Annotated in this window: 45 protein-coding genes and 1 pseudogene (2 of these 46 cut by a window edge); 27 read left to right on the forward strand and 19 right to left on the reverse strand. The window is 71.5% G+C overall.

The genetic code is table 11. From position 1 onward, the window contains the following. From mtrA to secA, 6 genes are all read left to right on the forward strand, one after another. A protein-coding gene (gene mtrA / locus FB470_RS16490; RefSeq protein ID WP_306992553.1) for an MtrAB system response regulator MtrA crosses the window boundary here: on the forward strand, positions 1–433 show its 3' portion. Its footprint begins 245 nt before the window's first position; 433 of the gene's 678 nt are visible here — the last part of the coding sequence; its start codon lies beyond the left edge, outside the window; its stop codon occupies positions 431–433. A gap of 7 nt (positions 434–440) precedes the next feature. After that, positions 441–2135 (forward strand): MtrAB system histidine kinase MtrB, encoded by a 1695-nt coding sequence (gene mtrB / locus FB470_RS16495; protein ID WP_306992554.1) that lies wholly within the window; start codon positions 441–443, stop codon positions 2133–2135. Next, the gene (locus tag FB470_RS16500; RefSeq protein WP_306992557.1) at positions 2132–3877 is read left to right on the forward strand and encodes an LpqB family beta-propeller domain-containing protein; all 1746 of its coding nucleotides are present in this window, start codon (positions 2132–2134) and stop codon (positions 3875–3877) included. Before mtrB ends, FB470_RS16500 begins: the two co-directional genes overlap by 4 nt. A gap of 691 nt (positions 3878–4568) precedes the next feature. Continuing rightward, the gene (locus FB470_RS16505; protein WP_306992558.1) at positions 4569–5231 is read left to right on the forward strand and encodes a ComF family protein; all 663 of its coding nucleotides are present in this window, start codon (positions 4569–4571) and stop codon (positions 5229–5231) included. 1437 nt (positions 5232–6668) lie between these two features. Continuing rightward, on the forward strand, positions 6669–7355 hold the full coding sequence (hpf, locus tag FB470_RS16510) for a ribosome hibernation-promoting factor, HPF/YfiA family (RefSeq protein ID WP_306992560.1): 687 nt from the start codon (positions 6669–6671) through the stop codon (positions 7353–7355). Positions 7356–7553: 198 nt separating this feature from the next. Continuing rightward, positions 7554–10364, forward strand: coding sequence for a preprotein translocase subunit SecA (gene secA / locus FB470_RS16515; protein ID WP_306992562.1), 2811 nt, complete (start codon positions 7554–7556; stop codon positions 10362–10364). Positions 10365–11057: 693 nt separating this feature from the next. Here secA and FB470_RS16520 read toward each other — a convergent pair. Then, positions 11058–11498, reverse strand: a complete 441-nt coding sequence (locus FB470_RS16520) for an Rv3235 family protein (protein WP_306992564.1) — start codon at positions 11496–11498, stop codon at positions 11058–11060. Between the two features lie 103 nt (positions 11499–11601). On the opposite strand from FB470_RS16520, the gene FB470_RS16525 reads away from it, so the two are divergent. Next, a complete protein-coding gene (locus FB470_RS16525; RefSeq protein WP_306992566.1) occupies positions 11602–11976 on the forward strand; it encodes an HAD-IA family hydrolase in 375 nt (124 codons plus the stop codon). On the opposite strand, the gene FB470_RS16530 is transcribed toward FB470_RS16525, so the two are convergent. Further along, positions 11954–12712 carry a TrmH family RNA methyltransferase gene (locus tag FB470_RS16530; RefSeq protein WP_306992567.1) on the reverse strand — a complete coding sequence of 253 codons (759 nt, stop codon included), beginning with the start codon at positions 12710–12712 and terminating at the stop codon, positions 11954–11956. The two genes, FB470_RS16525 and FB470_RS16530, sit on opposite strands and share 23 nt — an antisense overlap. A gap of 92 nt (positions 12713–12804) precedes the next feature. Between FB470_RS16530 and FB470_RS16535 the strand changes: the two genes are divergently transcribed. Genes FB470_RS16535 through pruA form a run of 3 tightly spaced genes read left to right on the forward strand, consistent with a single transcriptional unit; the run spans position 12805 to position 16377 of the window. Continuing rightward, positions 12805–14211: a WS/DGAT/MGAT family O-acyltransferase gene (locus FB470_RS16535; RefSeq protein WP_306992569.1), complete on the forward strand. Its 1407-nt coding sequence runs from the start codon at positions 12805–12807 to the stop codon at positions 14209–14211. Next, positions 14208–14708, forward strand: coding sequence for a DUF6912 family protein (locus FB470_RS16540; RefSeq protein ID WP_306992571.1), 501 nt, complete (start codon positions 14208–14210; stop codon positions 14706–14708). Before FB470_RS16535 ends, FB470_RS16540 begins: the two co-directional genes overlap by 4 nt. 40 nt (positions 14709–14748) lie before the next feature. Continuing rightward, entirely contained in the window at positions 14749–16377 is a 1629-nt protein-coding gene (gene pruA / locus FB470_RS16545) for an L-glutamate gamma-semialdehyde dehydrogenase (RefSeq protein ID WP_306992573.1), read from the forward strand. Positions 16378–16415: 38 nt separating this feature from the next. Here pruA and FB470_RS16550 read toward each other — a convergent pair whose 3' ends face one another. After that, entirely contained in the window at positions 16416–17237 is an 822-nt protein-coding gene (locus tag FB470_RS16550) for a LolA-like protein (protein ID WP_306992574.1), read from the reverse strand. A 115-nt stretch (positions 17238–17352) separates the two neighbouring features. Continuing rightward, complete coding sequence (gene rsgA / locus FB470_RS16555) at positions 17353–18342, reverse strand: ribosome small subunit-dependent GTPase A (protein ID WP_306992576.1); 990 nt, start codon at positions 18340–18342, stop codon at positions 17353–17355. 109 nt (positions 18343–18451) lie between these two features. On the opposite strand from rsgA, the gene FB470_RS16560 reads away from it, so the two are divergent. Continuing rightward, the gene (locus FB470_RS16560; protein WP_306992578.1) at positions 18452–19228 is read left to right on the forward strand and encodes an SOS response-associated peptidase; all 777 of its coding nucleotides are present in this window, start codon (positions 18452–18454) and stop codon (positions 19226–19228) included. Then, on the forward strand, positions 19225–19833 hold the full coding sequence (locus tag FB470_RS16565; RefSeq protein ID WP_306992580.1) for an alpha/beta hydrolase family protein: 609 nt from the start codon (positions 19225–19227) through the stop codon (positions 19831–19833). The genes FB470_RS16560 and FB470_RS16565 overlap by 4 nt, the downstream gene beginning before the upstream one ends. A gap of 200 nt (positions 19834–20033) precedes the next feature. Here FB470_RS16565 and ybaK read toward each other — a convergent pair whose 3' ends face one another. Next, positions 20034–20510 carry a Cys-tRNA(Pro) deacylase gene (ybaK, locus tag FB470_RS16570; protein ID WP_306992582.1) on the reverse strand — a complete coding sequence of 159 codons (477 nt, stop codon included), beginning with the start codon at positions 20508–20510 and terminating at the stop codon, positions 20034–20036. A 251-nt stretch (positions 20511–20761) separates the two neighbouring features. On the opposite strand from ybaK, the gene FB470_RS16575 reads away from it, so the two are divergent. Continuing rightward, positions 20762–21397 (forward strand): sigma-70 family RNA polymerase sigma factor, encoded by a 636-nt coding sequence (locus tag FB470_RS16575; protein WP_306992583.1) that lies wholly within the window; start codon positions 20762–20764, stop codon positions 21395–21397. Next, positions 21394–21714, forward strand: coding sequence for a mycothiol system anti-sigma-R factor (gene rsrA, locus FB470_RS16580; protein ID WP_306992585.1), 321 nt, complete (start codon positions 21394–21396; stop codon positions 21712–21714). The genes FB470_RS16575 and rsrA overlap by 4 nt, the downstream gene beginning before the upstream one ends. A gap of 57 nt (positions 21715–21771) precedes the next feature. Here the strand turns inward: rsrA and FB470_RS35755 are convergent, their stop codons facing one another. After that, entirely contained in the window at positions 21772–21846 is a 75-nt protein-coding gene (locus FB470_RS35755) for a 50S ribosomal protein bL37 (RefSeq protein ID WP_370876672.1), read from the reverse strand. 112 nt (positions 21847–21958) lie between these two features. On the opposite strand from FB470_RS35755, the gene FB470_RS16585 reads away from it, so the two are divergent. Beyond that, the gene (locus tag FB470_RS16585) at positions 21959–23464 is read left to right on the forward strand and encodes a sensor histidine kinase (RefSeq protein ID WP_306992586.1); all 1506 of its coding nucleotides are present in this window, start codon (positions 21959–21961) and stop codon (positions 23462–23464) included. Between the two features lie 785 nt (positions 23465–24249). On the opposite strand, the gene FB470_RS16590 is transcribed toward FB470_RS16585, so the two are convergent. Both FB470_RS16590 and FB470_RS16595 read right to left on the reverse strand, forming a co-directional pair. Next, complete coding sequence (locus FB470_RS16590; protein ID WP_094008969.1) at positions 24250–24501, reverse strand: WhiB family transcriptional regulator; 252 nt, start codon at positions 24499–24501, stop codon at positions 24250–24252. A 259-nt stretch (positions 24502–24760) separates the two neighbouring features. Further along, positions 24761–25672 (reverse strand): diacylglycerol/lipid kinase family protein, encoded by a 912-nt coding sequence (locus tag FB470_RS16595; RefSeq protein WP_306992588.1) that lies wholly within the window; start codon positions 25670–25672, stop codon positions 24761–24763. 265 nt (positions 25673–25937) lie between these two features. Here FB470_RS16595 and FB470_RS16600 point away from each other — a divergent pair, with 265 nt between their 5' ends. Then, positions 25938–26408, forward strand: a complete 471-nt coding sequence (locus tag FB470_RS16600) for a hypothetical protein (protein WP_306992590.1) — start codon at positions 25938–25940, stop codon at positions 26406–26408. 345 nt (positions 26409–26753) lie between these two features. On the opposite strand, the gene FB470_RS16605 is transcribed toward FB470_RS16600, so the two are convergent. The 3 genes from FB470_RS16605 to FB470_RS16615 all read right to left on the reverse strand — a co-directional run bounded on the left by FB470_RS16605 (position 26754) and on the right by FB470_RS16615 (position 29105). Next, positions 26754–27236 carry a GNAT family N-acetyltransferase gene (locus FB470_RS16605; protein WP_370876476.1) on the reverse strand — a complete coding sequence of 161 codons (483 nt, stop codon included), beginning with the start codon at positions 27234–27236 and terminating at the stop codon, positions 26754–26756. 51 nt (positions 27237–27287) lie between these two features. Beyond that, positions 27288–28394, reverse strand: coding sequence for a cobalamin-independent methionine synthase II family protein (locus tag FB470_RS16610; RefSeq protein ID WP_306992592.1), 1107 nt, complete (start codon positions 28392–28394; stop codon positions 27288–27290). A gap of 129 nt (positions 28395–28523) precedes the next feature. Further along, positions 28524–29105, reverse strand: coding sequence for an acid phosphatase (locus tag FB470_RS16615; RefSeq protein WP_306992594.1), 582 nt, complete (start codon positions 29103–29105; stop codon positions 28524–28526). A 58-nt stretch (positions 29106–29163) separates the two neighbouring features. Here FB470_RS16615 and FB470_RS16620 point away from each other — a divergent pair, with 58 nt between their 5' ends. After that, complete coding sequence (locus tag FB470_RS16620) at positions 29164–29631, forward strand: hotdog fold domain-containing protein (protein WP_306992595.1); 468 nt, start codon at positions 29164–29166, stop codon at positions 29629–29631. Here FB470_RS16620 and FB470_RS16625 read toward each other — a convergent pair. Continuing rightward, the gene (locus FB470_RS16625; RefSeq protein WP_306992597.1) at positions 29625–30260 is read right to left on the reverse strand and encodes a hypothetical protein; all 636 of its coding nucleotides are present in this window, start codon (positions 30258–30260) and stop codon (positions 29625–29627) included. The genes FB470_RS16620 and FB470_RS16625 overlap by 7 nt on opposite strands. A gap of 122 nt (positions 30261–30382) precedes the next feature. On the opposite strand from FB470_RS16625, the gene FB470_RS16630 reads away from it, so the two are divergent. Continuing rightward, complete coding sequence (locus FB470_RS16630) at positions 30383–31984, forward strand: GMC oxidoreductase (protein ID WP_306992599.1); 1602 nt, start codon at positions 30383–30385, stop codon at positions 31982–31984. On the opposite strand, the gene FB470_RS16635 is transcribed toward FB470_RS16630, so the two are convergent. Then, the gene (locus tag FB470_RS16635; protein ID WP_306992601.1) at positions 31981–32583 is read right to left on the reverse strand and encodes a dTDP-4-dehydrorhamnose 3,5-epimerase family protein; all 603 of its coding nucleotides are present in this window, start codon (positions 32581–32583) and stop codon (positions 31981–31983) included. The genes FB470_RS16630 and FB470_RS16635 overlap by 4 nt on opposite strands. 390 nt (positions 32584–32973) lie before the next feature. Here FB470_RS16635 and FB470_RS16640 point away from each other — a divergent pair, with 390 nt between their 5' ends. The 3 genes and pseudogenes from FB470_RS16640 to FB470_RS16650 form a co-directional block, all read left to right on the forward strand. After that, positions 32974–34194, forward strand: a complete 1221-nt coding sequence (locus tag FB470_RS16640; protein ID WP_306992603.1) for an NAD(P)-dependent malic enzyme — start codon at positions 32974–32976, stop codon at positions 34192–34194. Between the two features lie 61 nt (positions 34195–34255). Next, positions 34256–35347 carry an ABC transporter ATP-binding protein gene (locus tag FB470_RS16645; protein WP_306992605.1) on the forward strand — a complete coding sequence of 364 codons (1092 nt, stop codon included), beginning with the start codon at positions 34256–34258 and terminating at the stop codon, positions 35345–35347. A 207-nt stretch (positions 35348–35554) separates the two neighbouring features. Beyond that, positions 35555–36742, forward strand: a pseudogene (locus FB470_RS16650) (S8 family peptidase); the annotation flags it as partial. Positions 36743–37419: 677 nt separating this feature from the next. On the opposite strand, the gene FB470_RS16655 reads toward FB470_RS16650, so the two are convergent. Beyond that, the gene (locus FB470_RS16655; protein ID WP_306992607.1) at positions 37420–41094 is read right to left on the reverse strand and encodes a multifunctional oxoglutarate decarboxylase/oxoglutarate dehydrogenase thiamine pyrophosphate-binding subunit/dihydrolipoyllysine-residue succinyltransferase subunit; all 3675 of its coding nucleotides are present in this window, start codon (positions 41092–41094) and stop codon (positions 37420–37422) included. A 249-nt stretch (positions 41095–41343) separates the two neighbouring features. Between FB470_RS16655 and FB470_RS16660 the strand changes: the two genes are divergently transcribed. The 5 genes from FB470_RS16660 to FB470_RS16680 all read left to right on the forward strand — a co-directional run bounded on the left by FB470_RS16660 (position 41344) and on the right by FB470_RS16680 (position 48641). Continuing rightward, complete coding sequence (locus FB470_RS16660) at positions 41344–41868, forward strand: YbaB/EbfC family nucleoid-associated protein (RefSeq protein ID WP_306992610.1); 525 nt, start codon at positions 41344–41346, stop codon at positions 41866–41868. A 9-nt stretch (positions 41869–41877) separates the two neighbouring features. Next, entirely contained in the window at positions 41878–42255 is a 378-nt protein-coding gene (locus tag FB470_RS16665; RefSeq protein WP_306992612.1) for a type VII secretion target, read from the forward strand. Next, complete coding sequence (locus FB470_RS16670) at positions 42252–46706, forward strand: DUF6531 domain-containing protein (protein ID WP_306992613.1); 4455 nt, start codon at positions 42252–42254, stop codon at positions 46704–46706. The genes FB470_RS16665 and FB470_RS16670 overlap by 4 nt, the downstream gene beginning before the upstream one ends. 3 nt (positions 46707–46709) lie before the next feature. Continuing rightward, entirely contained in the window at positions 46710–47186 is a 477-nt protein-coding gene (locus FB470_RS16675) for a hypothetical protein (RefSeq protein WP_306992615.1), read from the forward strand. A gap of 75 nt (positions 47187–47261) precedes the next feature. Then, complete coding sequence (locus tag FB470_RS16680; protein ID WP_306992617.1) at positions 47262–48641, forward strand: FAD-binding oxidoreductase; 1380 nt, start codon at positions 47262–47264, stop codon at positions 48639–48641. A 151-nt stretch (positions 48642–48792) separates the two neighbouring features. On the opposite strand, the gene FB470_RS16685 is transcribed toward FB470_RS16680, so the two are convergent. From FB470_RS16685 to ald, 4 genes are all read right to left on the reverse strand, one after another. Next, positions 48793–52533 carry an ABC transporter ATP-binding protein gene (locus tag FB470_RS16685; protein WP_306992619.1) on the reverse strand — a complete coding sequence of 1247 codons (3741 nt, stop codon included), beginning with the start codon at positions 52531–52533 and terminating at the stop codon, positions 48793–48795. A gap of 23 nt (positions 52534–52556) precedes the next feature. Then, a complete protein-coding gene (locus FB470_RS16690) occupies positions 52557–53438 on the reverse strand; it encodes an ABC-2 transporter permease (RefSeq protein ID WP_306992621.1) in 882 nt (293 codons plus the stop codon). Continuing rightward, complete coding sequence (locus FB470_RS16695) at positions 53438–54490, reverse strand: ABC transporter ATP-binding protein (protein ID WP_306992622.1); 1053 nt, start codon at positions 54488–54490, stop codon at positions 53438–53440. The genes FB470_RS16690 and FB470_RS16695 overlap by 1 nt, the downstream gene beginning before the upstream one ends. A 265-nt stretch (positions 54491–54755) precedes the next feature. Continuing rightward, positions 54756–55871: an alanine dehydrogenase gene (gene ald, locus FB470_RS16700; protein ID WP_306992624.1), complete on the reverse strand. Its 1116-nt coding sequence runs from the start codon at positions 55869–55871 to the stop codon at positions 54756–54758. 156 nt (positions 55872–56027) lie between these two features. Here ald and FB470_RS16705 point away from each other — a divergent pair, with 156 nt between their 5' ends. After that, positions 56028–56960, forward strand: coding sequence for a zinc-binding dehydrogenase (locus tag FB470_RS16705; protein ID WP_306992625.1), 933 nt, complete (start codon positions 56028–56030; stop codon positions 56958–56960). Between the two features lie 3 nt (positions 56961–56963). On the opposite strand, the gene FB470_RS16710 is transcribed toward FB470_RS16705, so the two are convergent. Beyond that, on the reverse strand, positions 56964–57671 hold the 3' portion of the coding sequence (locus tag FB470_RS16710; RefSeq protein WP_306992627.1) for an MOSC domain-containing protein. It continues 15 nt past the right edge of the window; 708 of the gene's 723 nt are visible here — the last part of the coding sequence; its start codon lies beyond the right edge, outside the window — the gene reads right to left on this strand; it ends in the stop codon at positions 56964–56966.

The raw sequence follows: 57671 nt of genomic DNA on the forward strand, positions 1-57671 counted from the left end.
GAGCGACACGGTCGACATCGTGCTGGGCCTGGAGTCCGGCGCCGACGACTACGTGGTCAAGCCGTTCAAACCGAAGGAGCTCGTCGCGCGCGTGCGCGCCCGGCTGCGGCGCACCGAGGCCGAGCCGGCCGAGACGCTGATGATCGGCGACCTGACCATCGACGTGCCCGGCCACGAGGTGACCAGGGAGGGCAAGGCCATCCCGCTCACCCCGCTGGAGTTCGACCTGCTGGTCGCCCTCGCGCGCAAGCCGCGCCAGGTGTTCACCCGCGAGGTCCTGCTGGAGCAGGTGTGGGGCTACCGGCACGCCGCCGACACCCGGCTGGTCAACGTGCACGTGCAGCGGTTGCGCTCGAAGGTCGAGAAGGACCCCGAGCACCCCGAGGTCGTCCTGACCGTCCGCGGCGTCGGGTACAAGGCGGGCCCGCCGTAACAGACACATGAAGCGAAGAGTCCTGGCCTTCGTCCGCGCGGTGCTGCGGCTGGCCCCCCGCGCGGGCGCGTACGCGCGCGGCCGCGCGGTCGCGTTCGGCGTGCTGTGGCGGCGGTCGCTGCAGTTCAAGGTGACCGTCTCCACGCTCGCGTTGTCCTCGGCGGTGGGTCTCGTGCTGGGCATGGTCCTGCAGAACCAGATCACCCAGCGCCTCACCGACACCAAGCGGCAGGCCGCCGTCGCGCAGACCCTGCAGGTCGTGCGCACGGCGGAGAACGAGCTGGTCGGCATCAGCGACCAGGACGCACTGGCCGACCGGCTGCAGAACGCGCTGAAGAAGATCACCAGCAGCTCGTCGGAGGACCAGGGCACCGCCGCGTCCGCGGCCGGCGCGTTCGAGCCGGTGCTGACCGCGGGCGGTGAGGACTCGACCGACTCGGCCGGCCCGATCACCAAGGTGCCCGAGGGGCTGCAGCGGTTCGTCGAGAACAACCAGGTCGCGTGGCAGATCAACACCGACACCGACCCGGACGGCACCCGCACCACCCACCTGATCGTCGGCGCACCGGTGACCAGCACCGGCCGCCCGATCCAGCTGTACCTGCTGTTCCCGATGACCGCGGAGCAGAACACGGTCCAGACGGTGCAGAACACGCTGCTCGTCGGCGGCCTGGTGTTGCTCGCGCTGCTCGCCGGCATCGCGAACCTGGTCACCCGCCAGGTCGTGCGGCCGGTGCGGCAGGCGGCGGCCGCGGCCGCCCGGTTCGCCGGCGGCGAGCTGGACGAACGGCTGCCGGTGACCGGTGAGGACGACCTGTCCAAGCTCGCCGTGTCCTACAACGAGATGGCCGCGAGCATCCAGCACCAGATCCGGCAGCTGGAGGAGTTCGGCACGCTGCAGCGGCGGTTCACCTCGGACGTGTCGCACGAGCTGCGCACGCCGCTCACCACCGTGCGGATGGCGGCGGACGTGCTGCACGCCTCGCGCGAGCAGTTCCCGGCGGGGCTGGCCCGGTCGACCGAGCTGCTGGTCGACGAGCTGGACCGGTTCGAGGCCCTGCTCGGCGACCTGCTGGAGATCAGCAGGCTCGACGCCGGTGTCGAGGAGCTGGCGGCCGAGTTCATCGACGTGTCGTCGATCGCGCGCCGGGCGGTCGAGCAGGTGCGGGTGATCGCGGGCAACGCGGAGACCGAGATCGAGCTGGAACTGCCGGCGGAGGAGACGCTCGCCGAGATCGACGCCCGCCGTGTCGAGCGGATCCTGCGCAACCTGCTGGCCAACGCCGTCGACCACAGCGAGGGCAACCCGGTCCGGCTCACGCTGGCCGCGAACGAGCACGCCGTGGCCATCACGGTCCGGGACCACGGCGTCGGCCTGCGGCCGGGCGAGGCCGACCTGGTGTTCAACCGGTTCTGGCGGGCCGACCCGTCCCGCAACCGGCGCACCGGCGGCACCGGACTGGGGCTGGCGATCAGCCACGAGGACGCCCGCCTGCACGGCGGTCAGCTGGAGGCGTGGGGCGCGCCCGGCCACGGCGCGTGCTTCCGGCTGACGCTGCCGCGCAAGCAGGACGAGCCGTTCGAGGAGAGCCCGCTGCCGCTGGTGCCCGACGACGCCCCGGCGACCAACGGGCACCTGCAGATCGGGTTGCCGACCGAATACACGCTCACCATCGGTGAGATGCACAAGGAGGACGCGTGAAGCCTCTGGCCCGTCTGTTCGCCCTGTTCGCCTGCCTGGTGCTGGCCGCGGGGTGCGCGAACGTGCCGGAGGAGTCGCAGCCGGTCGCGGTGCCGCAGCAGGAGCTGGGGCAGCAGGTCAACCCGGACGTGCCGCAGCCGGCGAAGGACCTCGACGCGCTGACCGTCGTCCGCGACTTCGTCCGCGCGAACGCCCAGCCGATCAGCAACAACGCCGCCGCCCGCATGTACCTCGACGACGCGGCGGGCAAGGCGTGGACGCCGGGCAAGATCTTCACGATCATCGACGACGTGTTCGCCACGGTCCCGGCGACCGGCCAGGACGCGACGGCGAACCCGAACGAGGTCAACGTCGTGGTGCGCGGCACCGGGCTGGGCTCGTTGCGGGAGGACGGGGCGTTCATCTCGCTGCGGACGCCGGTGGAGCTGAAGCTGCTGGTGCGCCGCCAGTCCGACGGGCAGTGGCGGATCACGAACCCGCCGCCGAACCTGGTGATGCCCTACAGCGACTTCACCGCGAACTACGTGCGGGTGCAGGCGTTCTTCTTCGCGCAGGACTCGAACACCGTGGTGCCCGACCTGCGGTACGTGGCGGGCAAACCGCAGTCCGGCCTGCCCGGGCGGGTGGTCGGGCTGCTGCTCGCCGGGCCGTCGTCGGGACTGGTCGGCGCCGTGCGGAACCTGCTGCCCGAGGACGCGAACACCGAGGGCAACGTGACGACCGCGCCGGACGGGGCACTGGTGGTGGCGCTGACCGGGGTGGCGGACCAGGCGGCCGAGGTGCGGCGGCTGATCGCCGCGCAGATCGTGTTGTCGTTGCAGTCGGTGACGACGAACCGGGTGCGGTTGCTGTCCGACGGCGCGCCGCTGGTGGACGGGCACGAGGACTGGGTGCCGAGTGACCTGCCGTCGTACACGGCGCTGGCGTCGCCGAGCGCGGACCAGCCCGGGCTGGTGACGGTGAGCGGGCGGGTGCGGTCGCTGGGGGACGGGTCGCTGATCTCCGGTCCGGCCGGTCAGGGCGGCGGCTACCAGGTCGCGAGTGCGGCGCAGTCGATCGACGGCAGGCAGCTGGCGGTCGTGGAGTACGCCGACGGGCGGCAGCGGTTGCGGGTCGGGCAGTTCGGCAAGGACGCCGCGCCCGTGGACCTGGCGGGCGCGACGATGACCCGGCCGACCTGGCGCCCCACCGCGACCGCGGACGGTTCCGGTGAGGTGTGGACTGTCGTGGATGGACAGACGGTGGTCCGCGCCCTGCGCACGCCCGACGGCAGCTGGGTGCCGCAGGTGGTGAACGCGGACGAGATCCTTCAGGTCGGGCCGATCAGCGTGCTGCGCCTGTCGCGGGACGGCGCGCGGGCGGCCGTGGTGGCCGGCGGGCAGCTGCTCGTGGCGTCCGTGGTGCGGGCCCAGGACTCGGTGACGCTGCGCGCGCCGCGGATCCTGCAGGGCGGCACCCTGGGCGGTGTCATCGACGTCGACTGGTTGAGCCAGGACACCCTCGTCGCCGCGACGACCATGCCGTCGCAGCCGGTGGTCAAGATCCCGATCGACGGGTTGCGCCTGGACCCGTTCAACATCTCCAACCTGACCCTGCCGGTCCACGCGATCACCGCCGCACCGGGCCGGTCGATCGTCGTGGCGGACGACGGAGGCCTCTGGACGGCCTCCGACGTGGGCGAGGTGTGGCGCCCGCACCCCCACAGCTTCGGCGGCAACGCGTCGCCCTTCTACCCCGGCTGAGGATCGCCAGGGCCGCCGCGCCGGACCGTCCGTGAGGGGTAGCGCGGATTGGTCTTGGGAAGCGCTTTCTGTAGGCGGCCCGCACGGCGGTATCGCCTTCTCCGCCCTGCCGCGCTCATGCCAACCAGCCCGCCCCGGCTCGCTGTGCTGGGTTCGCCCTTCCCGGCCCTGCAGGCCCACCCGAACGGGCGGCGAGCAGTCAGCCCGTGCCTGCAAGTCTCCCGCTCGCGCCGCGGGGCGCGAGCAGCCGGGCCCGCGCAGGAGAGGCCTCCGCCGGCGGTTCGCGCTGGTGGGTGCTCCGCTGGCAGCCCGCGCTGGTGAGCGCTCCGCCGGCAGCCCCCGCCCGTGAGCCCACCGCCGGCAGCCCCCGCCGGTGAGGCCACCGCCGGCGGTTCGCGCTGGTGAGGCCTCCGCCGGCGGTTCGCGCTGGTGAGCGCTCCGCTGGCAGCCCCCGGCGGTGAGCCCTCCACCGGCAGCCCCCGCCGGTAGCCCACCGTCGGCAGCCCGCGCCGAGAGCCCTCCGCCGGCGGTTCGCCGCAACCTGTCGCCGACAGCAGGCGGCCGGCCGTCAGGCTCGCGCCATCCACCCCTGACCGGCATCGCGCCCCTCCCGTTGCTCCAATTGATCTAATCCCCGAACAGCGGCCGCGGGAGGTCCGGAACTGTCGGTACCCGCGCGCACACTCTCCGCATGAACCTCGTGACCCTCGCTCTCGAACTCCTGCTTCCCGCCCTGTGCGCCGGCTGCGGGGCGCCCGGCTCGGCGTGCTGCCCGGCCTGCCGCGCCGAACTCACCCGCCCGCAGCCGGCCACCCGCGGCTCCCTCCCCGTGCCGGCCTACGCGCTGGCTCCCTACGGCGGCACGCCACGACGCCTGGTGCTGGCCTACAAGGAACGCGGGCGCCGCGACCTGGCCGATCCGCTGGGCCACGCACTCGCCGACGCCCTGCCCCACCTGCCCGAGGCGCGGGCCGCCCCGGACGGGACGTGGTGGCTGGTCCCCGCGCCGTCCCGCCGTGCGGCGTCGAGGCAACGCGGCGGTCCCCACCTGCTGGCCCTGGCCCGCAGGTGCGCCCTGCACCTGACGCGTGCGGGTCACAGTGCCGCCGTGGCTCCGGCGCTGCGCCTGTCGTCACGCGCGCGGGACGCGGTGGGCCTCGACCGCGACCAGCGGGCCGCGAACCTCGCCGGCCGCCTCCGGATCGACCCCCGCGGCCACCCACCGCCCGGCGCGCCGCTCGTCCTCCTCGACGACGTCATCACTACCGGCGCCACCATCTCCGCCTGCACCCGGGCGCTGACCACAGCGGGCTGGGAGGTGAGTGCCGCACTGGTGCTGACAGCTGCGGGCTGACCTGGACGCGCAGACCCGGCACCGGCTCGGCCCCCCGCTGGCCGCGAACAACCCGACGCCGACAGAGAGTGGAAGGTGCACGGTGACGGCAGCACCGTGAGCCACCTGCACCTGGCCCCCGCGGCCAGGGCGCGGCTCAGGCGCGGGCTGGGGGCTGTCACTGACGGCAGCCAACGTCACTTGGCGGCCATTTCGCTGCGGATGGGGGGCTGGCCGCCGCAATGGTGGTTCGCAGCGGGGGTGACCACGGCCCCGCGAGCCTGGCGGCCCGACCGCCGCGTCGCGGGCTGGCGCTGCCTGTCGCGACGGTCGCCACGTCGCTTGGCCGGCCATGTCGCCGCGAACGCTGGGAGTTGCCGCCGCGATGTGCCTTCGCGGCGAGGTGGCCAGGCCCCGCGAGCCTGGCGGGCTCGGCCACCGCGTCGCGGGCTGGCGCTGCCTGTCGCTGACGGCGGCCAACGTCACTTGGCCGACCATTTCGCTGCGAGCGCGGGGACTGGCCGCCGCGATGGTGCGGTCGCGCCACGGTGACCACGGGCCGGCGAGCCTGGCGGGCCCAGCCGCGGCGCGACCAGGCCCGCACCATCCGGCCCGGACGTGCCCGGACGGCGCATGAAGCCATCCACACCGTGCCCAAACCTGCGCGCCCCCAGGCCGGTCACCTCAGCCCAGTCGGCGCGCGCCTGGCCCGTCAGCGTAGTCAGGCCCGTGCCCGCCTGGGCACATCACCGCGCCAAGCTTGCGCCCGCCCGGCCCGTCAGCCAGCCAAGCCTGCGCCCCGGGCACCGGCCACCGGGCCCCCGAGCACCGACATGGACACCGTGCCCATGCCTGCGCCCCCCGGCACATCACCGCAGCCAAGCCTGCGCCCGCCCAGCTTGGTCCGCGTTCAAAACTCACCCCGAAACCGGAGTCCCCCATGAAGACCGCTTCGGAAAAGCAATTCCGATATCACCCACCCGGGCACATCTCGCCGGGAACGCGAGCGGCCCCGTGGCCGTTGTCCGGACATGAGGCCCTGGAACGCTGGAGCGGCTCAGCCGCAAGCGCCCAGGGGAGTGCTGCGGTTCGCGCGGCGCGTGGTCACCCACCAAGCGGCACGCCGGAAAACGGCGCAATGTCAAGGTGAAAACAGGCCTCAGGCCCTGCTCCGAACGGAGCAGCAGGTCAACGCGCCTGGACGGGTTCAGGCGCGCACGGTCACCGGTTCCCGTTCTGTGACATCCCCCGGCTCGGGGGGTTTTGTGATCCGCGTTACCGCGCTAGCGTGCTGCCCTATAGCAAGTCCCGCCGGCAGGGAGGTGAACAGCCGATGACCCTGGCGCCGACGGAAGATTGACCCCCGGTTCTGCCATCAGACCGGTCGGGCGGGAGCGGCGTCGGCGCCGATCCATCAGGAGAGCTCTCGAACTCATTCCGCAATGAGGGAGGTCGTGTATGGAAATCGTCGTCAAAGGCCGTAACGTCGAGGTGCCGGATCACTACCGCACGCACGTCGGTGAAAAGCTCGAGCGCCTGGAGCGCTACGACAAGAAGGTCTTCCGCTACGAGGTGGAGCTCTTCCACGAACCCAACCGCCGGCAGCTGAAGAACTGCCAGCGCGTGGAGATCACCGGCCGGGGCAAGGGCCCGATCGTCCGGGCGGAAGCCTCCGCCGGCGACTTCTACGCCGCGCTCGACACCGCACTCAACAAGCTCGAAAGCCGCCTCCGCAAGATGCACGACCGCCGGCGCGTCCACTACGGCCGCCGCTGCCCGGAATCCGTCGCCGAAGCGACGTCGAACGCCACCGCGGCGGAAGCGATGCCGGCCACCGGCCGCGCGTCGACCGCAGTGCTCGAGGCGCCCGCTCCCGTGGCCGAAGAGGTCGGTACCGCACTGCCGGAGGACATCGAGCTGCCCACCCAGCAGAGCTGGGACGACGAAGTGGCCGACCACCTCCCCGGCCGCATCGTCCGGGAGAAACACCACTCTCCCAAACCCATGACCATCGACCAGGCCCTCTCCGAGATGGAGCTGGTCGGGCACGACTTCTACCTCTTCAACGACGTCGAGGCCGGCGTCCCCAGCGTCGTCTACCGGCGCAAGGGCTTCGCCTACGGGGTGATCCGCCTGTCCCACTGACGAGCGCCGCAAACGGCCCGCGTGCGTCCCGCGCGCGGGCCGTTTCGCGCGTGTTCGCACGTTGCGTGCACGTCCACGCGCTGCTTCCCTACGATGGAGGGTGCGCGCGACCCGTACCACGGGTCGGACAGGGTTCGGACACGGCGCGGTCCCGGGACAGAGCCTGGGTGCGTCCCAACAGCTAGTGAGGTCGACCGGATGGTTCTCAACCGCCTGCTGCGTGCGGGCGAGGGCAAGATGATCAAGCGGCTGCGCAACATCGCCGATCACATCAACACCCTCGAAGACGAGGTGAAGGACCTCACCGACGACGAGCTGCGCGCCAAGACCGCCGAGTTCCGGGAGCGGCACGACGGCGGTGACGGCGAATCGCTCGACGACCTGCTGCCCGAGGCGTTCGCGGTCGCCCGCGAAGCCGCCCTGCGGGTGCTCGGCCAGCGCCCCTACGACGTCCAGCTGATGGGTGGCGCCGCCCTGCACCTCGGCCAGGTAGCCGAGATGAAGACCGGTGAGGGCAAGACCCTCACCTCGGTCCTGCCGGTGTACCTCAACGCCATCTCGGGCAAGGGCGTCCACGTCGTCACCACGAACGACTACCTCGCCAAGCGCGACTCGGAGTGGATGGGCCGCGTCCACCGCTTCCTCGGCCTCGAGGTCGGCGCGATCCTGTCGGAGATGCCGCCCGCGGAGCGCCGCAAGGCCTACCACGCCGACATCACCTACGGCACGAACAACGAGTTCGGCTTCGACTACCTGCGCGACAACATGGCGTGGACCCTCGAGGACTGCGTCCAGCGCGGCCACAACTACGCCATCGTCGACGAGGTCGACTCGATCCTGATCGACGAGGCCCGCACGCCGCTGATCATCTCCGGCCCGGCCGAGCAGTCGGCCCGCTGGTACGTCGAGTTCGCCCGCATGGCGCCGCTGATGAAGCGCGACACCCACTACGAGGTCGACGAGCGCAAGCGCACCGTCGGTGTCACCGAGAAGGGCGTCGCCTTCATCGAGGACCAGCTGGGCATCGACAACCTGTACGAGTCGGCGAACACCCCGCTCGTCGGTTACCTCAACAACGCGCTCAAGGCCAAGGAGCTCTACAAGCGCGACAAGGACTACATCGTCCGCAACGGCGAGGTCCTCATCGTCGACGAGTTCACCGGGCGCATCCTGGCCGGCCGCCGCTACAACGAGGGCATGCACCAGGCGATCGAGGCCAAGGAAGGCGTCGAGATCAAGGCCGAGAACCAGACGCTGGCCACGATCACGCTGCAGAACTACTTCCGCCTCTACGACCGCCTCGCCGGCATGACCGGTACTGCCGAGACCGAGGCCGCGGAGTTCCACCAGACCTACAAGCTGGGTGTGGTGCCGATCCCGACCAACCGGCCGATGGTCCGCAAGGACCAGCCGGACCTGATCTACAAGACCGAGTCCGCCAAGTTCGAGGCGGTAGCCGAGGACATCGCCGAGCGGCACGCCAAGGGCCAGCCGGTGCTGGTCGGCACCACCAGCGTCGAGAAGTCCGAGTACCTGTCGAAGCTGCTGGTCAAGCTGAACGTCCCGCACGAGGTGCTGAACGCGAAGTACCACGACCGGGAGGCGCTGATCATCGCGCGCGCCGGTCGCAAGGGCGCGGTCACCGTCGCCACCAACATGGCCGGCCGCGGTACCGACATCGTGCTGGGCGGCAACCCGGACATCATCGCCGACGAGCGGCTGCGTGAGCGCGGCCTGGACCCGGTCGAGAACTCCGCCGAGTACGAGGCCCTGTGGCCGAAGGTGCTGGAGGAGGTCAAGTCCGAGGCCAAGGCGGAGGCCGAGGAGGTCCGCGAGGCCGGCGGCCTGTACGTGCTGGGCACCGAGCGGCACGAGTCCCGCCGCATCGACAACCAGCTGCGTGGTCGCTCCGGCCGTCAGGGTGACCCCGGTGAGTCGCGGTTCTACCTGTCGCTCGGCGACGAGTTGATGCGCCGGTTCAACGCGGTGATGGTCGAGCGGGTCATGACGACCATGCGGCTGCCCGACGACATGCCGATCGAGCACAAGATGGTGTCGCGGGCCATCAAGAGCGCTCAGACGCAGGTCGAGCAGCAGAACATGGAGATCCGCAAGAACGTCCTCAAGTACGACGAGGTCATGAACCAGCAGCGGAAGGTCATCTACGCCGAGCGCCGCCGCGTGCTCGAGGGCGAGGACCTGTCCGAGCAGATGCAGCACATGCTGCTGGACGTGCTCACCGCGTACGTGGACGGCGCCACCGCCGAGGGCTACGCGGAGGACTGGGACCACGAGAAGCTGTGGACCGCGCTCAAGCAGCTCTACCCGGTGTCGGTGACCTGGGAAGAGCTGATGGAGGAGCACGAGGACCTCAGTGCCGACGTGCTCCGGGACGCTCTGGTCGAGGACGCGAAGGCGGCGTACGCCAAGCGCGAGGCCGACATCGACGCGCGCATCGGCGAGGGCGCCATGCGGCAGCTGGAGCGGCAGGTGCTGCTGTCGGTGCTGGACCGCAAGTGGCGCGAGCACCTCTACGAGATGGACTACCTCAAGGAGGGCATCGGCCTGCGGGCCATGGCGCAGCGCGACCCGCTGATCGAGTACCAGCGCGAGGGCTTCGACATGTTCAACGCGATGCTGGACTCGTTGAAGGAGGAGGCCGTCGGTTTCCTGTTCAACCTGCAGGTCGAGGCGGCGCAGCCGCAGGAGGCGGCAGCCGCGCCCGCGGCCCCCGTCGGCGCGCCCGCCGGTGGCCGTCACGCGCAGCCGGTCCCCGCGCAGCAGGCGGAGCCGGCGCGCCCGGCGGTGCCGAGCGCGCTGCGCGGCAAGGGGCTCGGCAACGAGAACCCGCAGCAGGGCCTGACGTTCTCGGGGCCGGCCGAACAGGGCGGCGTGCAGTCCCGCGGAACGACCACCACGTCCGACGGCGACGGCTCCGCGAGCGGCACCCGGCGCGAGCGTCGCGCGGCGGCCCGCACCCAGGCGAAGAAGACCAAGAAGCGTCGCTGAGCTGGGTCTTTCGCGCGGGGGCCGGCACCGGTTGGTGCCGGCCCCCGTCGCTTTGCGCCCCCGTTGCGGCTGCCGGCAGCTGAACCGCGGAGACGGGCGGGAGGCGTAGACCTGACCGGGGGCTGCTTGTGGACCGGCGCTGGTGGCACGCGGATCGGGCGTTGGGCGCGGTCGCGCGTGGTGGTGGCGCGGCACCGTGAGGCAGTCCAGTTGTCGCGCCACGGGGGCGCTGATCTGGCCGGGTGCTGCCTGTGGACCGGCGCTGGTGGCACGCGGCCCGGGCGCGGGGCGCGGTCGCGCCCGGTGGTGGCGCAGCCCCGTGAGGCAGCCCAGTTGCCGCGCCACGGAGGTGCTGATCTGGCCGGGTGCTGCCTGTGGACCGGCGCTGGTGGCACGCGGACCGGGCGTGGGGCGCGATCGCGCCTGGTGGTGGCGCAGCCCCGTGAGACAGCCCAGTTGCCGCGCCACGGAGGCGCGCCAACCGGATGCCTTCGGCTCTGGCGATCTCGCGGCTTCGGTAGGGCCTTCGCCGTCGAAGAACCGCCGGAAGCCTTCGGCGCTCTCGGGCGAGCCGCGGCGTGGGAGCGTTCGCCCAGGTGGTCCCGGCGGAGCCCCAAGTTGGGCAGGGCGGAGCCCCAAGGCGGGCAGGGCGAAGCCGCCCCACTCGTCCGGGCGGGGCGGCTCACGGCCGATTCAGCGGCGCGGCTGGGGCTGCACCAGGGCGAAGAAGCTGCACCTCCACCCTGTCTCGGAATGCTCGAACTTCGCCATCACCGCGGACGCCCGCTGGTCGGCGTGGGCGGTGCCGCAGACTTCGATCACGCCGGGCCCGCTGTCGCTCGCACGGACGGACTTCACCGTGTACCGCGGGCCCTGCGACGGGGGCGCGGCCCGCAGGTGGTGGTACATCCGCGGGGTGAGCACCGGCCGCAGCTGGGACGGCGATCGCCGTCCGGAGCGGGCCTCCAGGATCGCCGTGAGCACCGCTCGTGCGTGCCGCAGCTCCAGCGGCCGCCCCGCGCGGCCGCGCATCCGGGCCAGCCGCGATCCGCCCTGTTCCGGCACGAACACGGGCGGTGCCGCACCCCGGTTCGGTTCGTACGGGTGGAGCGGCCGCAGCCGTGTCCTCGTCACAGTGTCCCCCTCGGTCGAGTCGTACCGCTCCCTAGAGCGCCCCTCCCGGGCATTCCGGACACGTGTGCCCCGATGGAGTGACCTGGGCGGATACCCTCGAACCATGCTGCGGGGCCTGGTATTGGACTACGCCGGTGTGCTCACCGATCCGGAAGCCGCCGACCTGCTCGACGCCGTCGACACCCTGCGGCACCGCGGCATCCGCACCGCGCTGCTGTCCAATGCGGACGGCAGCCGCGGCGGCCTCGCCCGCCACTTCGACGCGCTCGTCTTCTCCGGCGAGGTCGGCATCGCCAAACCGGACCCCCGCGTCTTCCGCCTCACCGCCGAGCGCCTCGGCCTGCCGGCCACCGGTTGCGTCATGGTCGACGACTCCCGGGCCAACATCGACGGCGCCACCGCCGCCGGCATGGTCGGCGTCCACCACACCTCGGTGCCGGACACCCTCGCCGAGCTCAGCGCCCTGTTCCCCGCCTGACCAGCTCGAAGCACAGCACCGCCGCGGCCGCGGACACGTTCAGCGACTCGACCTCGCCCGGCATCGGGATCGACAGCCAACCCGTCACCCGGGACGCGACCTCCTCGCTCACCCCCGCCGTCTCCCCGCCGAGCACGAACGCCGCCCGCTCCGGCAGCGCCGCTTCGAACAGCGACGGACCACCCTGTGCACCAAGTGCATACAACCCGTATCCAGCCTCGGCCAGCATGGATGCCGCCTCGGCCGCCGTCGCGCACCGCAGGACCGGCGCGCGGAACGCCACGCCCGCCGACGCCTTCACGACCAGCGGATCCAGCGCCGCCACCCCTCGCCGGGGCACGACGATGCCGCCCAGACCGGCCGCCGTCGCGGTGCGCAGGATCATCCCGACGTTCGCCGGTGTGGTGATGCCGTCGAGCAGCAGCACCCGGGCCGGCGCGTCGGCCAGTGCCGCGCTCAGCGGCCGCATCCGGGGCGCGACCACGTCCGCCAGCACACCCTGGTCCTGCTTGCCGTTGCCGGCCAGCACCTTCACCCGGTGCGCGCTCGCCCGCTGCACCGGCACGCCCGCCGCCCGCGCCGCCCGCTGGATCTCCGCCGCGGCCGGCCCGCGGGCGGTGTCGGCGAGGATGACCTTGTCCACCCGCAGCTCCGGGTCGTCGAGAGCTTCCAGGACCGGTTTGCGCCCGTAGACGGTCAGGAACCGGTCCTTGGGGGAGACGGTGGGTTCGCGCACCCGGGAAAGCCTAGTAACGCGGAGCGTTTCCGGTGAGGGTGGTGGCGGGCCGGCGGGTGGGGAAGTGCACCAGCTTGTGTCAGGATCGCGTCATGCCCGACCGCCTTTCCGCCCTCGACGCGTCGTTCCTCTACCTGGAGGACTCGGCGACGCCGATGCACGTGGGCGGCCTCGCGGTCTTCGATCGCCCGCGCGACGGGTTCGACTACGAGCAGGTGCTGTGCCTGATCGGCCAGCGGCTGGCCTTCCTGCCCCGCTACCGCCAGCGCGTCCTCAACGTCCCCGGTCACCTGGCCCGCCCGGTGTGGGTGGACGACGTCGACTTCGACCTGAACTACCACGTGCGCCGCTCCGCGCTGCCCGCGCCGGGCACCGACGACCAGCTCCACGACCTGGTCGCCCGTCTCATGGCGCGCACGATGGACCACGAGCGCCCGCTGTGGGAGGCCTACTTCGTCGAGGGCCTCGCGGGCGACCGGATCGCGCTGATCACCAAGACGCACCAGTCCGTCGTGGACGGCGCCGGCACCGTCGAACTGGGCCAGCTCATCCTCGACACGATGCCGCAGCCGTGCGAGCCGTACGAGGACACCTGGGTGCCCCGGCGCCCGCCCAGCGCCACCCAGCTGGTGCTCGACGCGGTCGGCGAGACGGTCCGCCGTCCGGGTGAGGTGGTCGAGAACGCCCGCGACGTGATGATCGACCTGTCCGCGACCGTCGACAAGGTCACCGACGCGGTCGGCGGGGTCGCCTCCGCGCTCGGCCGGGTGTTCCGGCCGGCGCCGTCGGGCCCGCTCAACCGGCACGTCTCCGGGGGCCGCGTGTTCGCCGTGGTGCGCACCCGGCTGGAGGACTACCGCAAGGTCCGCGCCGACCACGACGTGACGATCAACGACATCGTCCTGGCCGCGATCACCGGCGCGCTGCGGGACTGGCTGCTCTCCCGCGGCGAGGGTGTCTCCGAAGCCTCCACCGTGCGCGCGCTGGTGCCGCTGGCCGTGCTCGAACCGGACACCGTCGAGTTCTCCCCGGCCGGGCTGGTGAACAACGAGGTCGAGCCGTACCTGGTGGACCTGCCGGTCGGCGAGCCCAACCCGGTGCTGCGGTTGCAGCACATCAGCCACACCCTGCGCGCGCACGCCGACTCCGGCCGCTCGGTCGCCGCCCGCGCCATGCTGAAGGTCGGCGGTTTCGCCCCGGCCACGATGCACGCGCTGGCCGCCCGCGCGGCCGGCTCGTTCTCCGGGCGGATCTTCAACCTGCTGGTCATCAACTCGCCGGGCCCGCAGGTGCCGCTGTACGCCGGGCAGGCGAGGATGGCCGAGATGTACCCGGTGATCCCGCTGGCGCGCAACCAGGCGCTGGCCATCGGGGTCACGTCGTACCACGGCGGTGTCTACTTCGGACTCAACGGCGACCGCAAGGCGCTGTCCGATGTGGACGTCCTGGCCGGGATGATCGAGGATTCACTGGAAGAGCTGAAGGGTGCGAGCTGGTGAGGGTCTACCTTCCGGGCACGATCGGAATGCTGCGCAGGCTGGTGGCGGACGGCAGGCTGCAGCCGCCCGGCGGGACGGGGTTCGCCCTCACCCCGGCGCTGCGGGAGTCCTACGTGAGCGGGGACACCGAGGAGCTGGAGTACGCGGCGCTGCTCGACGCGGCCCGCGCGTCCCTGCGGCTCATCGGTGCCGCCGAAGACGACGCGAAGGAGCTGCCGCGGCGGGTGGTCATCTCGGTCGACGTCGACAACGCCACGCCGCGCCCCGACCTGGACGCGCCGGTGGTCAAGCTCTCCGGGCCGATCGGCTACGCCGACGTCGCGGCCGTGCACGTGGACGCCGAGGAGGCGGAGGAGGCCGTGCGCGCGGCCGCCAGGGTGATCGACGCGGCCGACCTCGGCGACCCGGACGCGGAGTTCGTCCTCGGCGAGGCCGAGGACCACGAACTGGCCTGGTACGCGCCTCAGGAGCTGCCGTTCCTCCTCGACCTGCTCTAGCGTTGGGGGCAGGCCACGAGCCCCGTCGCTGGAGGTAGGCATGGACGCCGTCACCAACGTGCCCGTCCCGGTCAACGAGCCCGTCAAGGGGTACGCGCCGGGCAGTCCCGAACGCGAGTCGCTGCGACGCCGCATCGCCGAGCTGGAGGGCGACAAGCACGAGCTGGTCCAGACGATCGGCGGCCGGAAACGGCTCGCCGGCGGTGCGGCGTTCGACGTGGTCCAGCCGCACGACCACGGTCACGTGCTGGGCACCTGCGCGCAGGCCACGCCCGAGGACGTGGCCGACGCGGTGGCCGCCGCGAAGGAGGCCTCGCCGGCGTGGCGGGAAATGCCGTTCGACGAGCGGGCCGCGGTGTTCCTGCGCGCCGCGGACCTGATGGCCGGCCGCCACCGCGACACGCTCAACGCCGCCACGATCCTCGGCCAGTCGAAATCGGTGCAGCAGGCCGAGATCGACGCCGCCTGCGAGCTGATCGACTTCCTGCGGTTCAACGTGCACTACGCGCGCCGGATCCTCGCCGAGCAGCCGAACTCGGTGCCCGGCACGTGGAACCGGATGGACTACCGGCCGCTGGACGGGTTCGTCGTGGCGATCACCCCGTTCAACTTCACCGCCATCGCCGGGAACCTGCCGAGTGCGCCGGCGCTGATGGGCAACACGGTCGTCTGGAAGCCGACGCCGACCCAGCAGCTGGCCGCGCACTACACGATGGAGGTGTTCGAGGAGGCCGGCCTGCCGCCGGGCGTGATCAACCTGGTCACCGGGGACGGGCAGGCGGTCAGCGAGGTCGCGCTGGCCGACCCGGGGTTCGGCGGCCTGCACTTCACCGGGTCGACGGCGACGTTCAAGTTCCTGTGGCGCCGGACCGCGGAGAACCTCGACCGGTACGCGAGCTACCCCCGGATCGTCGGCGAAACCGGCGGCAAGGACTTCGTCGTCGCGCACGCCTCGGCCGACCGGGAGAAGCTGCTGGCCGGGCTCGTGCGCGGCGCGTTCGAGTACCAGGGGCAGAAGTGCTCGGCCGCCTCCCGCGCCTACCTGCCGCGGTCGTTGTGGGAGAGCGGGCTGCGCGACGAGCTGGCCGACCTGACGCGCACGGTGAAGTACGGCGACGTCACGGACCTGTCGGTGTTCGGCGGGGCGGTGATCGACGCGCGGGCGTTCGCCAAGCACAAGAAGCTGCTGGACGGCGTCGAGGCCGACAACGATCTCGACGTGCTGGTCGGCGGCCACTGCGACGACTCGGTCGGGTACTTCGTCGAGCCGACCGTGCTGGTCTCCGGCGACCCCGCGCACACCGCGTTCGCCACTGAGTACTTCGGGCCGATCCTGGCCGTGCACGTCTACGACGACGCGGCCTACGGCGACATCCTCGAGCTGGTCGACCGCACCTCGCCGTACGCGTTGACCGGCGCGGTGTTCGCCGACGACCGGGCCGCGGTGCAGCAGGCGCACCAGGCGCTGCGGTTCGCGGCGGGCAACTTCTACGTCAACGACAAGCCGACGGGCTCGATCGTGAGCCAGCAGCCCTTCGGCGGGTCCCGCGGCTCGGGGACCAACGACAAGGCGGGGTCGATGTTCAACCTGCTGCGCTGGGCCAGCCCGCGGTCGATCAAGGAGACCTTCGACGCGCCGACCGCCATCGGCTACCCGCACATGGGGTGACGCGGTCCCGGCGGAACCGGGACCGCGCGCCCGGCGGGTCAGCCGCCGATCTTGAGCTCGCCCACCTGGTCTGCGGGCGGGGCTTCGACGGTGACCGGGGCACCCCAGTCGGTGTACTTCATCTTGATGGTGGCCTGCTGGGCCTCCGCCGGGGCGCCGACGGCCTTCATCATCGGCCCGAGGTCCTCGGTGATCTGCACCGGCAGCTGGTCGCTGTTGAGCCACAGCTCCATCGGGAACGTCACGTTCATCGACTTGAGCCGGTCGAGCATCTCCGCGGGCATGCCCGTGCCCGCCATCTCGTCGGCGACCTTGGCGACGTCGATGTTCAGCCAGTAGTGGCTGACCTGCTGCCCGTCGAGCGTGGTCTGCTCGCCGCGGGTGATCGTGCCGGCCTTCTGGATCTGGTTCAGCGACTCGGTCGGGTTGTTCGACTCGGCCTGCTCCATGCTCACCCCGAGCTGCTTGGCCGCCTCGCTGCCTTCGGGCAGCGTCGCCCACGGCTTGCCGCCGGTGGCGGCCTGCGCCTCGGCGGGCAGCTTGAGGTAGAGGACCTTGCCGACGATCCGCATCTCCTGGGTCTGCCCGGCCGCGTTCATCGTCATCGACATCGCGGTGTCCGAACCGGCGAACCGGCCCTCACCGGATGCGGTCATCTCCTGGCCGCCCATCGACATGTTCATCGTGAACTTCGCCGACTGGGCCTGGCCGGTCTTGGCGGAGGCCGCGCGGACCAGTTCCTGCGTGTTGCCGAACAGTGACGGCCCGGCGTTCCCGCCGTCGCCACCGGACTGCCCGCCGCACGCGGACAGCCCGAACACCAGCGCCAGGACCCCGGAGACCAGAGCGGTCTTCTTCATTCGAAAGTTTCCCCTTGATCGGTTCACCCTCATCGGGTGACTAACACGCATATGTCCGAAAGGCCCTCCCGCGTTACTCCCGGCGGGCGGGCGAGCCACCCGGTTCGCCGGCGCGCTAGACCTCGAGCCCGGCGCGGGAGGCCAGGAGCCGGCGCAGCGACGGCAACCGTCGCCGGTCCTCGACTTCGTCGAGCATGCAGTCGGGGTCCTCCGGCGGTCCGAGGTGCCCGCAGCCGGGCGGGCACTCCTCGGCGGCCTCGGCGAACTCGTCGAACGAGGCGACGATGTCGTCGGCCGTGACGTGGGCCAGCCCGAACGAGCGCACCCCCGGCGTGTCGATCACCCAGCCGCCGTCCGGCAGGGGCAGCGCGACGGCCGCGACCGACGTGTGCCGCCCCTTGCCGATCGCGCTGACCTCGCCGGTGGCCAGCTCGGCGTCCGGCACCAGGCGGTTCACCAGTGTCGACTTGCCGACCCCCGAATGCCCGACGAGCGCGGACACCCGGCCGCGCACGGTGTCGGCCAGCGGCAACGAGTCCTCGTCGTGGCGGGTCACCACCGACGGCACGTCCAGCTCGGCGTAGCGGGACAGCAGCTCGTCCGGGCTCGCCAGGTCGGCCTTGGTCAGGCACAGGACCGGCTGCAGGCCGCCGGCGTAGCAGGCCACCAGGCAGCGGTCGATGAACCCGGGCCGCGGCGGGGGATCGGCCAGCGCGGTGACGATGAGCAGCTGTTCGGCGTTGGCGACGACCACCCGTTCGAACGGGTCGGTGTCGTCCGCCGTGCGGCGCAGCAGGCTGCTGCGCTCCTCGACCCGCACGATGCGGGCGAGCGTGCCCGGTTCACCGCTCGTGTCGCCGACCAGGCCCACCTGGTCGCCCACCACGACCGGGGTGCGACCCAGCTCGCGGGCCCGCATCGCGGTGACCAGCCGGCCCGGGTCGCTCTCCACGGCGCAGGTCCAGCGGCCGCGGTCGACCACGATCACCATCGCCGGGGTGGCGTCGGCGTGGGTCGGGCGTCGTTTGCTGCGCGGGCGGGAGCCCTTACCCGGGCGCACGCGGACATCACTTTCGTCCAGATCGCGCCAGTCCTTGCGAGCCAAGCTCCACGCCCTCCTTCCGAGCACAGATGATCCCCCATCCCGCTCGCCAGTGGTGCGCCGCCCGTGTCACGATGGGTCCTCAGCAGCCGGTTCGAAGGAGTTGGGTGACATGTGCGGCCGCTACGCCGCGAAGAAGAACCCGGCCGACCTGGCCCAGGAATTCGACGCGGTGGACGAGACCGACGGCAAGGCCCGCGAGGCCGACTACAACGTCGCCCCGACGAAGAACGTGGTCACCGTCGTGCAGCGGCATCCGCGGGACGACGAGGGGCAGGTGCTGGAGGACGAGCCGACGGTGCGCAGCCTGCGGGTGATGCGCTGGGGGCTCGTGCCGTTCTGGGCCAAGGACGTCGCCGTCGGCAACCGGATGATCAACACCCGTGCCGAGACCGCCGCGGAGAAACCGGCCTTCAAGAAGTCGCTGGCGCGCCGGCGCTGCCTGGTGCCCGCCGACGGCTGGTACGAGTGGCGGCGCACGGGCAAGCATAAGGAACCGTTCTTCATGACCCGCCCGGACGGCCGTTCGCTGTCCCTCGCCGGGATCTGGGACACCTGGCGCGACCCGAAGGACACGGAAGGTACTGCCGCGCCCGTCGTCACCTTCTCGATCATCACGACGAACGCGGCCGGCCGGCTCACCGAGGTGCACGACCGGATGCCGCTGGTCATCGACGAGCGCAACTGGGCGGACTGGCTCGACCCGGACCGCACCGAGGTCGAGGAGCTGCTCGCCCCGCCGATGGAGCTGATGGACACCATCGAGCTGCGGCCGGTGTCCGATCGCGTCAACAACGTCCGCAACAACGGGCCGGACCTGATCGAGCGCGTCGAGCAGGCCACCGACCTCGACGGCACCGAAGCGCTGTTCGACCTGCCGAAGTCATGACCCGGATCGAGATCCCGACGCCGCACGGCCCGGCCAGGGCCGAGCTGCACTGCGCCCCCGACGGCGAGGCCGTGCTGATGCTCGGGCACGGCGCGGGCGGCGGGATCGAGGCGAAGGACCTGGTCGCGGCCACCCGCGCGGGCCAGGCCGCCGGGGTGCACGTCGCGCTGGTCGAGCAGCCCTACCGGGTGGCCGGCCGTCGCGCGCCGGCCCCGGCCAAGCAGCTGGACGCGGCCTGGCTCGCGGTCGCCGAGGAGCTGTGCGACCGGTTCGACAACCTGCCGCAGGTGTTCGGCGGCCGCTCGTCGGGGGCGCGGGTGGCGTGCCGGACGGCCGCCGCGGGGCAGGCCGTGGCGGTGCTGTGCCTGGCGTTCCCCGAGCACCCGCCGGGCCGGCCGGAGAAGAGCCGGCAGGCCGAGCTGGACGCGGTGGAGGTACCGACGCTGGTGGTCCAGGGCGAAACCGACGCGTTCGGCTGCCCGAAGCCGGGGCCGCACCACGAGGTGGTCGTCGTGCGCGGCACGCACTCCCTGGACGCCGACCTGGAGTCGGTGTACCGCACGGTCCACGAGTGGCTCGCCAAGGTGCTGCGGCCGCTGATCTGAGCCTTCGGGCGGCCCGATCGGTGGGACTCAGGGCACCTTGGGCGCCGGGCCGCTGCCTAGTCGCGGATGGGCGCGACCGTGGCTTCCGTGGGTGGCTCGGCAAGGGTGCTGGGGCCGCTGACCTGAGCCTTCGGGTGGGTGGGCCGGGCGTCGCGATCGGTGGGACCACGGCGCCGTAGCCCTCGCACGCGGGCCGCGTCCTACGCGCGGATCGGCGCGACCGTGGCTCCCGTGAGGCGGATCAGGTCGGCGGGCGCCAGTTCCACCTCGAGGCCGCGACGCCCGGCCGAGCAGTAGATCGTCTCGAACTTCTCCGCCGTCGCGTCGATCACCACCGGCAGCCGCGACCGCTGGCCGAGCGGCGAGATCCCGCCGAGGACGTACCCGGTCGCCCGCTGCGCGGCGGCGGCCTCGGCCATCTTCGCCCGCTTGCCGCCCGCGGCCGCGGCGAGCGCCTTGAGGTCGAGCTGCCCGGTGACCGGAACCACGCCGACCGTCAGCTTCCCGTCCACGTCGGCCACGAGCGTCTTGAACACCCGGTCCGGTTCGATGCCCAACGCCTCGGCCGCTTCCAGACCGTAGGACTCGTGCTTCGGGTCGTGGTCGTAGGCGTGCAGAATGTGTGCGACTTTCTGCTTGGCGAGCAGCGCGGTCGCCAGCGTTCCCTTCCCGGCCATGGGCAGCACAGTAGCGGGGAAACGCAACTCCTTTTCCCGCGCCGGGGAATGTGTCCGCATTCTGCGGTGTTGTTGGGGACGTGCCGTCAAAGCTTGTTGCTGAACGCCGAGCCCGCGTGCGGAGCGTCACCCGGCCCGGGCAGGCCGGTGTCCCCGGCCCCGCCGGGCCCACCCGCGTATCCTCGAAGGGGTCGTATGCGTACCCGAGCACGGGTGCCGACCGCTTCGACGCGGATGGGAAAGGGAACGGTTTGCCGAGCACGCAGAACTCCGCGGTGCCCGAGTCCGGCTCCGAGCAGGAGCCGGCCGAAGAGCGCGCCGAGCGCTTCGAGCGCGACGCGATGCCGCTGCTGGACCAGCTGTACTCGGCCGCGCTGCGGATGACGAGGAACCCGGCCGACGCCGAGGACCTCGTCCAGGAGACCTACCTCAAGGCCTACGGGGCGTTCGCCTCCTTCAAGGAGGGCACGAACCTCAAGGCCTGGATGTACCGGATCCTCACCAACACCTACATCAACGGTTACCGCAAGCGTCAGCGCCAGCCGGTGCAGCAGCCCACCGAGGAGATCACCGACTGGCAGATCGCCCAGGCGGAGAGCCACACCTCGAGCGGGCTGCGCTCGGCCGAGGTCGAGGCCATGGACCGGCTGCCGGACAGCGACGTCAAGGACGCGCTGCAGCAGCTGCCGGAGGAGTTCCGCCTCGCCGTGTACCTCGCCGACGTCGAGGGCTTCGCCTACAAGGAAATCGCCGAGATCATGGACACGCCGATCGGGACCGTGATGTCCCGCCTGCACCGTGGCCGCGCCCAGCTGCGCAACCTGCTCGCCGACGTCGCGCGCGAGCGCGGCTTCATCCGGGGCGCCAAGCAGGAGGTAGTGCGATGACCACGGGTCGTGAGCCGCACAAGGACGATGTCCGTTGTTCCGAGGCGCTCGCCGAGATCTTCCTGTTGCTGGACCGCGAGTGCAGCCCGGAGCGCGACGCGCAGCTGCGCAAGCACATCGAGGACTGCCCGCCGTGCCTGGAGGAGTACGGCATCGACGAGCAGCTCAAGCAGCTGTTGCACCGCAAGTGCGGTGGCGACACGGCCCCGGACGAGTTCAAGCAGAAGCTGCGGGCCTCGATCTACAAGACGGTCGAGCGGCGTGGTGACGTGACTCTCGAACACGCCGAAGTCCGCCTGGAGCAGAACGCGGAGTAGCCCCGTGACGACGAAGGCCCCGGTGCTCGCGCACCGGGGCCTTTTTCGCGCCCGAACTCAGCAGTTGGGCTTCTTGCCGTGGTTGGCGCCGTTCTTCCGGCGGTCGCGGCGCTTGCGGGCTCGCTTCGACATGCCTGCTCCTTCCCGTGTCGCGATCTGCCCCCAGTGTCTCAGGCCCGGCCCGGCGGGTGCTGACAAGGTCCCGCTCTGGTTCACTGGGGCTGCCTGGAGAAGGAGTACGAGCGTGACGACACTTTCCGACCTGCTGGCCGAGAACACCGGCCTGTCCGGCGAAGCCGCGGACCACCTGCAGGCCGTGGTGGCCGAGTGGCAGTTGCTCGCCGACCTGTCCTTCGCCGACTTCCTGCTCTGGGTGCCGGTCTCGCCCGAGCACAACGAACAGGGCGGCGACTTCGTGTGCGTCGCGCAGGCCCGCCCGACCACGGCGCCCACCGCGCACCCGGAGGACGTCGTCGGCACGCGGTTCACCGTGGCGGAGCACCCGCAGCTCGCCAGGGCGATCCGGGAGGTGCGGATCTGCCGCGAGGAGGACCCGCACTGGTACCGGGACCTGCCGATGCGCCGCGAGGCGATCCCGGTGACGTTCGGGTCGAACGTGGTCGCCGTGCTGTCGCGGGAGACGAACCTGGCCGCGCCGCGGGTGCCGAGTCCGCTGGAAGTCGCGTACCTCGGCAGCGCCGGTGACCTGTGCCAGATGATCGTCGACGGCACGTTCCCGCACGTGGACAACCAGACGGATGTGCACACGAGCCCCCGGGTGGGGGACGGGCTGATCCGCCTCGACGCGGCGGGCAACGTGGTCTTCGCGAGCCCCAACGGGCTGTCGGCGTACCACCGGATGGGGCACGAATCGGACCTGGTCGGCACCCGGTTGGCGCCGCTGACGCGGTCGTTGATCCGGGACCCGTTCGACGCGACCGAGGTCGCGCACCGGATCCTGGACGCTCTCGACGGGAAGCCGGGTAGCCGCACCGAGGCGGAGTCGCGTCGCGGGGCGGTGGTGTTGTTCCGGGCGTTGCCGCTGCGGCCGCACGGTCAGCCGGCGGGGGCGCTGGTGTTGTGCCGGGACGTGACCGAGGTCAAGCGGCGGGACCGGGCGTTGCTGTCGAAGGACGCGACGATCCGCGAGATCCACCACCGGGTCAAGAACAACCTGCAGACGGTGGCGGCGTTGTTGCGGCTGCAGTCGCGGCGGACGTCGAACGCGGAGGCGCGGCAGGCGCTGACGGAGTCCGTGCGGCGCGTCGCGTCGATCGCTATGGTGCACGAGGCGCTGTCGGTGTCGGTCGACGAGCGGGTCGACCTGGACAAGCTGCTCGACAACGTGCTGCCGATGGTGGGCGAGGTGGCGACGGCGGAGTCGCGGGTGAGCATCAGCCGGGCCGGTTCGTTCGGGGTCGTGGTCGCCGAGATCGCGACGCCGCTGGTGATGGTGCTGGCGGAGCTGGTGCAGAACGCGGTGGAGCACGCCTTCCCGGACGGGCGGCCGGGCAAGGTGGAGATCGTGGTGAGTCGCTCGGCGCGCTGGCTGGACGTCGTGATCCGCGACAACGGGCGGGGGTTGCCGTCCGGGTTCTCGCTCGAGCGCGCTGATGGGCTCGGGCTGCAGATCGTGCGGACCCTGGTCGAGTCCGAGCTGCGGGGTTCCCTCTCGCTGCGCAAAGTCAGCGACGGCGGGCCGCGGGGGACAGAGGCCGCGCTGCGGCTGCCGCTCGGCCGGAGGCCGTGAGTCGGGCTGGAGGTCTTGAGCCGGGCTGGAGGGCTTGAGTTCGGCGGGAGGCCTTCCGTCCCGCTGGAGGCACACCCGTACGAGCGGACCACCGGGAACGCGCGCGAACGGACCGCGAGTGGCCAAGTTGCGGACCTGCGACTGGGCGCCGCGGCGGGCGTGCGAGATGCCCATCGACAGGTGCGCGAGGTGCCGATCGGTGGCTGCGCGAGATGCCCGTAGGTGGGTGCGCGACGTTGTCCGTTGACAGCCGCGTGAGTGGACCAACCACGCTGCCGTGGGTGCGAGTGGACAAGTGGTGCCGGTGTGAGAGGGCCCCTCGTGTTGCCAGCCTGCGAGGGGACAGGTGACGCCCGTGCGAATGGGAGTGTCGCGGCTGCGTGAATGAGCCAGCGACGGCTGCGCGAGTGGCCTGGCTGTGGCTGCGCGAGTGGCCCGGCTGTGGCCGAGCAAGAGGGCCGGTCACAGCCGCACGGTTGACGCACCGGTGGCCACCTGAGCGACGCCTTACTCGCGCCCCAGAGAAGGGACGAGCCGCGCCCGCCCCAGAAGGACGAGCCGTGCCGCCGCCCACAAGACGCGCCCCCGCAACCAACCGCACTCAGCCGCGGGCCCAAACGCCCACCACATGCGTCAACACCGGCCCAGAACGTTCGAAAGCCCGGTACCCGAGGAAGCCGGGTACCGGGCCGCCGAACGTTAAGTGGGGGCGTGTGAGCCCCTGCGTCAGGTCCCGCGTACTCTCGTAAGAGACGCGTTAAGCGACGCCGCAGCGCGTGGGAGGGTCAGGCGGTGCGCATGCCGATGTGAGCACGACGGCGCTTGAGGGCGCGGCGCTCGTCTTCGCTCATCCCGCCCCAGACACCGGCGTCCTGGCCGCTGGCCAGAGCCCAGGCCAGGCACTCGGACGCCACAGTGCAGCGGTGGCATACGGCTTTCGCCTCGGCGATCTGCAGCACGGCGGGACCGCTGTTCCCGACAGGGAAGAACAGCTCGGGGTCCTCGTCGCGGCAGGCAGCGTCGTGGCGCCAGTCCATTTCTGTGAGCTCCTTCTCGGGGCGCAGACGTGCTGCGCCACAGGTCGTCATGGCGGATCGTTTTTTGGGGTGCTTGTGAATGCTTTCACGAAGCACCGCTTTCGACAAGTGTTTTCGCGACATCGGTGAGTCAGCTCACCTGGTCAGGCGACCCCGCTGACCTGCGGTTTCTCTCCGAAACGGCCTCCGTGTGGGAAGGACGATGCGGTGAATGGACCGTGAGCGTCGACGAACGGCAAGTTGCAGTTCGCCGAGCCGATCACGCCAGCACGGTCAGCACGTCGGGCACGCTCGTGAAGTCCACGCGCGTCCGACGGCCGATCAGGTCGCCGTCGACCTGGAAGTTTACCGGCTCCTCGGCCGACACGCTCAGTTTCGCCAGGTCGTCGTGCCGGACGAGCGCCCGTCCGCGGTGCCGGGCCTCCGCCCGCAACGCCTGGCGGACGTGCCGGAAGACGAGCGGCAGCGTCAACTTGCGCAGCGCGAACAACCCCAGACCGCGATCGAACGAGCATTCCGTGTTGAGGTGAACGGGCCGTTCACCGAGGTAGCTCCACGGGTCGGTGTTCGACACGAACGCCATCCGCACCTGCGCCGGCTCCTCACCGGGCACCTGCACGGTGAGCGGCAGGCGACCGGACCGCGGCCGGAAGTAACAGGCGACCGCCGCCCGCATGTACAGCAGCGCGTTGGTCTGCTTGCCGCGCCGGTCGGCCACCGTGGCGACCACGTCGGCGTCCCAGCCCAGCCCGGCGTTGAATGTGAACCAGTGCCCGTCGGCCAGTCCGAGCCCGACCCGGCGGCTCCGGCCCGCCTCGATGGCCGACAGCAGCTGGTGCGTGGCCTCTACCGGATCCCGCGCGATGCCCAGGGCACGGGCGAACACGTTGGCCGACCCGCCGGGCACGACACCGAGGGCGGGCAGCGACCCGCCGGGACCATCCGTGAGCAGGCCGTTCACGACCTCGTTCACAGTGCCGTCGCCGCCGTGGGCGACGACCAGGTCCACCCCGTCGCGGGCCGCGTCACGGGCCACCGCGAGCGCGTGCCCGCGGTAGTCGGTCTCCACGACCTCCAGCTTCACCTGGCTCGCCAGTGCGTGCGCGAGCACGTCCCGCCCGCCGGCCGTGGTGGAGGTGGCCTGCGGGTTCACGACCAGAATCGCGCGCATGCTCGCAGGGTAGGCCACCTGGTGGCCTCCCCGGGGCGAGCGCGAACCTCGTCACTGCGAAAAGCCTGCCGGTTGACCTCCCGTCGGTCGGCACGGTCCGTTCGTCGTGACAAGTGCACCCCGGACGTCCGCCGGCTCATCGACGACACCCAGATCTTGACGCGGACGGCCGCGGTTCGAAAACGGCCGACCGGGTGGCTTACCATCGAGGGTGTTCACACACGGTCACCCGTGCCGCATATCCGCTGGTGGAAGGCCCTTCGCGATGGCGCTCGCCGACAAGATTTCACCCGCTCCGCGCGAGGTCAGGGCGGCCGGCGCGCTGACCGTCCTGCCGGGCATCGGCCTGCTGGTCTTCGGTGCCCTGCTGTTCGCCTCGCCCGGCGAAAGCCTGCCGCTGACCAGCGTGCTCGCCGAGGGCGCGTTCTACGTGCTCTTCGCGCTCGCGGTGCTCGGCTGCGCCGTCGGGCTGATGTTCGGGCACACCTGGGCCCGCTCGCCCGGCGTCGTCATGGCCCTCATCACCGCGGGCGTCGGCTGGTACATGGCCGGCCCGTCCGGGCGCCCGGCCTTCGGGGTGCCGATCGTGATCCTCGGGGTGGCGATCCTCGTGCTGCTGTTCCGCCGTCCCGCCCGGGCCTGGGCGCTGGGGCAGCACGAGGACGAAACCGAGGAGGAGGCGGCCGAACGCGGCGGGCTCGCCGGACGGCGCCGCGCCCGCGGCGAGGACGACTAGCGCCCACACCCGGCGCCGCGACGGGAGGCGATGGCGGCGGAGGCCGCCTACGCAGGCCGTGGGGAACCGGGGCCGCCGGGCGGTCGCGTGCGGGCTGGCTGTGGAGCGGGGACGGTCGGGCCGTCGCTGGCCGTGGGGTACGGGGGCGAACCGGGCTGCGGTGCGCCGACGCAGGCGTGGAACAGGGACGCCCAGGCCGCGGCGCGCCGACGCAGGCGTGGGAGCAGGGACACCCGAGCCGTCGTGCACCGAAGCTGGCTGTGGGGACGGGACGACCGGGCCGGCGTGCGCCGACGCAGGCGTGGGAACAGCGACGACCGGGCCGCCGTCCGCCGCCCGGGTGACTCAACCCAGCCGGGCGAGCTTTTCCAGCGCGGTGTCGGTGAGCCGGTAGACGGTCCACTCGTCCATCGGGGTCGCGCCGAGCGACTTGTAGAACCCGGTCGCCGGGTTCCAGTCCAGCACCGACCACTCCAGCCGGGCGAAGCCGCGGTCCACGCACTCCTTCGCCAGCGTCGCCAGCAGGGCCTTGCCCAGGCCGGACCCGCGCAGCTCGGAGCGCACGAACAGGTCCTCCAGGTAGATGCCGTGCACGCCGCGCCAGGTGGAGAAGTTCAGGAACCACAGGGCGAAGCCGACGATCTCGCCGTCCTGCTCCGCGACGTGCCCGAACACCGCCGGGTCGTCGCCGAACAGGGCGGTGCGCAGGCGGTCCGCGGTCAGGTGGCAGTCCTGCGGGGCCTTCTCGTAGGCGGCCAGGTCGTGCACCAGCTGCGCGACAGCGTCCACATCGGACTCGCGGATTCGGCGGATGCGGCTGTCAGGCATGGGGACTCCCGGGCGGGTCGAGCGGGTGAGCTGGCCCCGATCCTGCCAGAGTCAGGGCGTCCCCCAGACCCGTTCCGCGACCGCGACTGTCAGGTCGAGCTTGCGCCGCTGGTCGTCCCAGGTCAGCGGATTGCCCTGCACCTCGGAGGCGAACCCGCACTGCGGGCTCACCGCCAGGTCGTCCAGGGGCACGAACCGCGCGGCCTCGTCGACCCGGCGGGCGAGCTCGTCCGGGTCCTCCAGTTCGCCGGACTTCGTCGTGATCAGCCCCAGCACGACACCCACGCCGCCCGGGACGTGCCGCAGCGGCTCGAACGTGCCGGCGCGCTCGGTGTCGTACTCCAGCAGCCAGTGGTCGACCGGGATGCCCCCGAACACCTCTGCCGCGATGTCGTCGTAGAAGCCCTCGTTGAACCACTGGCCCCGGTAGTTGCCGCGGCAGATGTGCATGCCGACCCGTACCCCGCGCTCCCGCAGCAGCCGGACCACGGCCGCGTCCGCGTCGATGCACCGCCGCAGCAGTGCCCGCGCGTCGATGTTCTCCGACTCCAGCAGTGCGAGGATGCGCGGGTTGGCGAAGGCGATGAAGCACGGCGCGTCGATCTGGACGTGCCGGACGCCGTCGTCGGCCAGCGCCGCCGCCTCCTGCCGGAGAACGGCCCCGAGGTCCTCGACGATGTCGCCCCTGCCGGGGTAGTGCGGCCCGCTGACCTGCGCGTCCCAGTTGGCGATCACGAAGTTGGTGACCTCGGGCAGGCTGATCTTGAACGGGCCGGGCGCGTGCGCGGTGAGGAACGCGGCCTCGCGGTCGGTGAACCGCTCGCGGTAGGCCAGCCTGCCCCCGACGAGCCGGAGGATGCTGCTGTCCTCCGCGCTCGCCTCGCCCGACTGCCACTCCAGCGACGGCGCCTGCTCGGCGAAGCCGTCGACGTGCTCGGTGAGCCTGCTCATGAAGTCGGTGCGCAGGTACTCGCCGTCGGTGTAGGTCCCGATCCCGCTCTCCTGCTGGACCGACAGCGCCACCAGGATCGATTCCTGCTCGATCCGGTGCAGCTCGTCGTCGCGGAGCCAGCCCGCGGCGCGGTCGGCCCGCGCCTTGAGCAGCTGCGGCGGCCGCAGGAGGCTGCCGACGTGGGTGGCCCGTGGGAACGTGCTCATGTGGGTCGTCCTTCCCCGCTCAGCGGATGCGGTGATCACGCTAAGCAGGACGGATGACGTCCGGCTGTCCTCGTCGGCCCCGGCGTCCCGATGCTCCGGCCGCACGGGTGCGGGAGCGGTACGGTCCGATCAGGACGGCGGGATGTTCAGGTTCTCGATCTTGGGCTCGCCCCGCTCGTCCCCGAGGACGGTGACCCCGGCCGGGTCCAGTCCGAAGTGGACGCCCGCGGTGGCGGGCAGCCCGATCCAGCGCGCGATCAGCACCCGGCTGAAGTGGCCGTGCCCCACCAGGATCACCTCGGTGTCGGCCAGCGCCTCGCGGACCCGGGCCAGCAGTGCGTCCGCCCGCGCGGTCACCTGCTCGGCGGTCTCGCCGCCGGGCATGGGGTGCGTCCAGACGGTCCAGTCCGGCACGGTCTTGCGGATCTCCGGCGTGGTGACGCCCTCGTAGTCGCCGTAGTCCCACTCGGCGAGGTCCTCGGTCTGCTCGTCGATCCGCAGGCCGGCCAGCTCGGCCGTGCGCACCGCGCGTTGCCGCGGGCTGGTCAGGACCAGGGCCGGCCCCTTGCGGAGCGTCTGCAGGGTCAGGCCGGCGGCGCGCGCCTGGTTCTCCCCGGCCCGGGTGAGCGGGATGTCGGTGCGGCCGGTGTGCCTGCCGTTCACCGACCACTCGGTCTGCCCGTGGCGGAAGAGGAAGAGCTCGTGGTCCACGGTTGCGAATATAGCCATCGATCTGCTGTGCTACCGGTCGGTAACATAGGAGGTGCCGGTGGTTTCCACCTATTCGCTGTGGCAGCGGCTGAGTGCGCTGCCCGGCGGCAGACGACTGTTCTCGACCGCGATCTGCCTGCGTGTGCCCTATTTCGGGTCGGTGCTGCCGGCCGTGCGGGAGCTGCGCCCGGGGTACTGCGCGGTGACCGCGCCGAAGTGGTGGGGTGTTCACAACCACATCGGCACGTTTCACGCGATCGCGGCGTGCAACCTCGCGGAGATCGCGATGGGCATGCTCGCCGAGTCGACCCTCCCGGCCACCCACCGCTGGCTGCCGAAGGGCATGGAGGTGCGCTACCTGGCCAAGGCGGAGACCGGGCTGCGGGCCGTCGCCGAGCTGCCGGAGATCCCCGAGTTCGGCGACGAGGGGGTGGAGCTGCCGGTGCCGGTCGTCATCACCGACACCGCCGGCACGCCCGTCGTCACCGCGACGATCACCATCTGGGTGACGCGCAAGCGTCAGTAGTCGCGGAGGCGGACCGTCGTCGTCTGCTCGTAGGAACCCGGCGCGGCGGGCAGGCCCAGGCGCCGGTCGACGAGCTGTCCCAGCGGACCGCAGTGCTCGGTAGCGGGTACGGCGAGCTCGTGGTCGTACGTGGCGAACTTCAGCGTCAGCGGGTCTGTCGAGACGACCTCGGTGGGGCCGTCGGCCCGCAGGACCGAGTGGATGACGCCGGTCGCGCAGTCCCGCGGCAGGTAGCGCGCGTCGAACTCGGCGACCAGGTCGATCACGCCCTTGCGCTCGTCGTTGGACTGGAAGTCGGAGTGGCCGCCGTAGCCGAAGCGGATCGTCGCACCGGGGAGGCCGGGCACGGCGACGGGCTCGGATCTCAGTGCCCCGAACACCTGGGCGTACTCGCCGTTCCGCCGCCCTTCGGCGAACGTCAGCCGCATCGGGCCGAGCCGGAGGTCGCGCACGGTGCCGAACGACAGGGTCGCCGACGAGTCGAGGACCTCGCACCGCCACTGTGCGTGGTCGGCACCGGGCGGCAGCGCCGGGCAGTCGGCGAACGTCGAGTCGGCGGCCCGCGCGGTGGCGGCTCCGGTGGTCAGGGCGAGGGCGGTGACCGCGGCGGCGACGAGGATCTTCTTCATGATCGAAAGCTTGGCCGACCAGCGCGTTCGCGGGTATCGGGGAAGATCCGGACCGGACCCTGAATTGGTCCACCAGGGTGAACTTAACACCGTTTACAACTAATCCGAATATCGTTCGCGTCATGTCCAACCTGTCACGACGCCGCTTCCTCGGCCTGACCGCCCTCGGTTCCGCCGCGACGCTGGGCCTGACGACGATCTCGACCCGGAACACGGCCGCGGCGGTCACCGACCACTCGCCGGCCGTCGTCGTCGGTACCGGTTACGGCGCGGCCGTGACCGCCCTGCGCCTCGGGGCCGCCGGGATCCCGACCCTCATGCTGGAGATGGGGCAGCTCTGGAACACCCCCGGCGAGGACGGCAAGATCTTTTCGGACATGCTCAGCCCGGACCGCCGGTCGAGCTGGTTCAAAAGCCGTACCGAGGCGCCGCTGGCGTCGTTCCTCTGGCTGGACATCGCGAACCGGGACATCGACCCCTACGCCGGTGTGCTCGACCGCGTCCACTTCGGAGACATGTCGGTCTACGTCGGCCGCGGCGTGGGCGGGGGCTCGCTGGTCAACGGCGCGATGGCCGTGACGCCGAAGCGCTGGTACTTCGAGGAGATCCTGCCCGAGGTCGACGCCGATGAGATGTACGGCACGTACTACCCGCTCGCGAACTCGATGCTGGGCACCAACAGCGTCGACCCGGCGTGGTTCGAGACCTGCGACTCCTACCAGTTCGCCCGCGTCTCCCGGAAGCACGCGCAGACGGCGGGGCTGACAACCACGTTCGTGCCCAGCGTCTACGACTTCGACTACATGCGCCGGGAAGAGGCGAACGAGGTGCCGCGCTCGGCGCTGGCCTCGGAGGTCATCTACGGCAACAACCACGGCAAGCGCTCGCTCGACAAGAGCTACCTCGCCGCCGCCCTGGGCACCGGCAACGTGACCATCCAGACGCTCACCGAGGTCCGCGACATCGCCCAGGAGCAGGACGGCACGTACACGCTCACGGTCCGGCGGATCGACGCCGAGGGCAACGTCCTGGGCGTGCGGCAGCTCGGGACGAAGTACCTGTTCCTCGGCGCCGGCAGCCTCGGCTCGACCGAGCTGCTGGTGCGCGCGCGGGACACCGGCAAGCTGCCGAACCTGGGCGAGGAGGTCGGCCAGGGCTGGGGCACCAACGGCAACGTCATGCTGGGCCGGGCCAACCACGTGTGGGACCCAGTCGGCGCGGTCGAGTCGGGCATGCCGGCGCTGGGCATCGACGCGTGGGACGACCCGGTGAACCCGGTGTTCGCCGAGATCGCGCCCGTCCCCGCCGGGCTGGAAACGTGGGCGAGCCTGTACCTGGCGATCACCAAGAACCCCGAGCGCGGGTGGTTCTCCTACGACCCGGCCACCGACAAGGCCGTCCTGCAGTGGGACGTCGCGCAGGGCCAGCGGTCGATCGACGCCGCGAAGAGCCTGTTCGACCGGATCAACTCGGCGAACGGCACGATCTACCGCTACGACCTGTTCGGCGACACGCGGGTCTTCGAGAACCGGTTCACCTACCACCCGCTGGGCGGGCTGGTGCTGGGCAAGGCGACCGACCTGTACGGGCGCGTGCACGGCTACCGCAACCTCTACGTCACCGACGGCTCGCTGATCCCCGGCAGCACGGGCGTGAACCCGTTCGTGACGATCACCGCCCTGGCGGAGCGCAACATCGCCCGCGTGCTCGCGGAGGACTTCTAGCCCGCGCGCAGTTTCTCGTAGTGGGCCACGCAGTCGGCGTAGGCGGGCAGCAGCCCGGAGGCGGCGGCCTCGGCGAGAGCCGGGGCCGCTTCGTCCTTTTCGGACAGTATCGGGGTCAGCTCCGCCGGCCACGGCAGGTCCAGCTCCGGGTCCAGCGGGGTGATCCCGTGTTCCCCGGACGGGTTGTACCCGGTCGAACACAGGTACGCCATCACGGTGTCGTCCTCGAGCGCCACGAACGCGTGACCGAGCCCTTCGGCCACGTAGACCGCTCGGTAGTCCACCGAATCCAGCCGCACCGCGTCCCAGGTGCCGAACGTCGGCGATCCCACCCGCACGTCCACCACGACGTCCAGCAGCGCGCCCCGCGGGCAGTAGACGTACTTGGCCTGGCCGGGCGGCGTGTCGGCGAAATGGACCCCCCGGATGGTCCCCTTCCGGGACACGCTGTGGTTCGTCTGCGCGACGTGCAGCGGGTGCCCGATCGCGTCGACGAGCGCCGCCTCCTGGAACGGCGCGACGAAAAGCCCGCGGTGGTCCGGGAAGGAACGCGGGGTGAACTCGTAGGCGTCGGGAACGGCGAGCGGGCGGACCTCCATGCTCAGAACATAGACGCCGCGCGAAGCGCTTCCGTTGAGGGTGGTGGGTGAGGGGCCGGCCCCATCGGGCACCAACCAAGCCGGACGGACGTCTTGCTAGTACCCCGTGACCTCCCCTTTTTGTGACATCAGCCGCACCTCGGCATCACAACCGGTGCCGGGCCTGCAACACTGGGGGGACCGCCGCGTCCACGGCCGTCACCTCACCAAGGGCTCCGCACGGCCGAGACGGACGCCGAGCCGGCAGCCGGCGCCACCGCGCCCTGGCCACCGAGCTGCGAGAGCAACCAATGCCGCTGGGGGGTGGGGCAGTGTCCCCGCACACGGTCCCGGGAGGGATTCCTTTTCATGACTTACGCTCAGACCTCTAGTACGAGGGCAGGGACATCGATGGACGACGAGGTCAGCAAGAGCACGGCGGCCGAGGCGGCACCGCCGACGGGCACCGACAGCTCGCCGGTGACCGACGACGAGATCTTCCGCGGTCACGAGGGCGGCAAGCTCTCGGTGGCGGCGACGCGACCGATTTCGCAGCCGCGCGACCTGTCCATCGCCTACACGCCCGGCGTGGCCAAGGCCAGCCGCGCGATCGCCGAGAACGCCGAGCTCGCCCAGCGCTACACCTGGGCGCACCGGCTGGTGGCCGTCGTCAGCGACGGCACCGCGGTGCTCGGGCTGGGCGACATCGGGGCCAGCGCGTCGCTGCCGGTCATGGAGGGCAAGTCGGTCCTGTTCAAGACCTTCGGCGGGCTGGACTCGATCCCGCTGGTGCTCGACACCAGGGACGTCGACGAGATCGTCGAGACGCTGGTCCGGCTGCGGCCGTCGTTCGGTGCCGTCAACCTCGAGGACATCTCCGCGCCGCGCTGCTTCGAGCTGGAGGACAAGCTCAAGGAGGCGCTGGACTGCCCGGTCATGCACGACGACCAGCACGGCACCGCGATCGTGACGCTGGCCGCGCTGCGGGGCGCGAACCTGGTGCTCGACCGGGACATCACGCAGCAGCGGGTCGTCATCTCCGGTGCCGGCGCGGCGGGTGTGGCGTGCGCGAAGATCCTCCAGGAGGCCGGTGTCGCCGACGTCACGGTGCTGGACTCGCGCGGCATCGTCCACTCCGGCCGCGACGGGCTGAACCCGGTCAAGGAGAAGCTGGCCGAGACGACGAACAAGTCCGGTCTGCGCGGCGGGCTCGCGGAGGCGCTGCGCGGGGCGGACGTGTTCCTCGGGCTGTCCGGTTCCACGATCGAGCCGGAGCTGCTGGGTGACATGGCCGACGACCCGATCGTGTTCGCGCTGTCCAATCCGGACCCGGAGGTGCACCCGGACCAGGCCGGCAAGTACGCGGCGATCGTGGCCACCGGGCGCAGCGACTTCCCGAACCAGATCAACAACGTGCTCGCCTTCCCCGGTGTGTTCCGCGGTGCGCTGGACGCCGGCGCGCGGGCGATCACCGAGAACATGAAGCTGGCCGCCGCCGAGGCGATCGTCGCCGTGGCGCAGGACGACCTGGGCCCGGACCGCATCGTGCCGAGCCCGCTCGACCCGCGGGTCGCCCCCGAGGTCGCGGCTGCCGTGGCGAAGGCGGCGGTCGAGGACGGCGTCACCGGCTAAGCTGGGTTTCCCCGGGGGACGCACGGTTCCGCGTCCCCGGGGAAGGCTTCCCTGGGAGGGCGTGTTGATCGAGTTCGACGGCGTGACCAAGCGCTATCCGGACGGCACGCTCGCCGTCGAGGACCTGAGCCTGACCGTCGAGGACGGCACCATCACGGTGTTCGTGGGCCCGTCGGGCTGCGGGAAGACGACGTCGCTGCGGATGATCAACCGCATGGTCGAGCCGACTTCCGGCCGGGTTCTGCTCGACGGCAAGGACATCCGCGAATCGGATCCGCCGGTGCTGCGGCGCGGCATCGGGTACGTGATCCAGAACGCGGGGTTGTTCCCCCATCGGACCGTGCTGGACAACGTCGCCACGGTGCCGGTGCTGTCCGGATGGGGCAAGCGCAAGGCGCGGGACCGCGCGGCGGAGCTGCTGGAGATCGTCGGCCTGCCCGCCGAGCTGGGGAAGCGTTATCCGGCGCAGCTTTCCGGCGGCCAGCGCCAGCGGGTCGGGGTCGCCCGCGCGCTCGCCGCGGACGCGCCGGTGCTGCTGATGGACGAGCCGTTCTCGGCCGTCGACCCGATCGTGCGCGAGGGCCTGCAGGACGAGCTGCTGCGGTTGCACTCCCAGCTGGGCAAGACGATCGTGTTCGTCACCCACGACATCGACGAGGCCGTGCGGCTCGGGGACAAGGTGGCCGTGATGCGGGTCGGCGGGCGGCTGGCGCAGTACGGCACACCGGCCGAGGTGCTGCGGCACCCGGTGGACGACTTCGTGGCGTCCTTCGTCGGCCGCGATCGTGGCTATCGTGGACTGTCCTTCGTGGACTCCTCCGGGGTCGAGATCCGCGAGGTGGCCACGGTTTCGCTCGGGGACAGCGTGTCCGGTTCCGAGGAGTGGCTGCTGGCGGTGAATGACTCCGGGCAGCCGCGCGGGTGGCTGTCGCCGGGCTCCACTGTGGACGGGGCGCTGGCCGAGTCGGACCTGGTGGCCGGCGGCTCGCTCTACCGCCGCGGGACTTCCGTGCGGGGTGCGCTGGACGCGGCGCTGTCGTCCCCGGCGGGGCTGGGCGTCGTGGTCGACGAGGACGGCAAGGCCGTCGGCGCGGTGACGGCGCGGCAGGTGCTGGACGTGATCGAGGGCGCCACCGCGGACGCGCGGCGCTGAGCCACCTCCGGTTACTGGTTCGCCCTACTTTCGCCTGCGGCCAGCCGGGTGAAGTACGGGCGATTTCGCCTGCTCATAGCGCTGCCGGGCGGTGAAAGCAAGTCCTTCCGCGGGGCGTGGGGCGGTCCTACCGTGAAAATGTCTCACCCCTTGCGGCGCGGTGGGCGATTTCCTGGCTCCTCGCGCCGGCCCTGCCAAGGAGGATCCATGCGCAAGCCCCTGCTCAGCAAGGCCAGATCAGTCGGCGTGGCGTTGGCGGCCGCGGCGGTCGCCACCGTCGGGTTCACCGCGCCCGCCTCGGCGCAGGAGGGATCGATCGTCGGCGCGGACGCCGCCGGCGCGATCTCCGACAGCTACATCGTGGTGTTCCGGGACGCGACCACACCGGTGTCGTCGCTGGTCAGCCAGGTGACCGGCCGGCTCGGCGGGCACGTGAACCAGACGTACTCGAGGACCGTGCACGGCTATTCGGCGACGATGAGCGAGTCGCAGGCGAAGCGGGTCGCGGCGGATCCGTCGGTGGCGTTCGTGGAGCAGAACCGCCGCATCACCATCGCCGCGACGCAGACCAACCCGCCGTCCTGGGGCCTGGACCGGGTGGACCAGCGCAACCTGCCGCTGAACAGCGCGTACAACTACTCGACGACGGCGTCGAACGTGCACGCCTACATCATCGACACCGGCATCAACCTGGCCCACAGCGATTTCGGTGGCCGCGCGAAGTCCGGGTACGACTTCATCGACAACGATGCCGACGCCAGCGACTGCAACGGTCACGGCACGCACGTCGCCGGAACTGTCGGCGGTTCGGCTCACGGCCTGGCGAAGGCCGTTCAGCTGACCGCCGTGCGGGTGCTCGACTGCGCGGGTTCGGGCACCTACGACCAGGTGATCGCCGGCATCGAGTGGGTCACGCAGAACGCCGTGAAGCCCGCGGTGGCGAACATGAGCCTGGGCGGCGGCGTCTCGACGGCGATCGACAACGCGGTGGCCGCCTCGATCTCGTCGGGCGTCACGTACGCCATCGCGGCCGGCAACAGCAACGCGAACGCCTGCAACTCGTCCCCGGCGCGCGTCCCCGCCGCGATCACGGTCGGAGCCACGAGGAGCACCGACGCCCGCGCCAGCTACTCGAACTACGGCCGTTGTCTGGACATCTTCGCGCCCGGCAGCAGCATCACGTCGGACTGGATCGGCAGCACCAGCGCGACGAACACCATCAGCGGCACGTCGATGGCCACCCCGCACGTCGCCGGAGCGGCGGCGCTCTACCTGGCCACGCACACCTCGGCCACGCCGCAGCAGGTCCGGGACGCCCTGGTCGCGGCCGGAACCACCGGAAAGGTGACCAGCGCCGGCAGCAACAGCCCGAACGTCCTCCTCTACACCGGCAACTGAGGGCAGCGGCGCGAAAGCGCCTGCCCCCAAAGGAGCTGGGTGGTCATCCCGTCGCCTGAGGCCGTCACATCACTGTGAGCCAGGCCCGCACCCTGCTCGCTCACCGGCGGCCGAAGAACACAAGCGTGCGGGCCTGGCTCACAGTGATAGGCCTCAATGCAGGCGACGGGATGACCACCCAGCGACCCACTGCATGAGGTGACCCGGCCTGCATCCCCGTCATCCCGGAGCCTGCCCGTCCGGCGAGGACATTCTTTTGATCTTTAAAGCCGCGCTTGCGCGCTGAAAAGAAGGCGCCTCACGGCGCTGGGTGGTCGCCTTGGGCTCGACCTCCCCCGCCCCCTCCGGTTGGAGTGTTTTCGGTCGCCGAGCAGGCGTGTCAAGGCGGGAAAGCGTACCTTGACACGCCTGGTCGGCGACCAAAGACGGGCTGGGGATCGGGGGCGGGGGAGGTCTGGGGACGCCGCGCCTCGCCTCGCGTTGCCGGCCGCCTGGGGGCTGCGGGGGAGGTCTGGGGACGTCGCACCTCGCCTGGCGTTGCCGGCTGGCGGGAGGTCTCGTGAGGTCTGGTGACGTCGCACCTCGCCTTGCGTTGCCGGGCGGCGGTTTTGAGAGACAGAAGAGAAAAGGGCGCCCTCTCCGTGTCTGGAGAGGGCGCCCTTTTTCGTGCTGGATCAGCTGAAGGCCTTCGCGATCAGGGCCTTCTGCTCCACCTCGTGGACCTTCGACGAGCCGGCCGACGGGGCGGCCATCGGGCGGCGCGAGACCACGTCGAGCTTGCCGAGGACGTCCGGGAACAGCCGGGGCAGGTTGAGGCCGAAGAACGGCCACGCACCCTGGTTCTCGGGCTCCTCCTGGACCCAGACCACCTCCGCACCGGTGTAGCGCTCCAGCGCCGCCAGCAGCTTCTTCTTCGGCAGCGGGTAGTACTGCTCGATGCGGACGATGGCCACGTCGTCGGCCTCGCGCTTGGTGCGCTCCGCCACCAGCTCCCAGTAGAGCTTGCCCGAGGTCAGGAGCACCTTGCGCACCTTGCCGGGCTCCACGTGGGAGTCGTCGATGACCGACATGAACTTCGAGTCGCCGGTGAAGTCCTCGACCGCCGAGGTCGCCGCCTTGTTCCGCAGCATCGACTTCGGCGTGAAGACGATCAGCGGCCGCTGGATGCCGTCCAGCGCGTGGCGGCGCAGCAGGTGGAAGTAGTTCGCCGGGGTGGAGGGCACCGCGACGGTCATCGAGCCCTCGGCGCACAGCGACAGGAACCGCTCGATGCGGCCCGACGTGTGGTCCGGACCCTGGCCCTCGTGGCCGTGCGGCAGCAGCAGCACGACGTCCGAGCGCTGGCCCCACTTGGCCTCACCGGACGAGATGTACTCGTCGATGACGGTCTGGGCGCCGTTGACGAAGTCACCGAACTGGGCTTCCCACAGGACGAGCGCGTCGGTGTTGGCGACCGAGTAGCCGTACTCGAAGCCGACCGCCGCGTACTCCGACAGCGCCGAGTCGTAGATCATGACGCGGCCCTGCTCGTCGGCCAGGTTCTGCAGCGGCGCGTACTCCCGGCCGGTCTTGCGGTCGATCAGCACCGAGTGGCGCTGGGTGAACGTGCCGCGCCGCGAGTCCTGACCGGACAGCCGCACCAGGCGGCCCTCCATCGCCAGCGACCCGAACGCCAGCAGCTCGCCGAAGGCCCAGTCGATGCCACCCTCGCGGGACATCTTGTAGCGCCGCTCCAGCACCGGCTTGACGCGCGGGTGCGGGCTGAAGCCCTCGGGGACGTTGGCGAAGGCGTCGCCGATCCGCTCGATGACCTCGGCGGGCACCGCGGTCGGGACCTTCGCCGGCACCTGCTGCTCCTCCTCGACGGAGGGGCTCGGGGCGATCGGGTGCTTCTCCAGCTCGCGGACCTCGTTGAACACGTGCTCCAGCTGGCTCGAGAAGTCCCGCAGCGCGGCCTCGGCCTCCTCCACGGAGATGTCACCGCGGCCGATCAGCGACTCGGTGTAGGTCTTCCGCACCGAACGCTTCGTGTCGATGATGTCGTACATCGCCGGCTGCGTCATCGACGGGTCGTCGCCCTCGTTGTGGCCGCGGCGGCGGTAGCAGATCATGTCGATGACGACGTCCTTGTTGAACGCCTGGCGGTAGTCCACGGCCAGCTTCGCCACCCAGTGCGCCGCCTCCGGGTCGTCACCGTTCACGTGGAAGATCGGGGCGCCGATCATCTTCGCCACGTCGGTCGCGTACTGCGAGGAGCGGGCGTGCTCCGGCGCGGTGGTGAACCCGACCTGGTTGTTGATGATGATGTGCACGGTGCCGCCGGTGCGGTAGCCGCGCAGCAGAGCCAAGTTCAGCGTCTCCGCCACGACACCCTGGCCGGCGAAGGCCGCGTCACCGTGCAGCAGCACGGGCAGCACCGAGAAGCCACCGGTGTCGCTGTCGCCCTTGTCGAGGATGTCCTGCTTGGCGCGGACGATGCCCTCGAGCACCGGGTCGACCGTCTCCAGGTGCGACGGGTTGGACGCCAGCGACACCTTGGTCTCGCCGTCGCCGAACATGCGGAAGTACTTGCCCTCCGCGCCCAGGTGGTACTTCACGTCACCGGAGCCGTGCGCCTGGCCCGGGTCCAGGTTGCCCTCGAACTCCTGGAAGATCTGCGAGATCGGCTTGCCGACGATGTTGGCCAGCACGTTCAGGCGGCCGCGGTGCGGCATCCCGATGACGACCTCGTCGAGCTCGTGCTCGGCGGCCTTGTCCAGCACGGTGTCCAGCAGCGGGATGACGGTCTCGCCGCCCTCCAGCGAGAACCGCTTCTGGCCGACGTACTTCGTCTGCAGGAACGTCTCGAACGCCTCGGCGGCGTTGAGCTTGGACAGGATGTACTTCTGGACGTTGGGGTCCGGCTTGGCGTGCGGGACCTCCACGCGGTCCTGGATCCAGCGGCGCTCCTCCGGGTCCAGGATGTGGGTGTACTCCACGCCGACGGTGCGGCAGTAGGAGTCGCGCAGGACGCCCAGGACGTCGCGCAGCTTCATCTTCTGCTGGCCGGCGAACCCGCCGACGGCGAACTCCCGGTCGAGGTCCCACAGGGTCAGGCCGTGCGAGAGGACGTCGAGGTCCTCGTGGCGGCGCTGGCGGTAGTTCAGCGGGTCGGTGTCGGCCATCAGGTGGCCGCGCATCCGGTAGGCGTCGATCAGCTCGAGCACCCGGGCGGTCTTGTCGATCTCGCCCTCGGGGATGTCGGAGACCCAGCGGACCGGCTCGTAGGGCAGCCGCAGCGACGTGAAGATGTCGTCGTAGAAGCCGTCCTCGCCGAGCAGCAGCTCGTGGATCCGCTTGAGGTACTCGCCCGACTCGGCACCCTGGATGATGCGGTGGTCGTAAGTCGAGGTCAGCGTCATGATCTTGCTGATGCCCAGCTTGACGAGGGTCTCCTCGCTGGTGCCCTCGAAGTGCGCCGGGTACTGCATCGCGCCGACGCCGATGATCGCGCCCTGGCCGGCCTGCAGCCGCGGCACCGAGTGGTTGGTGCCGATGCCGCCCGGGTTGGTCAGCGAGATGGTGGTGCCGGCGAAGTCGTCGGCCGTCAGCTTGTTGTTGCGGGCCTTCTTGACGATGTCCTCGTAGGCCTGCCAGAACTGGCGGAACGTCATGTTCTCGCAGTTCTTGATCGAGGCGACGACGAGCGTGCGGGCGCCGTCCTTGCCCTTCATGTCGATGGCGAGGCCGAGGTTCACGTGCTCCGGCGTGACGGCGTGCGGCTTGCCGTCGACGAGCGCGTAGTGCCGGTTCATGTTCGGGAAGTCCTGCAGCGCCCGCACCATGGCGTAGCCGATGAGGTGCGTGAACGAGATCTTCCCGCCGCGGGTGCGCTTGAGGTGGTTGTTGATGACGATGCGGTTGTCGGCCATCAGCTTGGCCGGGACCGCGCGCACGCTGGTGGCGGTCGGCACGGTCAGCGAGGCGTCCATGTTCTTCGCGATCGCGGCGGCGGCGCCCCGCAGTTGCTTGCTCTCCGCCTCGGCCGGCTTCGCGGCCTGCGGCTTCGCGGCGGCCGGCTTGGCGGCGGGCTGGGCCGCCGGCTTCGGGGCGGGCTTCGGCTGGGCGGGCGCGGCCGGTGCAGTCGCAGCCTGGTTGACCTGGCCGTTGCCCGGCTTCGCGGGCTGCTCACGGACGGGCGCGGGCGCGGCGTCCGGCTTCGACTCGGTGGTCTGCGTCGGCTTGAAGTCCGAGAAGAACTCGTGCCATGCGGCGTCTACTGAATCGGGGTCGGCGAGGAACTGGTCGTACATCTCCTCGACGAGCCATTCGTTGGGGCCGAACTGTGACGCAGGGCTGCTGCTGGACACGGCAGGGACTCGCCTCTATCCATATCTCGATCTTGTTGTCCGCTTGATGCGCCTACCAGGCTAACCCCCTCGCGTTCGGCGTTGTGACCGAAGTGGCCCAAGTCCCCGGCACGGGGTTTGGGATTCCTCACTTAATCGGTCCAGCGCTCCGTCGGGCGAGTATGGGACCTGCCCGAACGCGGTACGGGAACGGTGTGGAACCGGTACGGTCTCCCGACCGTCTGCAAGGGGGAGAGGAAGGGGACTGCGGTGGCGGACCTGCCGGACATCGAGCGCATGGTCGACGACTGGGAGCGCAACGCGGTCGAGCGGTCGCAGCGCTTCCAGGCGATGCAGCACGAGGTCGAGCAGATCTCCATCACCGAATCGGTGGCCGGCGGGGCGGTGAGCGTGACCGTCGGCAACAACGGCATCCCCACCGACGTGCGGATGACCGACGCGGTCCGGACCATGAGCCCGGACGAGATCGCGGCGAACGTGCTGAAGGCGATGCAGAAGGCCCAGTCGAAGTACCCGCAGGTCATCCAGGAGATCGTGGCCGGAACGGTGGGCGAGTCGGACAGCGCCGCGCAGCACATCGTGCGCACCGCGGCGGAGAACTTCCCGGAGCCGCCCGCGGAGGACCCCGAGCCGCCCGCGCCCGGTCGTCAGCTGCGGATCGAGACCGAGGCCGACGACGAGCCGCCGCAGCAGCCGCGCCGGCCGCCGCAGCGGCCCCGCCGCGATGACGACGACGGTGACTTCGGGGACCAGTCCTTCCTGCGACGCGACTGAGGGGGAGACATGACCAGCAGGTTCGCGCGGGGCGCCGGCACGCGGGCCGGGGGTTCGGCGGCTCGCGGGGCCGCCGACGGCTACGAGGTGCTGACCGACGAGCTCGGCACCCACGCCGGCAAGGTCGACGGCCTGGCGGAACGCTTGCAGACCGCTGTCGACGCGGCCCGCCAGGTGAGCATGGACAACGGTGCTTTCGGCGTGATCTGCCAGCCGTTCGCGATGATGCTCGACCCGTTCGAGCAGAGGGGCATCCAGGCGCTCGAGGCGGCGAAGGAGTGCGTGAGCGGCACGGCCGGCAACGTCCGCACGGCCTCCACGAACTACGAGGGGCAGGACGAGGGCACGCGCCAGGCGGTCAAGCGGATGGGCGAGCCCCTGACATGAGCAACCCGCTGGTGGCGCAGGCCCAGTCGACGACGACCGGGGTCACCGGGATCGGCATCCTGGAGTCCGCGCAGGACCTGTCCAACGGGGTGAAGGACGGTTCCTGGGTCGAGGGCGGTCTGGGTGCGCTCGGCGTGGGGCTGGAAGTCCTGTCGATGGTGATCGACCCGCTGGGCACCCTCGCGCAGTACGGGGTCGCGTGGTTGATCGAGCACGTGCGGCCGTTGAAGGAGGCGCTGGACTGGCTGGCGGGGGACCCGCCGGTGATCCAGTCGTTCTCCGACACCTGGGCCAACGTCGCCGCCGAGGTGGGCGCGATCGCGGGGGACCTGAAGAACGAGGTCGAGGGCGGCACGGCGGGCTGGTCGGGCGAGGCCGCGGACACCTACCGGGAGAACGGGGCGTCGCAGGCGGAGGCGATCGCGGGAGCGGCGTCGCTGGCGGACGGGATATCCGCCGGCGTGATGATCATGGGCACGGTGGTGGGGTTCGTGCGCGAGATGGTGCGCGACATCGTGGCCGAGCTGGTGGGGAAGCTCATCACGTGGGCGCTGGAGGCGGCGTGCACGCTCGGGTTCGCGACGCCGTTGATCGCGGCGCAGGCGACGACGGCGATTTCGTCGGCGGTGACGCGGATTTCGGATTTCATCCGGAAGCTGGTCAAGACGGTCGGGAACGTGTCGCCGCGGATCGGCCGGATCATCGAGAAGCTGGATGAGATCGTCCAGGCGCTGCGCAAGCTGGGGCGCAAGTTCGGCGGCGGCGACGGCACCAGCCCGTCGGCCGCGCACGGTGGCGGCGGGAAGGTCGACACCCCGGAGCTGAACAGCCCGCACACCCCCGACACCCCCGACGGCGTGGACGGCACCCCGGGCACCAGCCGTTCCGGCGGCGACGGTCCGGCCTCGGCCAGGGACTCGGCGGAGGACCCGCGCAAGTCCGGCCAGGACGAGGACTCGACCTGCACGAACGGTGACCCGATCAACGTCTTCACCGGCGAGGTGATCCTGCCCCAGGTGGACGTCGACCTCCCGGCGGTGCTGCCGTTGACCGTCCGGCGGCGGCACGCCTCGGCGTACCGGCTCGGCCGCTGGTTCGGGCGGACGTGGGCGTCGACGTTCGACCAGCGCCTCGAGATCGAGGACGACGGCATCTACTTCGTCACCGAGGACGGCCGCGTCCTGGTCTACCCGCATCCCGTGCGGGACGGCCAGCCCGTACTCCCGGTCGAAGGCGCCCGCTGGCCGCTCGTCCGCACCGGGGACGAGTACGTCGTCACCCACCGGCAGAAGCGTGAGCGGTACACCTTCGGGCCCGTCCCGGGTGTGCCGGCCGGCGAGCTGCCCCTGCGCTCGGTCGTGGGCCGGACCGGGCAACGGCTGGACATCGACTACGACAACGGCGTCCCCAGCGAGCTCCGGCACTCCGGGAACTACCGGGTGGCGATCAGCGCGGAAGGCGGCCGGATCACCGCGCTGACCCTCCGCGGCGCGGACGGCGCGGCGGACGTCCCGCTGCTCCGGTACGCCTACGACGACGAGGGTCGCCTCACCCAGGTCTTCAACTCGTCGAACCGGCCGCTGACGTTCACCTACGACCGTTCGGGACGCATCACGCGGTGGGTGGACCGCAACGGCGAGTGGTACGGCTTCCACCACGACGCCCTGGGCCGGTGCGTGCGGACCGAGGGCTCCGGCGGGGCGCACACCGGGACGCTGCGCATCGACCAGGACTCCCTCGTCTCGGTCTGGACCGACGCCGAGGGGCACGAGACGACCTACCGGTTCAACGAGCTGCGGCAGATCGTCGAGGAGATCGACGCGCTCGGCGGGAGCACGCGGTCGGAGTGGGACCGGTACGACCGGCTGCTGTCCCGGACGGATCCACTCGGCCGCACCACGACGTACACCTACGACGAGTCCGGCAACCTGGTGACCCTGACCCGCCCGGACGGCACGCAGCGGCTGTTCAGCTACGACCGCGACAACCAGCTGGTCGCCACCGTCGAGCCGACGGGCGCTGTGACGCGGCGGGCCTACGACGAGGCCGGGAACCTCGTCGCGGTCACCGATCCGGCGGGCGCGGTGACCCGGTACCGGTACGACGACCGCCACCACCTGGCCGCGATCGTCGATCCCCTGGGCGGGGTGTACCGCGTGGACACGAACGACGCCGGCCTGCCCCTCGCCGTGACCGGTCCCGACGGCGCCGTGAACCTGTTCGGACGCGACCAGTTCGGCCGGATCCGGTCCCGGACCGACCCGTCGGGGGCCACGACCACCTACACCTGGACCGTCGAAGGCCTGCTGCTGTCGCGCACCGGTCCGGACGGCACCGTCGAGCGCTGGCAGTACGACGGCGAAGGCAACCAGACCGCCGAGGCGGGTGCCGCGGGCGAGGTGACCCACGTCGTCAGCACCCACTTCGACCTGCCGTCCGTGGTCTCGACGCCGGACGGGAACCGCCTCGAGTACACCTACGACGAGAAGATGCGCCCGGTCGTCGTGCGCAATGCGGCGGGCTCGGAATGGCGGTACGTCTACGACGCCGTCGGCAACCTCGTTCGCGAGACCGACTTCAACGGCCGGACCCTCTTCTACACCTACGACGCGGCGGGGCAGGTGGTGTCGCGGACGAACGGCACCGGCGAAACCACGCGGTACCGCCACGACCTCGTGGGGAATCTCGTCGAGCGGCAGACGGGGGACGCGCCGCCCGCCCGGTTCACCTACGACGCGGCCGGACGTCTGGTCCGCGCCGTGAACGCCGATGCCGACGTGCGCTTCCAGCGCGACGTAACCGGGCGCGTCGTGGCCGAAACGATCAACGGCCGCACCGTCGAGTCCCGCTACGACGTGCTCGGCAGGCCGGTGTACCAGCGCACTCCCACCGGCGCGGAGAGCCGGTGGAGCTACGACGCGGGTGGCCGTCCGGCCGTCCTGAGCGCCGCCGGCCGGACCATGAGCTTCCGCTACGACATCGCGGGCCGGGAAGTGGAGCGGTCGCTCGACACCGGGGTTTCCCTGGCCCAGGAGTGGGATGCGGGCAACCGCCTCCTCGCGCAGACGCTGTCCGCGGTGTCGTCGGCGGCTCCGTCGGTCCGGCGGATCCAGCACCGCGCCTACTCCTACCGCGCGGACGACCAGCCGGTGTCGATCGCGGAGCAGATCGGGGGCCTTCGCGAGTTCGACCTCGACCCGGCCGGACGGGTCGTCGGCGTCCGCGGCGCAGGCTGGGCGGAGCACTACGACTACGACCGCGTGGGCAACCTCCGGTCCGCGCACAACCCGGGCGATCCCGAAGCGAGCGGCCCACGTCAGGTCAGCGGCACGTTGACGGTCGCCGCGGGCAACGTGCGGTACGCCTACGACCGTCAGGGGCGCATGGTGCTCCGGCAGCGGAAGCGGTTGTCCGCGAAACCGGACAACTGGCACTTCAGCTGGGACGGCGAAGACCGGCTGGCCGGTGTCGTCACCCCCGACGGGACGCGGTGGCGGTACGCCTACGACGCGCTGGGACGCCGCATCAGCAAGCAACGCCTCGCCGAGGACGGCCGGACCGTGGCCGAGCAGACCGATTTCGTCTGGGACGACACGGTCCTGGTGGAACAGATCGAATCCGCCGGCCGGACCAGGGCGTGGCACCGGCTGCCGGACACGCTGCAGCCGGTGAGCCAGACCGAGCGGGTCTGGAACACCCAGGACCAGGCCTGGGTCGACCGCGAGTTCTACGGCATCGTGACCGATCTGATCGGCACCCCGACCGAGCTGGTCGACCCGGACGGCAACCTGGCCTGGCGCGCGAGCAGGACGGTCTGGGGCCAGGTCGCCGGGATCGGAACCGCGGACACCCCGTTGCGGTTCCCCGGTCAGTACCACGACCCGGAGAGCGGTCTCGACTACAACTACCACCGCTACTACGTGCCCGAGCTCGGGCGGTACGCGAGCCAGGACCCGCTCGGCCTGGTCGCGGGGCCCAACCCGCAGGCGTACGTGCCGAACCCGATGACGTGGCTCGACCCGCTGGGGCTGGTGCCGTGCCGCGACTGCGACGCCCAGAAGGAAGAGCTGCCCAAGGGCGACAACCGGTGGTTCGACCAGCGGCGCGAAGCGTTCAACGCCGCGCGCGACCGGGCCGGCATCCCGAACAGCGCGTCACCGGTCCGGCAGTGGACGGTGGGCGACAACCCGGCCCTGCAGGGCCGCGGCAACTACCACTACGACGGCGCGCCTGGCGCGCACGGCCGCTACTACGAGTACGAGACGCCGAACGGGCCGCGGGTGATCGCGGAGCACACCAACGACCCGCGTGCGCCGCACCCGCACTTCCACGCCTACCAGCCGAAGGCGGGCCACGACGGGGTGGTGATCGGTGAGAAGTACGACCGGGTCGACGGTCCGCACCACTACTACTATGGTGCGCATGCTCCGAGCTGGCCGGCGGGTGACTGAGCCGTGACCCAGTCCGCGCGGGAACGGCGGCTGCGGTTGCTGCAGGCGAAGAAGGCCGAGCAGCTGAAGGACCGTCTGTCCGCTTTCGACACCGGTGAGTTCGCGCAGTGGCCGGACTTCCCGCAGTGGCTCCGCGACGAGTTCGTCAAGACCCGCCGGACGACCGCCGAGCCGGACTCGGTGCTGCCCGAGTCGGCGGACGACCCGGAGATCCGCGCCTGGCAGTCGGAGTTCGCGGCCCGGGCCGGGCTCGACGGCCGGCTGTACGTGCTCACCGGTGTGGACGACTTCCCGTGGCTCTACTGCGCGGCCCGGGACGACCGCTGGGCCGGGGAGATCGCCGCGGTGCTGGGGTACGGCTGGACGGCGATCGGCGCCGGCAAGGACCGCCTCGTGGTGTTCTACGAGGAGGAGTACGAGTACCAGGCGTTCCTGGTGGCGCCCGGGCACCTCCGGGACAGCGACGGCCGCCTGCTGTAGCCGGGGTCTCACCTGGGGCTCGACGGCCCGGGGAGGCTGCCGTCACACGGGTAGCCTCGTCCTTCGGAGGTGGCGATGGATTCCCCGGCATTGGTGGCCGCCCTGAGGCGGGTCGTTCCGGCGGACCGGGTGGTCGACGACCCGGCCGTGGTCGAGTCCTACCTGCAGGACCACGCGGAGTGGGCGCCGTACGGGCCAGCCGCGGCGGTGGTCCGGCCGCGGTCCACCGAAGAGGTGCGCGATGTCGTGCGGTTCGCGGGTGAGCACCGGGTGCCGGTGGTGCCGCGTGGCGCGGGGACGGGCCTGTCCGGCGGCGCGAACGCCCTCGACGGCTGCCTCGTGATCTCGTTCGAGTCGATGGACTCCGTGCTGGAGATCGACCGCGCCGAACGGCTCGCCGTCGTGCAGCCGGGCGTGGTCAACGACGACCTGCGGGCGCTGTGCGCCGAGCAGGGGCTGTGGTACCCGCCGGACCCGGCCAGCGCCCCGTGGTCGACCATCGGCGGGAACGTGGCCACCAACGCGGGCGGCCTGTGCTGCGTCAAATACGGCGTGACCAGGGACTACGTCCTCGCGCTCGAGGTCGTCACCGGGCGCGGTGACGTGGTCCGCCTCGGCCGGCGCACCGCCAAGGGCGTGGCCGGGTACGACCTGTGCGGGCTGATGGTCGGCTCCGAGGGGACGCTCGGCGTGATCACCGAGGTCACCGTCCGGCTGCGGCCGCGGCGCGAGCCCGAGCGCACCGTCGCCGGGTACTTCGACTCGGTGATCGCGGCGGGCGAGGCCGTCAGCGCGGTGTCCGCGTCCGGGGTCATACCGTCGGCGCTGGAACTGGTCGACAGGCACTGCCTGGAGGCGGTGGACGCCTGGAAGAACATGGGACTGTCCACCGAGGCGAACGTCGTCCTGCTGGGCCGCGTCGACACCCCGGGGCATGCGGGCGAGGAGGAGGCCCGGACCATCCTGCGGTGCTTCGAGCGGGCCGGCGCGTCCTGGGCGGCGGTGTCCACGGACGAGCAGGAGGCCGAGGCCCTGTTCGACGCCCGCCGCCTGGCCTACCCGGCGCTGGAACGGCTGGGCCCGGTGCTGACCGAGGACGTCTGCGTGCCGCGTGCGCTGGTGCCGGAGATGCTGGCCCGCATCGAGAAGGCGGCGGCCGCGCACGACACGCTGATCGCGAACATCGCCCACGCCGGCGACGGGAACCTGCACCCCCTGCTGATCACACCCATCGGCGACGACGCCGCCCGGCGTCGGGCGCAGGCCGCGTTCGAGGACATCATCGCCGACGCCGTCGAGCTGGGCGGCACGGTGACCGGGGAGCACGGCATCGGCCTGCTCAAGCGCGGCGGGCTGCGGCGCGAGGTGAGCGCGGAGGTGCTGGAGATGCACCGCGCGGTGAAGGGTGCGCTCGACCCGCTGGGGATCCTGAACCCGGGCAAGGTCTTCGTCTAGCGGTGGTGGCGGGTCATGAGGAGTTCCCCCGTGCCCGCCGCTGGACCAGCGAAGAAGCCCTGGCGATCTGGAACATCCACCACAACTACCGCCGGCCACACACTGCCGCCGGAAACCAGCCGCCAGCATCCGCCGCGCGGCGCGTTCCCGGCTACGCGCCCGTTTTCCACAGCCGGGCGTAGTGGCCGTCCGCGGCGAGGAGTTCCTCGTGGGTGCCCTGCTCGACGATGCGGCCGTGGTCGAGCACCACGATCCGGTCGGCGCGCGCCGCCGTCGCGAGGCGGTGGGCCACCACGAAGGTCGTGCGGCGCTTGGCGACCGTCTCGGTCGCGGCCAGCACCGCCGCCTCCGTCGACGGATCCAGCGCGGCCGTCGCCTCGTCGAGCAGCAGCACGTCCGGGTCCACCAGCTCCGCCCGGGCCAGTGCGACGAGCTGGCGCTGGCCCGCCGACAGCGATCGTCCGCGTTCGCCGACCGGCTGGCGGAAACCCTGCGGCATGGCGGCCACCGCGTCGAGAGCGCCCACCGCCCGCACCGCGGCCTCGACCTCCGCGTCGCTCGCGGACGGCGCGCCGTAGCGGACGTTGTCGGCCACCGTGCCGGAGAACAGGTGCGCCTCCTGCGGCACCACGCCCATCCGCCGGTGCAGCCCGGCCAGGTCGTAGTCCCGCACGTCCACCCCGTCGATGCTCACCTTGCCGCTCGTCGCGTCGTAGAACCGAGCCGCCAGCTTGACCACAGTGGACTTCCCGGCTCCCGTCGCCCCGACCAGCGCCACCGTCTCACCGGGCGACACCTTGAGCGAAACATCGGTCAGCGCCAGGGAATCCGTGCCCGCGTAGGAGAAGTCGACCGCGTCGAACGCGACGTCGCCGCGCAGGCGTTCGGGCACCGGGACCGGGTCCGCGGGCGGCGGCACCGACGTCGGCGTCCGCAGCAGGTCGCCGATCCGCCGCAGGCCGACCTTCGCCTGCTGGTAGCCGTCGAACACCGACGACAGCTGCTGGATCGGCGAGAAGAACAGGTTCAGGTACAGCAGGAACCCGAGCAGCACACCGACCGCGAGCGTGCCGTTCGCGACCCGGTTCGCGCCCGCCACCAGCACGACCGCTTCCGCGATACCGGAAAGCAGTGTCACGAAAGGGAAGTAGGTCGCGACGTAGCGCTGCGCCCGCAGCCGTGACCGGCGGTAGGCGTCGCTGCGGGAGGCGAACACCTCGGCGGACCGCTCCTCGCGGCGGTAGGCCTGCGCCACCCGCAACCCGCTCACGTTCTCCTGCATGTCGGCGTTGACGACGCTGACCTTCTCCCGCGCCTCGGTGTAGGCCGCGCTCGACAGGCGCCGGAAGATCACCGTCGCGATCACCAGCACCGGCATCACCGACAACGCGTACAACGCCAGCGAAACGTCCGTCACGAGCAACGCGGCCGTGATGCCGACCAGCGTCAGCGCGCTGATCACGGCCTGCGCCAGACCGGTCTGCAAGAAGGTCGACAACGCGTCCACATCGGTCGTCATCCGCGTCATGATCTTGCCGGACAGTTCGCGCTCGTAGTAGTCAAGCCCGAGCCGCTGCAGCTGCGCGTAGCTGCGGACCCGCAGCGAGTACAGCACGGTCTCGCCGGCTCGCGCGGTGATCCGGGTCTGCGCCGCGATCACGAACCAGTCCGCCACGATGATCGCCGCCCCGATGCCGGCGGTCAGCCACACCACCCACGTCAGCCCGGTGCGGACACCGTGGTCGACGCCCTGCTGGTACAGGGCGGGCAACGCGATCGAGGCCGCCGCGTCCAGACCGACCAGCAGGATCGCGGTGATCAGCAGCGCGCGCACCGGCCGCAGCGCGGACCCGAGCCGGAACCGCGGATCGGGCTCGGTGGCCGACCGCGGGTCCAGCTCGGGCCGGTCCGTGGCCGGTGGCAGCTTGCGGACGCCCTCCAGCAGCTCGGGTGTCGGCGGGGCGGCCAGGGCACTGCCGGCGCCCATGCCACCACCGCCCGGCACGGGCGCGGGAGCGTTGCGCTGCTGGGCCGCCTCGGCCATCTCGTCGACCGCGTCCCGGTCGCCGGTGTCCGGCCACAGCGCGGGTGTGGTCCCGGTCTCCGGGCTGGTCACGCAGTCGCGCTTGTGGACCTGCTCGACGCCCTCACCGGGGCCGGCGGTCAGCTCGCGGAACAGTTCGCACCGCTCCTCCAGTTCGGCCGCGGTGCCGACGTCCACCACGCGCCCGGCGTCGAGCACCGCGATCCGGTCGGCCAGCGACAGCGTGGACTTGCGGTGCGCGATCAGCAGCGTGGTGCGGGTCGCGGTGACCGAGCGCAGCGTCTCGTAGATGGCGGCCTCGGTGACCGTGTCCACGGCGGACGTCGCGTCGTCCAGGATCAGCACCCGCGGATCGGTCAGCAGCGCCCGCGCCAGGCCGAGCCGCTGCCGTTGACCACCTGAGAGGGTCAGGCCCCGTTCACCGACCTCGGTGTCGTAGCCGTCCGGCAGCGCGGAGATGAAGTCGTGCGCCTCGGCCGCCTTGGCCGCGGCGATCACCTCCTCGTCGCCGGCGTCCGGGCGGCCGTAGGCGATGTTGTCGCGGATCGACGTGGAGAACAGGAACGCCTCCTCGAACACCACGCCGATCGCGCGGCGCAGGTCGGCCAGCCGGACGTCCCGCACGTCGCGGTCACCGATCCGCACGCTGCCCGAGTGCGCGTCGTAGAAGCGGGGCAGCAGCAGCGAAATCGTCGACTTGCCCGAGCCCGCCGTGCCGACCAGCGCCAGCGTCTCCCCGGGTTCGGCGCGCAGGCTCAGCCCGTCCAGCACCGGTTCCGACCGCGTGTAGCCGAAGCGGACGTCGTCCAGCTCGATGCCCAGGGGACCGTCGGGCAGCGGCTGCGGGTCGGCCGGGTCGGTGACCTCGGGCTGAGCGTCGACCAGCTCGTACACGCGTTCCGCGCCCGCCCGCGTCAGCTGCGCCTGCACCACCAGCGCCGACATCATCCGCGCCGGGCCGATCAGCCCGGACACGTAGCTGGCGAACGCGAGGAACGTGCCGAGCGTCACCTGGCCGTTCAGCGCCAGGAGCCCGCCGAACGCCAGCACCGCGACCTGACCGGCCGCGGGCAGCGCGGACGTCGTCGCCGTGGGGATCGCCGCCAGCCGCGCCGAGCGCAGCCGCTCGGCGAACAGTCGCCGCGCGGTCTTCTCCAACCGGGCGACCTCGCGCGCCTCCTGCCCGAAGCCCTTGACCACGCGGACACCGGTGACGGTCTCCTCGACGTGCTGGGCCACGTCCGCGGCCCGTTGCTGCGCCGACCAGGTCGCCGGGAACAGCCGCTTGCGCGCGGAAGTCGCGACGATCACCACCGCAGGCACCACGACCAGCGCGATCAGCGTGAGCGCCGGTGACATCCACAGCATCGCGGCGAGCGAGAACAGCGCGAACACGACCGAACCCGCGGACAACGGCACGACGAACAGCAGCGACACCACCAGCTGCAGGTCGGTGATCGCGCGCGACACCACCTGGCCGGTGCGCAGCGAATCCTGCTTGCCGCCGTCCAGCCGCGACACCGCGTCGAACACCCGCTGACGCAGGTCGTGCTGCACGTCCAGCGCCAGGCGTCCGCCCAGGTAGCGGCGGACGAACGCGGTGCCGAACATCAGCACCTGCACGGCGATCAGGCCGCCGACGAGCAGCCCCAGCCGCTCGGTCTGCCCCACCACCGCGTCGTCGACGGCCAGCTTCACCAGCAGCGGGCTGGCGGCCTGCAGGCCGACGCTGAACACCGCCGCGGCCAGCGACGTCACGACCAGGGCCGGATGCCGCCAGCAGGCCGCGGCCAGCCGGCGGATCCAGCCCTGTGGAGAGTTCTCGGCGATGGGTGGCGCAGCAGTCACCCCGCCAGGTTATGCGTGCCGGGCTAGGTGATGTCGCGGCGCTGGTTGGAGGCCCAGCCGCCGAGGAAGAACGCCATGGTCCAGGCCAGGAAGACCAGCGCGGCGGCCCACCACGAGATCACGCCGGGCGCCCCGGCCGAGAGCTGCAGCCCGAGCTTGTCCCAGTGCTCCACGCCACCCGGCAGGTTGATCGAGTCGATGCCGAACGCCTTCGCCGCGATGCCGCCCACGATGCCGTTCGCCGTGCCGTTCGGCAGGATCGCGCCGAAGACGTCGCTGGTGTTCCACAGCACGACGACGAGCACGTTCTCCACGATCAGGAAGTAGCCGATCAGCAGGATCACCGCGAGCACGATCTTGTTGAGCACCGCGCCGAACCCGATGCCGAACAGCGTCACCAGGACGTAGGCCAGGATGGTCGCGCCGAGCGCGGCCATCCACTGCCCGCCGGTGGGCAGCCGGTCGCTGTCCACGGTGATCACCGTCGCCAGCGCGGCCAGCCCGAAGCTGAGCAGGCCGTACAGCGCGCCCCACAGGATGTAGGTGATCATCTTCGCGGTCAGCGCGGACACCCGGTTCGGCGCCGTCAGGAACGTCGTCGTGATCGTCTTGCTGTTGTACTCGCCGGCGAGCGCGAACACGCCGAAGATCGCCGGCACCAGCTGCGCGATGTTCACGCCGTGCGCGATGCTCAGCAACCCCACCGGGAGCGCGTCCGCCGACACGCCGGCCTGCTCGGCGATGATCCGCGCGGTGCCGGAGCCGATCCAGTCGGCGAAGTCGTTGGTGATCTTGCCCCAGGCGAACGACATCCAGAACGAGACCAGCACCAGCGGGATCACCAGGATCCACCAGGTGTTGAGGCTGAGCGTCTTGCGGAACTCCGCCTTGATCAACCGGCCCATCAGCCCTGACCTCCCCAGCCGCCGTGGCCCTGCTGGTATCCCGGCGGTGCTTGCTGGTACTGCTGCTGCGGTGGGTATCCCGGCGGCGGCGGTCCCCAGCCGCCCTGCTGCGGCGGCCCGCCGTAGGGCTGCTGCGGCATCCCGGCGTACTGCGGGCTGGTCAGCTGGAAGAACAGCTTCTCCAGGTCGGCCCGCTCCTCCTCGATGCCGTACACCGCGATCCCGGCCTTGGCGACCAGGTCACCGATCTGCTGGCGGGTCGCGCCGAGCACCGCGACCCGGCCGTCCGGCGTCGGCTCCACCTGGGTGAAGCCGCCTTCCTGAAGCGCTTTCACGAGCGCGTTCGGGTCCGCCGCCTGCACGAGCACGCGCGACTGCTGGCTGCTGCGCAGCTGGTCCAGCGGGCCGTAGTAGCGCGTCACGCCGTGGCTGATGATGACCACCTGGTCGATCGTCTGCTCCACCTCGGACAGCAGGTGGCTCGACACCAGCACGGTGCGGCCCTCGCGGGCGTAGGCGCGCAGGAAGTTGCGCAGCCACACGATGCCTTCCGGGTCGAGGCCGTTCGCCGGCTCGTCCAGCACCAGCACCTGCGGGTTGCCGAGCAGCGCGGTCGCCAGCGCCAGCCGTTGCCGCATGCCGAGCGAGAACCCGCCGGCGCGGCGGTCCGCGGCACCGGACAACCCGACCAGGCCCAGCACCTCCTCGACGCGCTGGTCCGGCGCGCCGATCGCCGCGGCGTACACCTTCAGGTGGTTGCGCGCGCTGCGCTTCGGGTGGAAGCCCTCGTTCTCCAGTACCGCGCCCACGACCTGCGCCGGGTTGCCCAGCTGGTGATAGGGGCGGCCGTTGATCGTCGCGACGCCCGCGGAGGGCGTCACCAGGCCGAGCAACATGCGCAGGGTGGTCGTCTTCCCCGCGCCGTTGGGGCCGAGGAAGCCCGTCACCGAACCGGGCCGGACCTCGAAGCTCAGGTTCTGCACCGCGGCGACCGGCCCGAAGTGTTTGCTCAGGTTCTGCACGACTATCCGGCCGCTGCCGTCGTGTTGCATGCGCGCCCCTCCCGGCCCGGTGAACATGATCGCGGGCACATAGTGCCCTACTCGTGTTCGGTTCGAGCCGCGCGGGGGCCGCGTGTCGGCGGGGAGGAGACAAAGGGGCGGCCCGCTCAACCAGCCTGGGGGTCACTGGGAGCGGGCCGCCGTGTACCAGCTTAGGCGGTATCGCCGGACTTCGCCCACGCGGGGGCGGAAAACTTCTTCACGGATCGCACCGGGAGCGCGGCGGTCCCTCACGGGCGGGAACCGCCGCGACCGATCAGGCCAGGACGTCGGCCAACGGCGTGTGCCGCAGGTCGTGCGCCTCGGCGACCGGAGCGTTCGTGAGCGCACCGGCGTGGACGTTGAGGCCCAGCGACAACGGCTGGTTGCCGCGCAGGGCCGCCTGCCATCCGCGGTCGGCGAGCTGGACGGCGTAGGGCAGCGTCACGTTGGTCAGCGCGTAGGTGCTCGTGCGCGGAACCGCGCCGGGCATGTTGGCCACGCAGTAGAAGACCGACTCGTGCACCTGGTAGGTGGGCTCGTCGTGCGTGGTCGGGTGCGAGTCGGCGAAGCAGCCGCCCTGGTCGATCGCGATGTCCACGAGCACGCTGCCCGGCTTCATCCGCGCGACCAGGTCGGTGGAGACCAGTTTCGGCGCCCGCGCGCCGGGCACCAGCACGGCGCCGACCACGAGGTCGGCCTCCAGCACGGCCTGCTCGACGGCGAAGGCGTTCGAGGTGACGGTGCGGATGCGGCCGGCGAAGTCGTGGTCGATCTGGCGGAGGCGGTCCACATTGGTGTCCAGGATCTCGACATCGGACCCGAGACCGAGCGCGATGCGCGCGGCGTTGAGGCCGGCGACACCGCCACCGATGACGACCACGCGCGCGGGGTGCACGCCGGGCACGCCGCCCGGCAGGACCCCGCGGCCGCCGCTGGGCTTCATCAGCGAGTGGGCGCCGACCTGGGGCGCGAGGCGCCCGGCGACCTCGGACATCGGCGCGAGCAGCGGTAGCGCGCCGGAGGGCTGCTGCACGGTCTCGTAGGCGATCGCGGTGGTGCCGGCGTCCAGGAGGGCCTGCGTGAGCGGCCGGTCCGCGGCGAGGTGGAGGTAGGTGAACAGGACCTGGTCACGGCGCAGCCGCGGGTACTCCTCGGCGACCGGCTCCTTGACCTTGAGGACCATCTCGCCCTCGGCCCAGACGTCGTCCGCGGTGGCGAGGATCTTCGCCCCGGCGGCGGTGTACTCGTCGTCGCTGATGGCGGACCCGGTGCCGGCGCCGGTTTCGATGAAGACCTCGTGGCCCCGCGTCGTCAGCTCGTGCACCCCGGCCGGGGTCACGGCGACGCGGTACTCGTGCTTCTTGACCTCGCGGGGGACGGCGATGCGCACTGCTTCCTCCTGCACCTGGCGGACGTGGTGCTGACCACGGTGAACCACCCGGATGGCGGTGTCATCGTTCCTCCACGACAATTCTCCTGCGCCGCGATGGTGCCCGCACGACAAGCTCTTGACCTCCACCTTGGTGGAGATCGCACGCTGATCCCCATGAGAGCCGTGTGGTTGAAGGAGTTCGGCGGGCCCGACGCGCTGGTGCCCGGGGAGGCGCCGGACCCGGTGCCCGGCGCGGGGCAGGTGCTGATCGGGGTGACGTTCGCCGGCACCACGTTCGTCGAGACCCAGTTCCGGGCGGGCCTGCCGGGTCCGTTCCGGGCCGAGCTGCCGGTGATCCCGGGCAACGGGGTCGGCGGGGTGGTCCTGGACGGGCCGGCCGACCTGGTGGGGGCGCCCGTGGTGACGAGCCTGAACGGGACGGGCGGGTACGCCGAGCGCGTCGTGGTCGACGTGGCGGCCCCGTTCCGCGTCCCGGACGGTCTGGCTCTGGACGACGCGGTGGCGTTGCTGGCGGACGGCCGGACCGCGACGGCGTTGCTCCGCGCGGCGGAGGTGTCGGCCGGGGAGCGGGTGCTGGTGGAGGCCGCCGCGGGTGGCGTGGGGAGCGTCCTGGTGCAGCTGGCCCGCAACGCCGGGGCTTTCGTGATCGCGGCCGCCGGGGGTGCGCGGAAGACGGCGGTGGCGGAAGACCTCGGCGCGCGCGAGACGGTCGACTACACGCAGCCGGACTGGGCGTCGCGGGTCGGCCCCGTGGACGTCGTGTTCGACGGCGTCGGTGGTGCGATCGGGGACGCCGCGTTCGAGCTGGTGCGCCGCGGCGGGCGGCACTTCAGCTACGGCCTGGCGAGCGGTGCGTGGACGTCGGTTTCCGCGGAGTCGGCGGCCGCCCGCGGCGTCCGCCTGCACCGCGGACCGCTGGGCAGCGCGGCGGACCTGCGGGCCTGCACGTCGTGGATCCTGGCCGAAGCCGCGGCGGGACGAGTGAAACCCCTTGTGGGGCAACGCTTCCCGCTCGAGCGAGCCGCCGACGCCCACCGCGCGATCGAAACCCGCGCGACGATCGGCAAGACGCTGCTGGAGGTCTGACCCTCAGGCGGGCCGGGCCCGGACCGCGTCCCCGGCGTTGATCACTCCCGCCCTGGCCACCCGCAGGATCACGCCGAACTTGTTGTCGTGCCGGTCGATCAGGTGGGTTTGCAGCCGGGGCCACCGTTCGCGGCCGTCGGGGTCCCAGCTGGGCACCGCGCACCGGATGCACGGCCCGGTCCGCTCGCCGGCGACCTCCAGCACCACCTCGCCGACCTCCAGCGTCGTTCCGGCGCCCCAGTCCTCCTCGGCGAAGGCGGGGGCGTCGAGCGTGAGGTGGACGTTGGGGCGGAACCGGCGGAGGTCGACGGGCGCGCCGAGTTCCGCCGACAGCGCGGCCAGGGACGCCGCGAACGTCACCAGCACCGTCGGGCCGCGGTCCTGCTGCCCGTCGGCCGCGCGCAGATCCACCGGCATGCCGAACGATCCGGCCAGCGCACCGGCCAGACCGGGCTCGTCCCAGGACCACTCCCGCCCGTCCGGCGCCCGCAGCACCGGCGGCTTCGGCGGGTCGATCAGCTCCCCGTAACCCGCGCCCCAGCCGAGCATCGCCGGGTTCTGCCGCACCGTCAGCAATCGGCCGGCACGCTTCTCGCGGCCGTCGACCAGCGCGTGCGCCCGGTCGCCCGCCATGCCCCGCTCGTCGAACCGCGCGGCGCGGACTTCCTCGCCGCGCAACGACTTCACCGGCCACCGGTGCAGCGCGACCAC

It is taken from the genome of Amycolatopsis thermophila (assembly GCF_030814215.1).
Lineage (GTDB): Bacteria > Actinomycetota > Actinomycetes > Mycobacteriales > Pseudonocardiaceae > Amycolatopsis_E > Amycolatopsis_E thermophila.

Coding starts and splice junctions, on each gene's coding strand:
- mtrB (WP_306992554.1), top strand. CDS start 441: ATGAAGCGAAGAGTCCTGGCCTTCGTCCGCGCGGTGCTGCGGCTGGCC.
- FB470_RS16505 (WP_306992558.1), top strand. CDS start 4,569: ATGAACCTCGTGACCCTCGCTCTCGAACTCCTGCTTCCCGCCCTGTGC.
- hpf (WP_306992560.1), top strand. CDS start 6,669: ATGGAAATCGTCGTCAAAGGCCGTAACGTCGAGGTGCCGGATCACTAC.
- secA (WP_306992562.1), top strand. CDS start 7,554: ATGGTTCTCAACCGCCTGCTGCGTGCGGGCGAGGGCAAGATGATCAAG.
- FB470_RS16525 (WP_306992566.1), top strand. CDS start 11,602: ATGCTGCGGGGCCTGGTATTGGACTACGCCGGTGTGCTCACCGATCCG.
- FB470_RS16535 (WP_306992569.1), top strand. CDS start 12,805: ATGCCCGACCGCCTTTCCGCCCTCGACGCGTCGTTCCTCTACCTGGAG.
- pruA (WP_306992573.1), top strand. CDS start 14,749: ATGGACGCCGTCACCAACGTGCCCGTCCCGGTCAACGAGCCCGTCAAG.
- FB470_RS16550 (WP_306992574.1), bottom strand. CDS start 17,237: ATGAAGAAGACCGCTCTGGTCTCCGGGGTCCTGGCGCTGGTGTTCGGG.
- FB470_RS16560 (WP_306992578.1), top strand. CDS start 18,452: ATGTGCGGCCGCTACGCCGCGAAGAAGAACCCGGCCGACCTGGCCCAG.
- FB470_RS16565 (WP_306992580.1), top strand. CDS start 19,225: ATGACCCGGATCGAGATCCCGACGCCGCACGGCCCGGCCAGGGCCGAG.
- ybaK (WP_306992582.1), bottom strand. CDS start 20,510: ATGGCCGGGAAGGGAACGCTGGCGACCGCGCTGCTCGCCAAGCAGAAA.
- rsrA (WP_306992585.1), top strand. CDS start 21,394: ATGACCACGGGTCGTGAGCCGCACAAGGACGATGTCCGTTGTTCCGAG.
- FB470_RS16590 (WP_094008969.1), bottom strand. CDS start 24,501: ATGGACTGGCGCCACGACGCTGCCTGCCGCGACGAGGACCCCGAGCTG.
- FB470_RS16595 (WP_306992588.1), bottom strand. CDS start 25,672: ATGCGCGCGATTCTGGTCGTGAACCCGCAGGCCACCTCCACCACGGCC.
- FB470_RS16600 (WP_306992590.1), top strand. CDS start 25,938: ATGGCGCTCGCCGACAAGATTTCACCCGCTCCGCGCGAGGTCAGGGCG.
- FB470_RS16605 (WP_370876476.1), bottom strand. CDS start 27,236: ATGCCTGACAGCCGCATCCGCCGAATCCGCGAGTCCGATGTGGACGCT.
- FB470_RS16610 (WP_306992592.1), bottom strand. CDS start 28,394: ATGAGCACGTTCCCACGGGCCACCCACGTCGGCAGCCTCCTGCGGCCG.
- FB470_RS16625 (WP_306992597.1), bottom strand. CDS start 30,260: ATGAAGAAGATCCTCGTCGCCGCCGCGGTCACCGCCCTCGCCCTGACC.
- FB470_RS16630 (WP_306992599.1), top strand. CDS start 30,383: ATGTCCAACCTGTCACGACGCCGCTTCCTCGGCCTGACCGCCCTCGGT.
- FB470_RS16635 (WP_306992601.1), bottom strand. CDS start 32,583: ATGGAGGTCCGCCCGCTCGCCGTTCCCGACGCCTACGAGTTCACCCCG.
- FB470_RS16640 (WP_306992603.1), top strand. CDS start 32,974: ATGGACGACGAGGTCAGCAAGAGCACGGCGGCCGAGGCGGCACCGCCG.
- FB470_RS16665 (WP_306992612.1), top strand. CDS start 41,878: ATGACCAGCAGGTTCGCGCGGGGCGCCGGCACGCGGGCCGGGGGTTCG.
- FB470_RS16670 (WP_306992613.1), top strand. CDS start 42,252: ATGAGCAACCCGCTGGTGGCGCAGGCCCAGTCGACGACGACCGGGGTC.
- FB470_RS16680 (WP_306992617.1), top strand. CDS start 47,262: ATGGATTCCCCGGCATTGGTGGCCGCCCTGAGGCGGGTCGTTCCGGCG.
- FB470_RS16690 (WP_306992621.1), bottom strand. CDS start 53,438: ATGGGCCGGTTGATCAAGGCGGAGTTCCGCAAGACGCTCAGCCTCAAC.
- FB470_RS16695 (WP_306992622.1), bottom strand. CDS start 54,490: ATGCAACACGACGGCAGCGGCCGGATAGTCGTGCAGAACCTGAGCAAA.
- FB470_RS16705 (WP_306992625.1), top strand. CDS start 56,028: ATGAGAGCCGTGTGGTTGAAGGAGTTCGGCGGGCCCGACGCGCTGGTG.